Origin of the sequence: Pseudoalteromonas sp. SG45-2 (genome assembly GCF_014164115.1) — a bacterium.
In the GTDB taxonomy this organism is placed as follows: Bacteria; Pseudomonadota; Gammaproteobacteria; order Enterobacterales; family Alteromonadaceae; genus Pseudoalteromonas; species Pseudoalteromonas distincta.
On the sequence record NZ_JACJEO010000007.1, the window covers coordinates 1 to 57,671 of the forward strand.

At 39.2% G+C, this 57,671-nt stretch carries 48 protein-coding genes and 1 pseudogene; 30 read left to right on the forward strand and 19 right to left on the reverse strand.

Annotated elements, in window-relative coordinates; genetic code table 11:
• Positions 1 to 221: 221 nt before the first annotated feature.
• Positions 222 to 1,646, reverse strand: a complete 1,425-nt coding sequence (locus H5116_RS06330) for a sodium-dependent transporter (RefSeq protein ID WP_182715759.1) — start codon at positions 1,644 to 1,646, stop codon at positions 222 to 224.
• Between the two features lie 189 nt (positions 1,647 to 1,835).
• Here H5116_RS06330 and H5116_RS06335 point away from each other — a divergent pair, with 189 nt between their 5' ends.
• The 6 genes from H5116_RS06335 to H5116_RS06360 all read left to right on the forward strand — a co-directional run bounded on the left by H5116_RS06335 (position 1,836) and on the right by H5116_RS06360 (position 6,164).
• Positions 1,836 to 2,138, forward strand: a complete 303-nt coding sequence (locus tag H5116_RS06335) for a YciI family protein (protein ID WP_024599115.1) — start codon at positions 1,836 to 1,838, stop codon at positions 2,136 to 2,138.
• Positions 2,139 to 2,298: 160 nt separating this feature from the next.
• Positions 2,299 to 2,556: a PepSY domain-containing protein gene (locus tag H5116_RS06340; RefSeq protein ID WP_024594903.1), complete on the forward strand. Its 258-nt coding sequence runs from the start codon at positions 2,299 to 2,301 to the stop codon at positions 2,554 to 2,556.
• Positions 2,557 to 2,558: 2 nt separating this feature from the next.
• Positions 2,559 to 3,233 carry a response regulator transcription factor gene (locus tag H5116_RS06345; protein WP_007375447.1) on the forward strand — a complete coding sequence of 225 codons (675 nt, stop codon included), beginning with the start codon at positions 2,559 to 2,561 and terminating at the stop codon, positions 3,231 to 3,233.
• A complete protein-coding gene (locus tag H5116_RS06350; RefSeq protein ID WP_024606453.1) occupies positions 3,227 to 4,564 on the forward strand; it encodes an ATP-binding protein in 1,338 nt (445 codons plus the stop codon). Before H5116_RS06345 ends, H5116_RS06350 begins: the two co-directional genes overlap by 7 nt.
• Positions 4,551 to 4,961 carry a hypothetical protein gene (locus H5116_RS06355; protein ID WP_024595418.1) on the forward strand — a complete coding sequence of 137 codons (411 nt, stop codon included), beginning with the start codon at positions 4,551 to 4,553 and terminating at the stop codon, positions 4,959 to 4,961. The genes H5116_RS06350 and H5116_RS06355 overlap by 14 nt, the downstream gene beginning before the upstream one ends.
• Positions 4,962 to 5,084: 123 nt before the next feature.
• Positions 5,085 to 6,164, forward strand: a complete 1,080-nt coding sequence (locus H5116_RS06360; protein WP_182715760.1) for an FAD-dependent oxidoreductase — start codon at positions 5,085 to 5,087, stop codon at positions 6,162 to 6,164.
• Positions 6,165 to 6,233: 69 nt separating this feature from the next.
• On the opposite strand, the gene H5116_RS06365 is transcribed toward H5116_RS06360, so the two are convergent.
• Positions 6,234 to 7,271 (reverse strand): AI-2E family transporter, encoded by a 1,038-nt coding sequence (locus H5116_RS06365; RefSeq protein ID WP_024595420.1) that lies wholly within the window; start codon positions 7,269 to 7,271, stop codon positions 6,234 to 6,236.
• A 170-nt stretch (positions 7,272 to 7,441) separates the two neighbouring features.
• On the opposite strand from H5116_RS06365, the gene H5116_RS06370 reads away from it, so the two are divergent.
• A complete protein-coding gene (locus tag H5116_RS06370; protein ID WP_182711623.1) occupies positions 7,442 to 8,332 on the forward strand; it encodes a TIGR01777 family oxidoreductase in 891 nt (296 codons plus the stop codon).
• 155 nt (positions 8,333 to 8,487) lie between these two features.
• Complete coding sequence (locus H5116_RS06375) at positions 8,488 to 9,651, forward strand: GGDEF domain-containing protein (protein WP_182715761.1); 1,164 nt, start codon at positions 8,488 to 8,490, stop codon at positions 9,649 to 9,651.
• Between the two features lie 134 nt (positions 9,652 to 9,785).
• Here the strand turns inward: H5116_RS06375 and H5116_RS06380 are convergent, their stop codons facing one another.
• Both H5116_RS06380 and H5116_RS06385 read right to left on the reverse strand, forming a co-directional pair.
• Complete coding sequence (locus H5116_RS06380) at positions 9,786 to 12,338, reverse strand: exo 1,3/1,4-beta-D-glucan glucohydrolase (protein WP_182715762.1); 2,553 nt, start codon at positions 12,336 to 12,338, stop codon at positions 9,786 to 9,788.
• Complete coding sequence (locus H5116_RS06385) at positions 12,338 to 13,612, reverse strand: sugar MFS transporter (protein ID WP_002959789.1); 1,275 nt, start codon at positions 13,610 to 13,612, stop codon at positions 12,338 to 12,340. The genes H5116_RS06380 and H5116_RS06385 overlap by 1 nt, the downstream gene beginning before the upstream one ends.
• 267 nt (positions 13,613 to 13,879) lie before the next feature.
• Here H5116_RS06385 and H5116_RS06390 point away from each other — a divergent pair, with 267 nt between their 5' ends.
• From H5116_RS06390 to H5116_RS06400, 3 genes are all read left to right on the forward strand, one after another.
• A complete protein-coding gene (locus H5116_RS06390; RefSeq protein WP_182715763.1) occupies positions 13,880 to 15,208 on the forward strand; it encodes a GH1 family beta-glucosidase in 1,329 nt (442 codons plus the stop codon).
• 46 nt (positions 15,209 to 15,254) lie between these two features.
• Positions 15,255 to 16,577 carry a glycoside-pentoside-hexuronide (GPH):cation symporter gene (locus H5116_RS06395; RefSeq protein WP_024606445.1) on the forward strand — a complete coding sequence of 441 codons (1,323 nt, stop codon included), beginning with the start codon at positions 15,255 to 15,257 and terminating at the stop codon, positions 16,575 to 16,577.
• 62 nt (positions 16,578 to 16,639) lie between these two features.
• On the forward strand, positions 16,640 to 17,644 hold the full coding sequence (locus H5116_RS06400) for a LacI family DNA-binding transcriptional regulator (RefSeq protein ID WP_010552528.1): 1,005 nt from the start codon (positions 16,640 to 16,642) through the stop codon (positions 17,642 to 17,644).
• Positions 17,645 to 17,716: 72 nt separating this feature from the next.
• Here the strand turns inward: H5116_RS06400 and H5116_RS06405 are convergent, their stop codons facing one another.
• Together H5116_RS06405 and H5116_RS06410 are read right to left on the reverse strand one after the other, a co-directional pair.
• Complete coding sequence (locus tag H5116_RS06405) at positions 17,717 to 18,385, reverse strand: DUF2987 domain-containing protein (protein WP_024606444.1); 669 nt, start codon at positions 18,383 to 18,385, stop codon at positions 17,717 to 17,719.
• On the reverse strand, positions 18,378 to 19,184 hold the full coding sequence (locus H5116_RS06410) for a glucosaminidase domain-containing protein (protein WP_182715764.1): 807 nt from the start codon (positions 19,182 to 19,184) through the stop codon (positions 18,378 to 18,380). Before H5116_RS06410 ends, H5116_RS06405 begins: the two co-directional genes overlap by 8 nt.
• 248 nt (positions 19,185 to 19,432) lie before the next feature.
• On the opposite strand from H5116_RS06410, the gene H5116_RS06415 reads away from it, so the two are divergent.
• Positions 19,433 to 20,725 carry an anti-phage deoxyguanosine triphosphatase gene (locus tag H5116_RS06415; protein ID WP_024606442.1) on the forward strand — a complete coding sequence of 431 codons (1,293 nt, stop codon included), beginning with the start codon at positions 19,433 to 19,435 and terminating at the stop codon, positions 20,723 to 20,725.
• 104 nt (positions 20,726 to 20,829) lie between these two features.
• On the opposite strand, the gene H5116_RS06420 is transcribed toward H5116_RS06415, so the two are convergent.
• Positions 20,830 to 22,986 (reverse strand): prolyl oligopeptidase family protein, encoded by a 2,157-nt coding sequence (locus tag H5116_RS06420; protein ID WP_182715765.1) that lies wholly within the window; start codon positions 22,984 to 22,986, stop codon positions 20,830 to 20,832.
• A gap of 164 nt (positions 22,987 to 23,150) precedes the next feature.
• Between H5116_RS06420 and H5116_RS06425 the strand changes: the two genes are divergently transcribed.
• Both H5116_RS06425 and H5116_RS06430 read left to right on the forward strand, forming a co-directional pair.
• A complete protein-coding gene (locus H5116_RS06425; RefSeq protein WP_182696450.1) occupies positions 23,151 to 23,465 on the forward strand; it encodes a DUF962 domain-containing protein in 315 nt (104 codons plus the stop codon).
• 512 nt (positions 23,466 to 23,977) lie between these two features.
• Positions 23,978 to 26,557 carry a TonB-dependent siderophore receptor gene (locus H5116_RS06430; RefSeq protein WP_182715766.1) on the forward strand — a complete coding sequence of 860 codons (2,580 nt, stop codon included), beginning with the start codon at positions 23,978 to 23,980 and terminating at the stop codon, positions 26,555 to 26,557.
• Between the two features lie 81 nt (positions 26,558 to 26,638).
• On the opposite strand, the gene H5116_RS06435 is transcribed toward H5116_RS06430, so the two are convergent.
• The 3 genes from H5116_RS06435 to H5116_RS06445 all read right to left on the reverse strand — a co-directional run bounded on the left by H5116_RS06435 (position 26,639) and on the right by H5116_RS06445 (position 29,924).
• Positions 26,639 to 27,640: a branched-chain amino acid aminotransferase gene (locus H5116_RS06435; RefSeq protein ID WP_257983256.1), complete on the reverse strand. Its 1,002-nt coding sequence runs from the start codon at positions 27,638 to 27,640 to the stop codon at positions 26,639 to 26,641.
• 191 nt (positions 27,641 to 27,831) lie between these two features.
• Positions 27,832 to 28,884 carry an acyl-CoA desaturase gene (locus H5116_RS06440; protein WP_182715767.1) on the reverse strand — a complete coding sequence of 351 codons (1,053 nt, stop codon included), beginning with the start codon at positions 28,882 to 28,884 and terminating at the stop codon, positions 27,832 to 27,834.
• Complete coding sequence (locus H5116_RS06445; protein WP_182715768.1) at positions 28,881 to 29,924, reverse strand: flavin reductase family protein; 1,044 nt, start codon at positions 29,922 to 29,924, stop codon at positions 28,881 to 28,883. Before H5116_RS06445 ends, H5116_RS06440 begins: the two co-directional genes overlap by 4 nt.
• 266 nt (positions 29,925 to 30,190) lie before the next feature.
• Here H5116_RS06445 and H5116_RS06450 point away from each other — a divergent pair, with 266 nt between their 5' ends.
• The 9 genes from H5116_RS06450 (at position 30,191) to H5116_RS06490 (ending at position 37,936) form a co-directional block, all read left to right on the forward strand.
• Positions 30,191 to 31,366, forward strand: a complete 1,176-nt coding sequence (locus H5116_RS06450; protein ID WP_182693961.1) for a PQQ-dependent sugar dehydrogenase — start codon at positions 30,191 to 30,193, stop codon at positions 31,364 to 31,366.
• Between the two features lie 151 nt (positions 31,367 to 31,517).
• The gene (locus H5116_RS06455) at positions 31,518 to 31,697 is read left to right on the forward strand and encodes a DUF6435 family protein (protein WP_007375469.1); all 180 of its coding nucleotides are present in this window, start codon (positions 31,518 to 31,520) and stop codon (positions 31,695 to 31,697) included.
• Between the two features lie 640 nt (positions 31,698 to 32,337).
• Positions 32,338 to 32,916, forward strand: coding sequence for a hypothetical protein (locus H5116_RS06460; protein ID WP_206006184.1), 579 nt, complete (start codon positions 32,338 to 32,340; stop codon positions 32,914 to 32,916).
• 89 nt (positions 32,917 to 33,005) lie between these two features.
• Positions 33,006 to 33,674: a hypothetical protein gene (locus H5116_RS06465; RefSeq protein WP_182715769.1), complete on the forward strand. Its 669-nt coding sequence runs from the start codon at positions 33,006 to 33,008 to the stop codon at positions 33,672 to 33,674.
• A gap of 130 nt (positions 33,675 to 33,804) precedes the next feature.
• Positions 33,805 to 34,284, forward strand: coding sequence for a hypothetical protein (locus tag H5116_RS06470; protein ID WP_182715770.1), 480 nt, complete (start codon positions 33,805 to 33,807; stop codon positions 34,282 to 34,284).
• Between the two features lie 337 nt (positions 34,285 to 34,621).
• Complete coding sequence (locus H5116_RS06475) at positions 34,622 to 35,623, forward strand: DUF4917 family protein (protein WP_182715771.1); 1,002 nt, start codon at positions 34,622 to 34,624, stop codon at positions 35,621 to 35,623.
• 128 nt (positions 35,624 to 35,751) lie between these two features.
• The gene (locus H5116_RS06480) at positions 35,752 to 36,267 is read left to right on the forward strand and encodes a hypothetical protein (protein ID WP_182715772.1); all 516 of its coding nucleotides are present in this window, start codon (positions 35,752 to 35,754) and stop codon (positions 36,265 to 36,267) included.
• 664 nt (positions 36,268 to 36,931) lie between these two features.
• Positions 36,932 to 37,420, forward strand: a complete 489-nt coding sequence (locus H5116_RS06485; RefSeq protein WP_182715773.1) for a hypothetical protein — start codon at positions 36,932 to 36,934, stop codon at positions 37,418 to 37,420.
• A 150-nt stretch (positions 37,421 to 37,570) separates the two neighbouring features.
• The gene (locus tag H5116_RS06490; RefSeq protein ID WP_165722991.1) at positions 37,571 to 37,936 is read left to right on the forward strand and encodes a cupin domain-containing protein; all 366 of its coding nucleotides are present in this window, start codon (positions 37,571 to 37,573) and stop codon (positions 37,934 to 37,936) included.
• A gap of 61 nt (positions 37,937 to 37,997) precedes the next feature.
• Here H5116_RS06490 and H5116_RS06495 read toward each other — a convergent pair whose 3' ends face one another.
• From H5116_RS06495 to H5116_RS06525, 7 genes are all read right to left on the reverse strand, one after another.
• Positions 37,998 to 38,438: a GNAT family N-acetyltransferase gene (locus tag H5116_RS06495; RefSeq protein WP_182715774.1), complete on the reverse strand. Its 441-nt coding sequence runs from the start codon at positions 38,436 to 38,438 to the stop codon at positions 37,998 to 38,000.
• A gap of 60 nt (positions 38,439 to 38,498) precedes the next feature.
• Positions 38,499 to 39,092 carry a DUF2238 domain-containing protein gene (locus H5116_RS06500; protein WP_007583339.1) on the reverse strand — a complete coding sequence of 198 codons (594 nt, stop codon included), beginning with the start codon at positions 39,090 to 39,092 and terminating at the stop codon, positions 38,499 to 38,501.
• A gap of 61 nt (positions 39,093 to 39,153) precedes the next feature.
• The gene (locus tag H5116_RS06505; RefSeq protein ID WP_182715775.1) at positions 39,154 to 39,945 is read right to left on the reverse strand and encodes an SDR family oxidoreductase; all 792 of its coding nucleotides are present in this window, start codon (positions 39,943 to 39,945) and stop codon (positions 39,154 to 39,156) included.
• 59 nt (positions 39,946 to 40,004) lie between these two features.
• Positions 40,005 to 40,508 carry a DUF962 domain-containing protein gene (locus H5116_RS06510; RefSeq protein WP_182715776.1) on the reverse strand — a complete coding sequence of 168 codons (504 nt, stop codon included), beginning with the start codon at positions 40,506 to 40,508 and terminating at the stop codon, positions 40,005 to 40,007.
• 84 nt (positions 40,509 to 40,592) lie between these two features.
• Positions 40,593 to 41,000, reverse strand: a complete 408-nt coding sequence (locus H5116_RS06515) for a hypothetical protein (protein ID WP_182711611.1) — start codon at positions 40,998 to 41,000, stop codon at positions 40,593 to 40,595.
• A gap of 71 nt (positions 41,001 to 41,071) precedes the next feature.
• A complete protein-coding gene (locus H5116_RS06520) occupies positions 41,072 to 41,746 on the reverse strand; it encodes a Crp/Fnr family transcriptional regulator (protein WP_182715777.1) in 675 nt (224 codons plus the stop codon).
• Between the two features lie 3 nt (positions 41,747 to 41,749).
• Positions 41,750 to 42,421, reverse strand: a complete 672-nt coding sequence (locus H5116_RS06525; RefSeq protein ID WP_182695596.1) for a hypothetical protein — start codon at positions 42,419 to 42,421, stop codon at positions 41,750 to 41,752.
• Positions 42,422 to 43,097: 676 nt separating this feature from the next.
• Here H5116_RS06525 and H5116_RS06530 point away from each other — a divergent pair.
• The 3 genes from H5116_RS06530 to H5116_RS06540 all read left to right on the forward strand — a co-directional run bounded on the left by H5116_RS06530 (position 43,098) and on the right by H5116_RS06540 (position 49,197).
• Positions 43,098 to 46,064, forward strand: a complete 2,967-nt coding sequence (locus tag H5116_RS06530) for a TonB-dependent receptor (protein ID WP_182715778.1) — start codon at positions 43,098 to 43,100, stop codon at positions 46,062 to 46,064.
• A gap of 102 nt (positions 46,065 to 46,166) precedes the next feature.
• Positions 46,167 to 47,717, forward strand: a complete 1,551-nt coding sequence (locus H5116_RS06535; RefSeq protein WP_182715779.1) for a tryptophan halogenase family protein — start codon at positions 46,167 to 46,169, stop codon at positions 47,715 to 47,717.
• Positions 47,710 to 49,197, forward strand: a complete 1,488-nt coding sequence (locus H5116_RS06540) for a tryptophan halogenase family protein (RefSeq protein ID WP_182715780.1) — start codon at positions 47,710 to 47,712, stop codon at positions 49,195 to 49,197. Before H5116_RS06535 ends, H5116_RS06540 begins: the two co-directional genes overlap by 8 nt.
• A 77-nt stretch (positions 49,198 to 49,274) precedes the next feature.
• On the opposite strand, the gene H5116_RS06545 is transcribed toward H5116_RS06540, so the two are convergent.
• The gene (locus H5116_RS06545) at positions 49,275 to 51,851 is read right to left on the reverse strand and encodes an exo 1,3/1,4-beta-D-glucan glucohydrolase (RefSeq protein ID WP_182715781.1); all 2,577 of its coding nucleotides are present in this window, start codon (positions 51,849 to 51,851) and stop codon (positions 49,275 to 49,277) included.
• Between the two features lie 238 nt (positions 51,852 to 52,089).
• Here H5116_RS06545 and H5116_RS06550 point away from each other — a divergent pair, with 238 nt between their 5' ends.
• From H5116_RS06550 to H5116_RS06560, 3 genes are all read left to right on the forward strand, one after another.
• A complete protein-coding gene (locus H5116_RS06550; protein WP_182715782.1) occupies positions 52,090 to 53,418 on the forward strand; it encodes a GH1 family beta-glucosidase in 1,329 nt (442 codons plus the stop codon).
• 32 nt (positions 53,419 to 53,450) lie between these two features.
• Positions 53,451 to 54,977, forward strand: coding sequence for an MFS transporter (locus H5116_RS06555; RefSeq protein ID WP_182715783.1), 1,527 nt, complete (start codon positions 53,451 to 53,453; stop codon positions 54,975 to 54,977).
• Between the two features lie 76 nt (positions 54,978 to 55,053).
• Positions 55,054 to 56,055 (forward strand): LacI family DNA-binding transcriptional regulator, encoded by a 1,002-nt coding sequence (locus H5116_RS06560; RefSeq protein ID WP_002961833.1) that lies wholly within the window; start codon positions 55,054 to 55,056, stop codon positions 56,053 to 56,055.
• 19 nt (positions 56,056 to 56,074) lie between these two features.
• Here H5116_RS06560 and H5116_RS06565 read toward each other — a convergent pair.
• Positions 56,075 to 56,209 (reverse strand): annotated as a pseudogene (locus H5116_RS06565) (LysR family transcriptional regulator); the annotation flags it as partial.
• A 242-nt stretch (positions 56,210 to 56,451) separates the two neighbouring features.
• Here H5116_RS06565 and H5116_RS06570 point away from each other — a divergent pair.
• Positions 56,452 to 57,621, forward strand: coding sequence for an MFS transporter (locus H5116_RS06570; RefSeq protein WP_182695602.1), 1,170 nt, complete (start codon positions 56,452 to 56,454; stop codon positions 57,619 to 57,621).
• Positions 57,622 to 57,671 lie beyond the last annotated feature (50 nt).

Here is a 57,671-nt window from a genome sequence, read left to right on the forward strand (position 1 = left end):
GAAAATTACGCTAGAACTAGGCAAAAATTTTTGTATCTAGTTGTTCTAAATAAAAAATTTTTAACGACGTTATAGTGCAATTTAATTCGTTAAATTGATCAAAGATTTATGCAGGTTGGTATAATAGTTAGACCAGATACCTGTAAAAAACGCCTATAAAAAATGCCGCTAAGCTTAACTGAGCGGCATTATATTATTCAATAAGCTTTTAAAGAGGCCTATTAAAAACCAAATATTTTTAAATCAAAAAACTTAGTCGCCACTGTATTTATAAATATTACAGCTAGAATGACAGGAATAAACGTTGAAAGTGAAAAGTTAACGTACTTTTCCATCAAGCTTCCCGCATAATTAGGCGAACCTAAGCTTAGCTCTTGTGTTAAGCGTGCTTTTTTCCAGCGGTACATTACAAACAAACACACCATTAAGCCATTAAGCGGTAAAATTGTGTCGTAAAATACATCAACAATAATATCAAAAAAGCTCTTACTAACGCCGCCATAACTGGTGAAAGATGTAAGGCTGTCAATCATACCAAACGACATTGTACATAAAATAGTGAGTACACCGGTTGAAAGTGTAAGGATGCCCAGTGCTTTTTTACGGCTAATACCTTTACGGTCGCTTAGTGTTGCAGTCGGGACTTCCACTATTGAAACAAGTGAAGTAATCGCTGCAAAAAATACTAATAAGAAGAATGAGAACGCAACAATAGACGCACCTACATAACCAATATCATTTTGCAGTGCTAATAATATTTTAGGTAGGTATACAAAAATCATTGATACGGACGAATCAGAAAGTGCTGATGGGTCTGTATTTGGGTCAAAGCTAAATATCGCTGGCAACACCATTAGCCCCGCTACAAACGCAACGAGTGAGTCAGTAATAGCGACCATTTTAGCACTGCTTACAATGTCATCTTTTTTAGAAATGTACGACGCGTAAGTCATTAATATACCCATACCCAGCGATAGCGAGAAAAACGCTTGGCTTAATGCGCCATTAAGTACACTTGCACTCATCTTAGAAAAATCAGGAATAATGTAGTATTTAACACCGGCCATTGCGTTATCAAGCGTTAATACATAAGTAACTAGAGCTAGTAGCATAACTAATAAAGCGGGCATTAAAAATTTGGCGGCTTTTTCTATGCCTTGTTTAACACCACCTAACAAAATTAAGTTAACGATAATAACCACAACAGCCATATAACCAAACACAGTGTAACTATTAATAAAAACACCAAAGTGGCCAGGATCTGCAAGTAAATCTAAATTACCGAGGCCCGTTTGCGTTAAATAACCAAAGATCCAAACCGTAATCACCATATAAAATACAGCAATCATAAATGGTGTAAGCACCGCAAAAAACCCAGCTAACTTCCATTTTTTATCGTTATTAGATAATAGTTGGTACGAACCAAGTGGATCTTTTTGAGCGTTACGACCCATTGCCATTTCAGCCATCATGACTGGTAAACAAATGAATATGACAAATAAAGCGTAAATTAATAAGAATGCGCCACCACCATTTTTAGTAGCAGAAACCGGAAAACCAACTAAATTACCAATACCAACAGCTGAACCGGCCGCTGCCATTATGAATCCAAGGCGGGAACTAAATCGTTCTCTATTTTCGCTCATGCATAAAACCTTTTTATTATTTTGTATATTTCAGCGACTCTACCAGTGTTACACAGAGATTTTCAAGCAATTACAGCTTAAAAATAAAATCGAAGTGTAAACCTGTGTAAATACGCTTTTAATTCACCAATTTTCAACGCTGTGGTAGTATTGCGTTAATCAAATTTAACAATTTTTATGAGATTCCTTATGTTGTACATGATTCACTCAACAGACGTTGAAAACAGCTTAGAGCTTAGAAAAGCAGCACGCCCGGCACATTTAGCACGCCTTAGTGAGCTTGATTCACAAAACCGTCTACTTACCGCCGGTCCATTACCGGCAGTCGATAGTGAAGATCCTCAAGAAGCAGGTTTTACCGGTTCATTAGTGGTTGCTGAATTTGAATCAATTGAAGCAGCTCGAGAGTGGGCAGCAGCAGACCCTTACGTTGCCGCTGGCATCTATGAAAATACAATTGTTAAACCTTTTAAAAAGGTATTTCCTGCTTAAAAAGTATTAAACCCTAGAGCGTGCGTTGCACTGTAATTCAGGGTTTGTTCACAGGTTTTTAATTAAAATTATCAGGATAAAAACGAATTTACCGTTTTTACTTGAATTTTAGTAACTTAGTTAATTAAACTAAGTGAGTCTGGTCTAGGAGTTTTCCATTATGCGCGTATTATTAAGCCTCGGTTTTATTGCTTGTGTTAGCTTAGCTAACTTTAGTCAAGCAGCAACCGCCACCCAAGCATCTCATGCTGAGGTGGACAAAAAGAAAGCCGTAATACTCGCAAAGAAAACAATTGGCGGTAAGACCTTAAAAATTACCGAAAAAACAGATTTTTATACCGTACGAATACTCAAATCTGACGGCCACGTCGTTGATTTACATATTAATAAAAAAACCGGCGAAGTGAAAAAGGATTAAAAATGCGAATTTTAGTTATAGAAGACGATTTACATTTAGCAGATAACCTACGTAATGCCTTAGAAAAAGAACGTTACAGCGTGGATTTATGCCACGATGGTGAAGCAGGTCTTTTCCACATTACAGAATACCCGCTTGATATGGCCGTAGTTGATTTAGGTTTACCTAAAATAGACGGTATTGAGCTAATTAATAAAGCACGAGCACAAGGCATTACAATCCCTATTTTAATCTTAACCGCGCGCGATCGCTGGCAGGATAAAGTAGAAGGTTTAGATGCAGGTGCCGATGACTACCTTACTAAGCCATTTCATGTTGAAGAGCTTATTGCCCGTTGTAATGCATTAATTCGTCGCAGTGCTGGTAAAGCAAATCCAGAAATGACTGCAGGTCCAATTAAAATCCATACACGTTCACAACAAGTATGGGTTGATGACAAAGAACTTAGCCTGACAGCTTACGAATATAAAGTACTTGAATACTTAATGGTAAATCCGCAAAAAGTAATTTCTAAATCAGAACTGACTGAGCACATTTACGACCAAGATTTCGACCTTGATTCAAACGTAATTGAAGTATTTGTACTACGTTTGCGTAAAAAGCTTGACCCTGAAGGCGTACTAAACCCAGTAGAAACACTACGTGGGCGTGGTTACAGGCTTAAAAGCCAGTGGTAATACCGCAAATATCGTTAAAAATAAGGCAAGGATTTATCCTTGTCTTTGTTTTGTTAGTCGCACTTCCTATCTTATTTTATTCAATTGGTAAGGCGTATTACGCTTCACTTGTTGATGCGACAGAAAAAACCCTCGAAGCACAACTCTACTCGCTAATATCTGAAGTCGATTTTACTGAGCATGGTATTATTATGCCCAGCACTATTTTAGCGCCTGAGTTAAACAGATTAAATTCTGATACCTACGCAATGATCTACCGCGATGATGACCCGGTTTGGAACTCAGAGTCGGCTGTAAATTTAAACTATGTACCTCAGCAAATAGAGACCAAAGCAGGTGCTGCCGACTTTAGGCGTGTAGAATATAATAATACCGCTTATTGGCAACTTAGCCTGACTGTAATTTTAAACAACATAGATCAATCAGAACAAGCTCGCTTTATATTAGTTAAACGTAACGACGCTCTACTTCGTTTAATGGATGGCTTTAAGCAAACCCTTGTAGATTGGATGTTTATCATGGGGATTGCAATCGCAGGCCTGATGGCGATTGGTTTCATTTGGAGCGCTCGCCCACTCCAACGACTCGATAAAGAAATAAAAGCGATTGAATCAGGCGATATTCAAGAAATTAAAGGCCTCTACCCTGTAGAACTGCAAACAATAAAAGCAGATCTAAATTTGCTACTTGAGTCGCAACAACGCCAAAAAGAGCGCTACAGAGCCTCATTAAGCGACCTTGCTCATGCACTTAAAACACCGCTTGCGGTACTTAAATCAAGTCCATTGGCAAACGATGCCGATGCACAAGAACAACTCGACCGAATTAATGTGATGATCGAGCACCAATTAAAACGTGCTGCAACGGGCGCATCAGACACGTGGAAAAAACAAACCCCTATTAAGCCAGTACTCGATTCAATACTCAGTGCTATGGCAAAAGTGTACCGTGATAAAGATATTATTTTTAGCTGCACTGTAACCGAAAAAGATTATTTTTTAGGCGATCAAACAGATTTAATGGAATTACTCGGTAACTTGATTGATAACGCCTGTAAAGCGTGTCGCTCACAAGTAGCAATACAAGTTATTCAAAGCAAAACTTTATGTATTGGAATTAGCGATGATGGTCCTGGCGTGCCAGAGGACAAACGTGAATCTCTACTTACACGGGGGACTCGTCTGGATACATACGAAAGCGGACACGGCGTAGGAATGGCAATTGTATCTGACTTGGTTAAGTCCTATCGCGGTACACTTACCATTACAGAAGCTGATAACTTAGGCGGCGCTCAATTTATTTTAGAGTTTAATTACAATGACAAAAAGTAACTATTTATTAAAACTAACTGCCATTGTGTTATTAGCTTCAAGCCAATACAGCTTTGCAGATGAAGCATGTACTTTAGCCGCTAAAGCAACAACCGATGAAGCTAAGCGATATATTCAATGCCTAGATAGCCAAATTGATAAAGCAAAACAAGCACAAGGCAGTTGGATACAAAAGCGTAAATATGAGCTAACTAAGTCACAAGAAAGCACAGGCAATACGCAAGTGCTGCCGTTATTTATGCGCAGCATTAAAAATAATGAAAAGTACCTTGAGAGCGCCTGCCAATGGCGTTACTTAATAAAACTTCCTAATGCGACAACCGCAGCCATTAGCTATAAACTGTGTGAAATTGAGCTTATAAATCAATTTACAGAATCACTAAAACACCCATTTTGACGTAATTTAAGCACACTAAACTAGTTACGTTTCTTTACTCACTCCCTATAGCTTACTTGACAATTTATTCATACCAAAACAAACTACCTACTAGTAGATTGCTAAAAACTAATGGATAAACAGATGACCAAACCAGTAATTATTATAGGTGGCGGACTTGCTGGTTTATACAGTGCGTATAAATTACAACTACTTAATATTGAGTACTTATTATTAGAAGCTAAATCGCAATTAGGTGGCCGAATTTTTGCCGCGCAATCACCAATAAATAACGATGTTAGTTTTGATTTGGGTCCTACGTGGATATTTCCCCACCAACCAAAAATTCAAGCGCTAATAAAGTCACTCAACTTAAGTATATTTGAGCAATACCATAAAGGTGATGTGTTATATCAAGCACCTAACTTCAAACAACCTCAACAAATTGCAGGTGCTGGAGATATGCAACTATTTAGACTCAAACACAGCATGAATACCTTAATAACTGCCTTATATGAGCAGCTTAATCCTGATTCAATATTATTAGAACATAATGTCACTGAGCTTAAAAAAGGTGATAATAACTGGCTAATTACGGTTAATCACTTAGGCAATATAAAGCACTTTACTACTGGCAAATTAATTTCAGCAATTCCTCCTCGTATGGTTACAACGCATTTAACACCTGAACTATGGGCGACTCCAACACTCATAAACCGCCTTAGCAGCGTACCTACATGGATGGCAGGACAAGCCAAGTTTATAGCTACTTTTGAACATGCATTTTGGCGTGATAAAAACTTATCTGGGCAAAGCTTTAGCCGCGTAGGCCCTATGGTCGAGATTCACGATGCCAGTGCTGAGGATAGTAATTACGCCGCATTATTTGGCTTTATAGGTGTGCCCTACTTATCACGAAACCAAGTAACTCAAGAGCAATTAATTCAAGCCTGTGCCCAACAGCTCAGCTACTTTTATGGTAAGGATGCTGAAAAGGCAACCGGATACTTTATTAAAGACTGGGCAGAGGATAAATTTGTAGCTAATAAAGACGATCAAACTCAGCCTTCACAGCACCCAGAATTTGATTTTTCAAACTTGGAAGAGCAATTAAGTAACCTCAATATTCATTTTGTAGCGAGTGAGTTTGCAAAACAAGAAGCAGGATATTTAGAAGGCGCAATAAACGCTGTGGATGACGCAATTAAATCGTTTATTAATTAATAGCCCTGTATTTATTGATAACTTAACCATCAAGGGTTTTAATTTTACAGCCCTTGATGGTTATAAATGTTAGTTGTTTTTAGTAACGTCTTCACCACTGCCCAGTAAAGTGGCAACCCACTTACCTTCAGCACTGGCTTCTAGGGCTATTTTTACAATCATTGTTAATGGTACAGATAAAAGCATACCCACAGTACCTAATAACCAGCCCCAAAATATTAATGATAAAAACACCACTAACGTTGAAAGACCCAGCCCTTTACCCAAAAATTTAGGCTCTACAATATTACCCATTACCGTATTTATTGTTAAATATCCTGCAGCAACAAGTCCTGCCACTAATGGGCCTTGAGTAATAAGGGCAAGTAATACAGCTGGTACAGCCGCAATAATTGAACCTATATTTGGAATGTAATTGAACATAAATGCCAAAACGCCCCAAAGCACAAAGTAGTCAACGTCTAAAATCCATAAATAAAACGCAGCAATAATACCCGTCCCTAAACTTACTAGCGTTTTAATTGCCAAGTATGAATTAATAGATTCTAAAAAGCGGTCAATTTGCTTCATTTTACTATCAGGGTCTTCAAGTGCCATATGTATTTTCTTGCTCAGCATTGGCCCTTCAAAAAGCATAAAAACAACCGTTAAAATAATTAAAAACATGTTTGCCATTACGCCACCTAACCCAGTGAGCATATTAGTGGCCACATCAACCATTTTGCCAGGGTCGAACATATTGATTAACTGATCTTTATTGATCAGTATGTTGTATTGAGATGCTAAATCGACCAGCCACACAAATTCTTCTTTAAGTTGTGTTTTATACTCAGGAAGCTGCTGCGAAAAATCGTTGATAGATTGCCCTACAAGCCCACCAAGGCTAACCCCTAAGCCAACTATAATCAGCACGACCAACATAACAGCAATGCCTTTAGGAATTTTGTAGCGCGCAAAAAACTTGATAAGCGGGTTACAAATAATGGCAATAAATGCCGCCAAAATAAACGGAATAATAATTACACTCGCGGCTTTTATTCCAGCGAGGACCACTACTAAGGAAGCAAAAACTATTAAGCTTTTATTTACTCCAGTTAAACTTGCCAATTTATTAATCCTTTTATTAACTATATCGTCCCAGTGTAAGGCAAAAGGTAATTAAATGAAATAATTACGAAGTGATCATAAAAGCCTGTTTTACGTATAAATTTGCAAAGCTGTTTGCTAGCGAGTATGTTTTTTAATCACTTGCTTCTATTTTATTGTAAGGATGAATAATGCATATATTTATAACTGGCGCGACCGGATTAATTGGTAAGCACTTATGCCCTTTTTTACTTCATCATAATACTGTTACTGTACTTAGCCGCAATCCAACTAAAGCAAACGTATTATTAGGCCACAAAGTTAAAGCCGTAAGTGACATTAGTGATGTTGACTTTAACACTGTTGATATCGTTATTAATCTCGCTGGCGAGCCGATTGTAAATAAACGCTGGAGCGACAAACAAAAGCAAATAATACGAAACAGTCGTATTGATATTACACAGCAAATTAGTGAAGCTATTAAAGCCTGTAGTATACCCCCGCATACTTTTATATCTGGCAGTGCAATTGGTTTTTATGGTCGACAAAATAGTAATCCTATTGATGAAACTTTTGAACGCCCACACGATGAATTTAGCCACCAGCTTTGTAAAGACTGGGAAAATGCAGCACTACTCGCCCAATCAGAACAAACCAGAGTATGCCTTTTGCGAACGGGTATTGTTTTAGCTAAAAAAGGAGGTGCACTTGGAAAAATGTTACCTGCTTTTAAATTATGTTTAGGTGGCCCGATTGGTAATGGCGAGCAAGGCATGTCGTGGATACACATCGACGATATGATTCAGCTAATACTCTTTATTATTAAACACCCAGAAATATCAGGCCCTGTTAACGCAACAGCACCCAACCCTGTAAGCAATGCTCAATTTAGTAAAAGCTTAGGCGAGGCGCTATCTCGACCTGCATTTATCACTATGCCAACCCCAGTACTTAAACTATTGATGGGTGAAATGTCAGACTTACTAACAATGGGGCAATTTGTAGTCCCTAAAAAGGCACTCGTTAACAATTATCGTTTTCATCATCCTGATATAAAATCGGCTTTAGAGAGCTTGGTTTAGCGGGCGTTAATATTCGTTCAGTTAAAATCCCTTTCAAATTAGATATATGGGTAAATTACTACTTTTTACCCATATTGACCTTTAAACATTAATACATAATAATCAGCAAGTTTTCCACACCAACCACGCCTATCTTTAATAAAAGAGAATCTTAAATGCTACACCTGCCTACTGTGATCAGTCTCTCTTTTATTCTTAACGTATTAATAGGCTTGTTTTTTTTATCCGTACATAACTTTAAAAAACAAACATCATTTTTATTATTTGGCCTAGCATGCATTACCTTTGCATTTGCCGAGTTACTTGCCTGTTTAAAATTAGTAATAAACGCGCCTTTTATTACACACTATTTGGCTGATATTTTTATATTACTAAGTCCATTATTAATTATTATTGGGTTAAATAAATATAAGCACAGTAAGGCACTAAACTTAAAACCTCTTTATTGTCTCCTTGGATTAACGGGGGTTGCTTTATTACCCATATATTCAGACCCTGCAGGGCAAATGCTGACAAGCTTAATTATTTCGGTTTTATACCTATATTCCGCATATATTATTAAGCAGATGAACTTTGTAGCCACTTTGCAAAAAAAAGCGCTGATAGTTTGTTTTTCAATTCACAGCATTTTAATGCTCATACAAACAACACTATTGGCAATATCTATTTTTAGTATTAATTCGCCAAACTACATAGAGCCACTGCAACTTATCTTAAGTAGTCATTTAATTTTGGCCACTTGTAGCGCACTAATATTGCCATACCTGCTGGCTTCTAATACAGAGCATACACTTTCAAGCCTTGCTAACACCGATACTTTAAGCCAATTACTTAATCGCCGTGGCTTTTTTACAAAAAGTAAAGAAGCACTAAGTGATCCTAAAAATATAGACAAAAATGTGTCTGTTATTTTGCTCGATATTGATTTTTTTAAACGTGTAAACGATCAGTTTGGTCACGAAGCGGGCGACCACGCAATTAAGTGGATATCTCACTTTATTAAAGAGCAATTTTTAAATGTAGGTATTAGTGCCAGAATTGGCGGAGAAGAATTTGCCATTTTACTACCTGATTACACCCTTGGTGCAGCAAAAAGTGATGCTGAGCTATTAAGAAAGAATATAAGCACTCAAGCTTTTTATCATGAAAATCAGCATATAAAACTTTCCGTAAGCGCTGGGGTAAGTAATGCAATTAATGGGAATGCAACTATAAAAGAACTGCTCGCTTATGCCGATAAACGCCTTTACTTAGCTAAAGAAACTGGCCGAGACAAAGTAGTAACCTTTGATGAAAAAAACTTACTCACGAAAAGTTAATTGCTTTTAAGTGACTTATAAGCGCATTAAAAACAACTATATTTAAACTACCATATTTTATCTAGCTAACATCTATCCATAAAAAAAGCCCTTCATTAGAAGGGCTTTGGTATACACACAATAGAGTTAATAAACTACTTACAAGACAGCGTAGCCTCGTCCGCTTTATTTGGTACAAACTGAATATTAGCTACAGAAATTGATGCTTTACCATTGCTGTGTAAGCTAAATGGGCTTGTTAGGCTTGCAAAATTAACACCCTTATCAGCAAAACAACCTAAATCGATTGATACTGACTGCCATTTATTTTCAATAGTTTTATCAACTACGTTTGCTAAATCAATGCTTGCACCACACTCACCAGAACAAGTCATAGCAAGGGCTACATCGCTCGTTAGTGCCTCGTTTAATTTAATATCAAAGCTAATCACACTGTTTGCTTCGACGTAGGCAATGGTATCTTCTGCAAAGCTTGTTACTATTTCAGCACTGGCTTTTTCTGCACCGCTGAAGTTAAATTGGCGCGCGTCTTCTTGTACTGTTTTGTCCTCAGTACGGTATTTAATTGCACCAAATTCATGGGTACTACTCGATACATCTAAAAGCTCATCGCCCGATTTTAACAATAAGCGCCATGGTGCTACAGGTGCACCTACAAGTATATCCATACTAGTAAGCCCTGAGTTATCAAGTTTAGAGTCTTCATCAAGGTCGTCAGCTAGCACGTTTTTATCGCCATACGTTAAACCAAAACCATAAGGAAGTAATGGATCGTAATTTTCATCGCCTTTATTAACCGCAGTTTGTACCGCCGATTTAGGCCAAGAAAACGATAGTTTACCTTTAAAGTTATTTTGGATGGTGCCGTCTGCCGCTTTTAATAAAACATCAGCAATACCCGCACCTTCTGTACCAGGTAACCATGCAGCTACAAACGCATCAGATGCGTTAAGTTCGCTGTTCACCCACATAGGTCGACCTGAAATAAACACAGATACAACAGGGATACCTTGCTCTTTTAACGAGCTTAAAAGTGCTAATGACTTTTTATTTCCGCGCTCAAACTCAAGGTTATCTTTATCGCCGTGCCCTTCCGCGTAAGGTTCTTCACCAAATACAACAATGGCAACATCAGGACGTTGTTCAAACGTACCATCAGCACTTAAAGTAACACTTCCACCTGCTGCAGATATTTGCTCTTCAAGCCCTTTGTAAATTGACGTTGCTCCTGGGAAATCTGCATTTTTATTATTAGTCCCCTGCCACGTAATACTCCAACCACCAGACTGTTTGCCTATGTTATTGGCACCATCACCTGCAACAAGTACGCGTTGATTAGCTGCAATAGGTAATAGGTTATTTTTATTTTTAAGCAATACAAGCGACTCGCGCACAGCTTGACGTGCTACTTCGCGATGCGCTTGAGCGCCAATAAGCTCTGTTTTACCCGAGTACAGACGCTTAGCTGGACTTGGTTTATCAAATAACCCAGCGCGTAACTTAACGCGTAAAATACGTGCAACCGCATCATCAATGCGGCTCATACTTATTTTACCTGCATTTACTTGTGCAATTGTATTTTCATATAGCGGCTTCCACGCGCCTGTTGGCACCATAAAAATATCAAGGCCAGCATTTACCGCTTCTGGGCAGCTTTCGTTAATACAGCCTTTAATTTGACCATGGCCGTTCCAATCTCCCACTACAAAACCATCAAAACCCATACGTGTTTTTAATACATCTGTAAGTAAGTATTTATTGCCGTGATTTTTAACGCCATTCCAGCTATTAAAAGATGCCATAACAGATTGACTACCCGCAGACAAACCACCTACGTAACCTTGAGCATGAATATCAAATAGCGATTGCTCGCTGTCTATATTATTTCCCTGATCATCCCCATCAACGGTGCCGCCATCGCCAATAAAGTGCTTAACCGTGCTAATAACGCGCTTATCACTTAAAAAGTCGCCATCGGCTTTACCTTGCAATCCATTTACAATCGCTGCTGAGTAATCGTGAACAATTTTTGGATCTTCAGAATAGCCTTCGTACGTTCTGCCCCAACGGTCGTCTCGTACTACTGCTACAGTGGGTGCAAATACCCAATCTATCCCCGTAGCCATTACTTCTACTGCGGTAATAGATGCTATTTGCTCTATTAAATCGGGGTTATTAGCCGCGCCTAAACCAATGTTATGTGGAAAAAGTGTCGCGCCAATTACGTTATTATGACCATGTACTGCATCGGTGCCCCACATAGTTGGAATTTTGCTGCCGTCCACTGAGTCATCAATAGATGCTTGATACATTTTTTCTGCAAGTGCAACCCAATCCTCTGGCGTTGCATGCTTATCGCCATTAGGAAAAGCACCACCGCCATTGAGGTAAGAGCCAAAACCATATTTACGCATGTCTTCAACGGTAATATCACGAATTTCTGGTTGAATCATTTGCGCTACTTTTTGCTCAAGCGTCATATTTTCTAAAAACGTGACAATTTGAGCTTCAATAGCAGGGTCTTTTTTCACTGCAATTGAAAGCTTTGGCCAAATTTTCTCAAGCTTTGATTGCGCTTCAACATTTACTTTTTCAACATTGCTTTCGTTAGTACATCCGCTTAGTGCAGTAACACTTCCTACTAACGTTGCAATTGCTAATGCATTAAGTTTAAAAGTCGTTTTCATTATGATGGCTCCTTCACTAATACTGGTTTGCTGCCTCGTAGGCCGTAAAAAACAATAAATATGTAACATAAAATAGGTAAAACATACGAAAGTTGAACACCCACACTATCAGCAAGCGCACCTTGTAAAAGTGGCACTATTGCACCACCTACAATCGCCAAACACAAAATACCAGAGCCTTGAGCGGTATGCTTACCAAGTCCATTTAACGCTAAACTAAAAATAGTTGGGAACATAATCGAATTGAATAAACCAACCAATAGTATTGACCACATTGCTAATTGACCCGACGTGCTCATGGCAATAATGACTAAAATAATAGCCATGGTTGCGTTAAAGCCAAGTACTTTACCTGCGGGTAGTTTTTGCATTACAGCAGCACCAATAAAACGCCCAACCATAGCACCACCAAAATAATAAGTGATGTAATGAGCTGCAACATTCTCTTTTAGCCCTGCTATATTTTCTTGTGCTAAAAAGCTTACTAAAAAGCTACCAATTGCCACCTCGGCGCCTACATACATAAATATACCCACAGCACCTAATACAAGATGGCGATACTGCCAAGCACTGCCTTCAATTGCCTCTGATTTTTCGGCTTCTGCTTTTTGCTCGCTCATAATGTCTGGTAATTTAAGCCAAGCAAAAATACCGGCTAGTAAAATAAGCATTGCAGCTAAAAGGAGGTAAGGAAGTTGAACTGACTCTGCATTTTGAGCCGGTGTTAAAAAGGCTTCTGACGCTGAGTCTAGAATTAACAGAGCACCAAATGATGGCGCAACAGTGGTACCTAATGCATTAAAAGCTTGGGTAAGCGTAAGTCGAGATGACGCAGTTTTTGGTGAGCCCAACAAACTTACGTAAGGATTAGCAGATACTTGCAATAACGTTATGCCGCTGGCAAGTACAAATAAAGCGAATAAAAATACAGGGTAACTATGTAAAGACGCTGCTGGGTAAAATAATATACACCCGACTGCTGCAATTAATAATCCAATCACGATGCCTTTTTTATAGCCCACCTTTTTAACTATATAACCACTTGGAAGTGACATTAAAAAGTAAGCGCCAAAAAAGCAAAACTGAACCAACATGGCTTGTACATACGTTAAGTTAAATACGGCTTTTAAGTGTGGGATTAAAATATCATTTAAGCAGGTTATAAATCCCCACATAAAAAATAATGTTGTTAGAGAAGTTAATGCAAAACTGTAATTTTTATCCTGATAGTTTTGCGACTGTGTGTGTGTTGTCACTGGTGCTGAACTTGCCATGTGTTCTCCGTATTTTATTATTATAAATCTATTCTTAAGGTGCCCTGTTTTAGTTTTCAGCTGTCTTTAAACCATCCAGAAGCATTAAAGAGTTGACCTAAGAATTAATAAACACTAACCTTAAATGTAAGCGCTTTCATATGCAATTAAATACGAACAAGCTGTATATTTCAACACTTTTTATTTTTTGTACCCTCATACAGCATTAATTAAGCAAAAACACAGAGCTGATTTCTCTGTAAATGACTAACAAAAGGTTTGTTATTAATGACAAAATTATCACTACCACCCCATTCACCGCTTTTATCTAAAAACTTTGTATACGGTGTGGCCACGGCTTCTTTTCAAATAGAAGGCGGATCACAAGATCGTCTCCCATGTATTTGGGACACTTTTTGCGATACGCCCAATAAAATAGTCGATAGCTCAGACGGTCATACCGCCTGCGATCACTATAACCTTTGGCGTGATGATATAGACCTTATTGAGTCACTTGGCGTAGATGCTTACAGGCTTTCTATTTCATGGCCGCGCGTGATGACCCAAGACGCAAAATTAAATCCTGTAGGCGTGAAGTTTTATACTGATATTTTAGATGAGCTAAAACGTCGCAATATTAAAGCCTTTGTTACTTTGTACCACTGGGATTTACCGCAACACCTTGAAGATGAAGGCGGTTGGCTTAACAGACAAACAGCTTACGCTTTTGAACATTACGTAAATTTAATTACCAAAGCCTTTGGCGATCGCGTTCACTCTTACGCCACATTGAATGAACCATTTTGTAGTGCGTTTTTAGGTTACGAAATTGGTATTCATGCCCCAGGTAAAGTGGGTAAAGAATATGGCCGTAAAGCAGCGCACCATTTATTATTAGCCCACGGACTCGCTATGAGCGTATTAAAGCAAAACTCGCCTAATACATTAAATGGCATAGTGCTTAACTTTACGCCGTGTTATAGCCTTACTCAAAGTGATAAAGACTTAAAAGCCACTGCATTTGCAGACGACTATCTTAATCAGTGGTATATAAAACCAATAATTGATGCCCAATATCCTGATATAATTAATCAATTACCATTAAACCATCAGCCTGAAATTCTTGAGGGCGATATGGAACTAATTTCTCAATCTATTGATTACTTAGGTATTAACTTTTATACCCGCCAAGTTTATAAAGCGCACCCTGCTGACATTTATGAGCCTATTTCACCTACGGGCCCGCTAACTGATATGGGGTGGGAAATTTACCCGCAATCGTTCACCGACTTACTCGTATCGCTTAATAAAACATACACCTTACCGCCTATTTATATAACCGAAAATGGTGCAGCAATGCCCGATACGTATAATAATGGTGAAGTTAACGACTTAGACCGTTTAAGTTATTATAATACTCATTTAAACGCGGTTCATAATGCAATTGAACAAGGTGTTGTTATACATGGCTACTTTGCTTGGAGCCTAATGGATAACTTTGAATGGGCAGAAGGCTATTTAAAACGTTTTGGTATTGTGTATGTAGATTATAAAACCCAGCAACGCACTATTAAAAAAAGTGGCTTAGCTTATAAAGAACTCATCTCTAAAAGATAAGAGCATACCCATAACTAAAAACAAGTATAAAGCGGGATAAATAATCATGGTCAGTGTAAAAGAAAAAATAGCGTATGGCTTAGGCGACACCGCCAGTAATATTATTTTTCAAACAGTTATGATGTTTTTAATGCTGTACTACACAGACGTAGTGGGTTTATCACCCGCTGTTGTCGGTACTATGTTTTTAGCAGTACGTATTTTTGATGCTGTAACCGATCCATTAATGGGCAACCTTGCTGACAAAACACATACGCGCTGGGGGCACTTTCGCCCCTACCTACTTTGGCTTTCGCTTCCTTTTGCCATTATTAGTATTTTAGCGTTTACTACGCCTGATTTAGAAGGCACCGATAAAATAATTTACGCCTTTACTACTTACACACTACTTATGGTGGCTTACACCGCTATCAATATTCCTTATTGTGCATTGGGCGGTGTACTTACTGCAGATGTAAAAGAGCGCGTGACTATTCAGTCTTACCGGTTTGTATTTGGTATGTTAGGCGGCGTAATAGTAGCGGGTTGTACTATGCCAATGGTTGAGTACTTTGGCCAAGGCGATGCTGCTAAGGGCTATCAATACACCATGACTGCAATGAGCATTTTAGGCTTTGTACTTTTTTTACTTTGTTTTTTAGGCACAAAAGAGCGTATACAACAGCCAAAAGAGCAAAACATTCCTTTTGCCCAAAGTATTAAAGCATTAATTAAAAACGATCAATGGCGAACACTTTGCTTAGCTGCGTTTTTTTTACTTACCGGTCAAGTATTAAGGCTTACGCTTGCTGTTTACTACGTAAAATACTATTTAGGTCGAGACGATCTAATCACCTTATTTATGACACTAGGCGTTGCAGCAAGCATGCTAGGGTGTGCTTTAGCTCAACCACTTGCAAAGCGCTTTTGTAAAATAAAAGCCTATATAAGCTTACAAGTTATTGCTGCCGCTATTTGTGGTTTTAGCTACTTTATTAGTAAAGATCAATTAGTACTCGCATTTACTGCCTTTATTTTATGGAAGTTCTTTTTAGATATGGCAACCCCTTTGTTGTGGGCCAAAATGGCCGACACCATAGATTACGGGCATGAAAAAACAGGTGTACGCATTACGGGTTTAGTTTATTCAGGCGTCATATTTTTTATTAAAATGGGCGTGGCGGTAGGCGGCGCAATTGCAGGCTGGTTGTTATCTTTTTACAGTTATCAGGCCGATGCAGTACAAACTCTTGATACCCAACACGGTATTTTACTGTCATTCACTGTACTACCTGCTTTTGGCTCATTATTTGTTGCCTACATAATGAAAAAATATACACTGACTAATCAGGTTGTTGAAAATATTCAATCTAAACTAACAGCTAGTTAAGATATATACTCTAAGGTATTATTTAGCCGAAGTAGTTAAGGATAAGCGAGTGAACAAATAACATGGCAACAATTTATCAAGTCTCAGAGCTTGCGGGCGTATCGTTAGCCACCGTTTCTCGCGTGATGAACAAAAATACCCGTGTAAGCGATAAAACTAAACAAAAAGTGCTTGATGCTATGGCGCAGCTTGGCTACAAGCCTAATTCAATAGCGCAATCTTTAGCCTCTAACTGTACTAACAGTGTCGGTATTTTAGTGTCTGAGTTACATGGTCCTTTCTTTGCCCAAATGATGGCAGGTATTGAATCAGAGCTTCGTGCTGCGGGTAAACACGTTATTATTACCACCGGACACAGTGAAGAAGACAAAGAACAAGAAGGCATTGAGTTTTTAATTAGCAGACGCTGCGATGCCATTATTTTGCACGTTGAAGCCGTCTCAGACGACTACCTAATAAAATTAAGCCAAGGCTCTACACCCGTTTATTTAATGAGCCGTTACGTAGAGCAACTAAAAGACAACTGTATCAGCCTAGATAATCAATTAGGTGGTTACCTAGCCACTAAATCGATATTAAATCAAGGCCATACACAAATAGCGTATATTGCAGGCCCGCAGTTTAAAGCCGATGCATTTAATAGACTTGAAGGTCACAAACAAGCACTCACAGAGGCTGGTGTTAAATTTGATCCTACGCTTTATTATATTGGCGACTTTAACGAAACTGGCGGTAGTAAAGGCTTAAAACATTTTATTGATGAAAAACTTAGCTTTACTGCACTGGTATGCGCCAATGACGAAATGGCTTCCGGTGCCATGAAGTATGCACGAGAGCACGGTTATAACTTACCAATTGATTTATCGATTGTTGGATTTGATAACGTTATTTTTGCAAACTACCTATACCCTACACTCACGACCATAGATAATCCGGTCGGGAAAATGGGCGAAATGGCAGCTAAATTAGTGCTTAAAGACGTATATCAAAATAAAAACCTCGTTATAAATCGCTTTTTTGAACCTACTTTAATGCAGCGCGATTCATCAGCACCACTTATTAAATAAAAACCAAAGACTAAAAAAGAGTACTGATTTTGGTACAAAAAAAGCGGCTAAATGCCGCTTTTTGTATGTGAGCTACTTAACAATCCAAGGCGTTACTTTAATAACGTTCGATATATCGCCAAGCACTGCGCTATCATCTTCCCAGCTATCTTCAACTGCAAAATAACACACTGACTTTTCACACGTTATGCTCTTATCATCAAATTGCATTGGGCTTTTAAATGTAACTGCTACGCCCTTTTGCTCTGGTAATAAAAACCACATTAATTTACTTACAAAAAAGCCCGATAAATCAGTTAACAGCTCATCAAGTTCTTCGTTAATGGTATATAACGACTGCTTTGAAAATGTTAAATCTTCAAGTTCGTTTGCTTCTATTTGAAGTTTTAATTGGCAATCATGATCTGGATTTTGTGGCTGCACCACAATGACGGCTTTATCTGTATCAAGTTGCTTATCGAACGGTAATAATAGCTGTGCTTTATCGGTGAAGTTAAGTGGGTACTCGTTTCTTTCAGTTAAAATAGTGCCGCTTTTAATGGCACACGCTTCATTAGTTGCTATATCACTTATATAAAAATTAACTCGCGCATATTGGAAGTCGCCTTTGTTAACAACTTTTAATCGGTCATAAAAACCGTCATACGACATAACAAATTCTCTTGCATTAACATTAAATGCACTCATGCCCAGCAGCACTAACGCAATGGCGTTGGTGCAATTAAAAATGTATTTATTCATCAAAGTAGGCTCTATTTTGGCTAATCATCGTGTTTAGCTCTTCTATATACGCTTCACCGCGCTCAGAGTAAGACATTAAACCGTGTGTAAGTTCAGTCGCTAAAATTGGTTTTTGCTCAAGACGTAAGTTTTCACGTATTGCGCGCAAATCTTTATAAGCAGGATGCGTATTTATGTTTTTAAAGTAGGAGTTTATAGCAGCTCTTACCGATTTAAACGCAGCAACTTCGTGTGCAGCTCCAGTATTACGGCGTTTTGGTACCATGCCACAACCTTTTGTGTAACACCACTGACCAAAAAAGTTAAGGCCAATACGTGCAAAACGCGATGTGCCCCACGCAGATTCATTCGCAGCTTGCATAAGCGCTAATTCTTTAGGAATTATATCAACACGGCGTAGTGCTTGCGTAAGTATTAGCGTATCAATGGTGGTTGGTAAACCGTACGACTTTAATATTGCTGCAATATCTTTGCTTTGCTTTTTTTCTAAAGGTAATTCGTTTTGTAGCATCATGCGTGCTATTTCAAGCTTAGCGCGTTGCTGTAATATTTTTTTGTTTTCGGCTTCAACGTGCGGACGAATAAAGCTAAAAAATGCATGTTTTTTTTCTTTAACATCACTAAATTCTGAAAACTTTGGCAGTTTTACATTATGTAATGGTTTTTCTTTTTTCTTCACTTTTTTTGGTTGTTCTGACGTTTGTTCATCTAGCTCAACATCATCATTTTGTATAAACGGATATGCAAGCGCCCATACAAAAAACACGGTTAGAAAAAGCTTAAAAATCGTTTTTAACATGTATTCTCTCTTTGAAACAACAACTATGCATGGTTAATACACAAGCATACGAAGGCGCATTATACCTAAGCCACTTTATAAACGCGAATAACTGGGGTTTGATGACCTTTTACGGTTGAATTTTCAGCAGTGGATTTGGGTTTTAGATAAAACAGAGCCTATGTAGTGCATTTGTTCATTCGCAATTTATAAGTCCATGGGTATACTGAGCAAAGTTTAATAATATTAACTATGTATGAGTAAGCAGTATGGATAAACAATGGCAAAGCCGAATAATAGAGCAATATAAACATCGCCCTAACGATAACCGCTCGCCGTGGCAGGTCGATCGTTCGCGCATTATTCATGCCGCTGCATTTAGGCGTTTGCAAGCTAAAACCCAAATTATGGGCATTGGCCTAAACGACTTTTACCGCACTCGCCTTACCCACTCTTTAGAAGTATCGCAAATTGGTACCGGCATATTGCGCCATTTAAAAGCGCAACATAGCGACTTTACGCACTTTCCATCAACTGGACTGCTCGAAACATTGTGTTTGGCGCACGATATTGGCCATCCACCCTTTGGCCATGGTGGCGAAATAGCGCTAAATTACATGATGCGCGATCACGGTGGTTTTGAAGGTAACGCACAAACACTGCGCATAGTTGCAAAACTTGAGCCCTACAGTAATGGCCACGGTATGAACCTAACTCGTCGTACTTTATTAGGTTTTATAAAATACCCCGCGTTTATTAATACGCTTTGGCATACCATTCCCGATGCCACAACCGGTCGTGCATTTATAAAAGCAGATGATTGGCGACCTGCCAAAGGGTTATACAACGACGATGCAGCCATATTCAATTGGATAGTAGAACCACTGAGTCAAAACGATAAAACATTGCTAGGTAACCATGCCGCTATTGATAAGTACCGCGCTAAAACAACGTATAAATCGCTCGACAGCGCCATAATGGAACATGCCGACGATATAGCATACGCGGTACATGACTTAGAAGATGCCATTGCAACCCACGTACTCACATTAGACGATTGGCAAACCCATGCTCTGCCCCATTTAAAAGCACTAAACTTTGACTGGCTAAACGACATGCTTGAATCGCTGACCCAGCGCTTGTTTTCAAAAAATGATTATGAGCGAAAAGATGCCATAGGTGAGCTGGTTAATACCTTTATAATTCATATACATTTGGATATTCAAAACGATAACTTTGAATGCCCTATTTTAAAGTACACCGCTAAATTAGATGCCCAATACGACAGTGTATTGCAAATACTTAAGCATTTTGTGTTTCAACGTTTAATACGTGACCCCGAAATGCAGCAAATAGAATTTAAAGGTCAAAATTTGCTAATAGAGTTATTTACCGCTTTTGCTAGCGATCCGCTGCGTTTATTGCCCGAAACAACACAAGCACAATACATAGAAGCGCAAAAGCAAAACCAAGGGATGCGTATAATTTGCGATTATTTGAGTGGAATGACCGACGAGTACGCCTATAAAACATACCAACGATTATTTTCACCTATGCAGTAGCTAACTGCTAACTGCTAACTGCTAACATTGAAAAGGCCGAGTAAATTTAATTTACTCGGCCTTTTTGCTCAGCTATTAAAGTTAGCTATTTTGTTAAAGCGCTTTTATAACGACTCTACGCCCATGTTGTATAACGTAAAACCAAATATATCAGCGTACTGCTCAATTGTTTTACTCGTTGGTGTACCTGCACCATGCCCAGCATTGGTTTCTATGCGAATAAGCGTTGGGTTATTACCCGTTTGCTTTGCTTGAAGCTCAGCGGCAAACTTAAACGAATGCGAAGGGACAACGCGGTCATCATGATCGCCAGTTGTGATCATAGTCGCTGGATACTCAACACCTGCTTTTACATTATGAAGTGGTGAATAACCTTTAATGTATTCAAACATTTCTTTGCTTTGCTCACTGGTGCCGTAGTCGTATGCCCAGCCAGCGCCGGCAGTAAATGTATGGTAGCGCAGCATATCAAGTACACCTACAGCAGGTAGAGCAACTTGGAATAGGTCTGGGCGCTGCGTCATCACTGCGCCAACTAACAAACCACCGTTAGAGCCACCGCGAAGTGCTAAGCGCTTTTTAGACGTGTACTTTTTATCTTTTAAATACTCAGCTGCGGCAATAAAATCGTCAAACACATTTTGCTTTTGCAATTTAGTGCCTGCATTGTGCCAGTCTTTACCGTACTCACCACCACCGCGAATATTAGCGACGGCGTATACGCCACCTTGCTCAAGCCATACTGCATTAACGGGGCTGAAGCTTGGCGTTAAACTAATATTAAAACCACCGTAACCGTATAAAATTGTAGGGTTTGATCCATCAAGCTTAATGCCTGTTTTATAGGTAATTACCATCGGTATTTTAGTGCCGTCTTTTGATGTGTAAAACACTTGCTCAGACGTGTAATCATCACTATTAAAATCAATAGCCGACTTACGATAAACACCCGATTCACCCGTAGCTACATCAAACGTATAAGTAGTACCTGGTGTTTTGTAGTTAGTGAACGAATAATAAAGCGTTGTTTGATCTTTTTTACCGCCAAAACCACGTGCTGTACCCACGCCTGGCAATGTAATTTCGCGAATTAGCTCGCCTTTTTTGTTGTACTGTTTTACCTGCGAAATCGCGTCAACCATGTAGTTGGCAAAAAAGGTATCGCCGCCTTTTGTAAGATTTAGTACGTTTTTGGTTTCAGGAATTAAATCAACCCAATTTTCAGGGCTTGGGTTACTTGCATCAACCGTCACTACTTTTTTGTTTGGTGCATTAAGGTTAGTAACTAAAAACAGCTTGCTGCCTTCGTTATCAATAACTGATGTATCTGAATCAGTATTTCCTACAACCGTTACAAACTCACTGTTTTTATTTGTTAAGTCCTTTATAAACAGCTTATTGCCTGAAGTAGACGTACTAGCTGAAATAAGTAAGTAGCGGCCGTCATGAGTTACATCAGCGCCTACATAGCGATGCTTTTGTTCATCAGTTTCACCAAATACAACACTATCTGCAGATTGTGCAGTACCTAGCTTATGGTAATACGCTTTATGCTGATCTGTTTTAGCCGACAGCTCACTGCCTTTAGGTTTTTCGTAACTTGAATAATAAAAGCCCTCGTTACCTAACCAATCAATGCCACTAAATTTAACGTCAACAAGCGCTTCTTCAACTTGCTCTTTAGTATGTGCATCAATAACTATAATTTTACGCCAGTCGCTGCCACCTTCAGATATTTGATACGCGAGCAATGAACCATCTTTTGAAAACGATAAACCCGACATAGACGTCGTACCATCTTCACTAAACTTGTTTGGGTCTAAAAATACTTCTACGTCGCCGCCATCTTTACTACGGTACAAAACATATTGATTTTGCAGGCCATCGTTTTTATAAAAATAGGTGTAATCGCCTTCAGTAAAAGGAGGGCCTATTTTTTCGTAGTTCATTAGTTTTTCAAGGCGCTGCTTTAACTTATCGCGATAAGGTATTTGTTCTAAATAAGAAAACGTTAAATTGTTTTGCGTTTTAACCCAATCGGCAGTTTCGCTGCTCATATCATCTTCAAGCCAACGATATGGGTCACTAACGGTTTCTTCAAAGTAGGTATCTACTACATCGCCTTTTTTTGTTTCTGGGTATATAACTGCGTTAACTTGCTTCATAGGTGCTTTTACTTCTTCTTGAGTTACCGTATTAGTTGGCTCTGAACAGCCGCTAAGCGCTACAATTACAGCACACGCTAGAGTATGTTTAAACATCCCGAGTTCCATTCTTATTTATTAATAGTGCGCCTAAGCTATTAACTTTTAGCCCTTTTGTCTATATAGATGCGTTAAGCGCCATTTATCGCTGTAAACAAATGTAAACTTACGCTTTAATAGCATTACCCTCATTAAAATAAAAAACAATAAAAGAGCACACTATGCAAAGTACAAACCCCACGTTTAAAAGCTTTAAAGCCTTCTACCCTTATTATTTAAAAGAGCATCGCAACGTGATTTGCCGCCGCTTACATTTTATAGGAAGCACCCTCGTTCTTGTTGTAATCGCAATAGCATTATTAAAACAACACTACAGTTTATTGTGGCTATTACCTGTTATTGGATATGGGTTTGCGTGGGTCGGGCATTTCTTTTTTGAAAAAAACCGCCCTGCTACTTTTAAACACCCTTTTTACAGTTTGTGGGGAGATTGGGTAATGTTTAAAGACATACTTATTGGAAAAATTAAATTTTAACACTATTTCTAGCACTCTTTTTTATACCAATTACTTATAAAAACAAAATTACTTCATGCTTTAAAGTATAGGTTCTAATAAGTAGTACATAATTTATAATACACCCATTAAATGTTAATTTAGTTAACATTTAATGGGTGTATTTTTATTTTATATTTTTAAAAATATTTATAGCTCAACAGTTGTTTATTGCCAGCCCAATAAAAATGGCTTCCTACAAATAATTAGTTAAATCTACCAACCTCATCTTACCAGTTAATTAAACGTTAAATTTAATTTTTAAATATAATTCATTATCCATCAATTACTTAGCAATCACCTTCGCTATATAACTAAAACAATGGTCATTATAAAAAACAACCAAATGTAATTATAAAAAACCTTAAATTAATTGAATGTTATTCAATTGACTGACTTTGTTAATTAAGTATATGTTCAAGGTAACAAAGAGGTTTAATCTTTATCTTTTTGTAAAAAACTAAAATAATTCAATGGGTATGGGGAAATACAGCATGAATAGAAAACCGTTATTAAAATTACAGCAGTCGGTACCAAAAATATTACTCGCCATGAGTGCATCAGCTGCACTAGTTGGTTCGCTCTCAGTAAATGCTGCAGAGCAAGAAACCAAAGCAGAAGAAAACATCGAACAAATAAGCGTAATTGGCTCTCGCCGATTAGGCCGTACAGTAGAAGACAGTGCAGTACCCATCGATATAATTGGTGCAGATGCACTTAAAAATTCAGGCTTTACTGAAACGAATGCCCTACTTAGCAATTTATTACCTAGCTTTAACTTCCCGCAAGCATCACTTACTGATGGTAGCGACCATGTACGCCCTGCTCAACTTCGTGGTTTAGCACCTGATCACACTTTAGTGCTTGTTAATGGTAAACGCCGCCACAGTAATGCATTACTTAACTTAAATGGCTCAACGGGTCGTGGTTCATCATCAGTTGATTTAAATGCTATTCCAGCAAATGCTATCGACCGCATTGAAGTATTACGTGATGGTGCAGCAGCCCAATATGGCTCTGATGCTATAGCCGGTGTTATTAATATTGTGCTTAAAAGTGCCAGCAGCGGTGGTTCAGTTGCGGCTATATATGGTGCTAACGTAACCGAAATGGACGGTGTACCACAGCTTGAGTCTGTATCTGAAGGCAGTGATGGTAATTTAGCCTTTACTGAAGGGGGCGATCGCTCTTTAACAGACGGCCAAACACTAACGCTGCAAGGTAATATGGGTTTTGAACTTGGCGATAATGGCTTTTTAAACATTTCAACAGAATACCGCGACCGCCATTCAACTAACCGCTCTGACTACGATAATCGTGAAAACTACGCACGATTAGATGATGGCTCTCTCGACCCACGTGAACTTACCGTAAATCGATATAACCATAACTTTGGTAATGGCGATGTAGAAGACTTTTCAGTGTTTTATAACGCAGGTTACCAGTTAACAAATGAGGTCGATTTATATTCGTTTGGCTCTTACAGCAAACGCGAAGGCGAAGGCGGTGGTTTTTATCGCCGTGCAAGCGATAGCCGTAATATAGAAGAAGTTTATCCTGATGGCTTTTTACCTGTTATCACCTCAGACATAGATGACTTTTCACTGGCACTTGGCGCTAAAGGTTTTGTAAGTGAATGGAATTACGATGTATCTGCCGTATATGGTCAAGATGCATTTGAGTTTGGTGTAATAAATAGTTTAAATACCTCATACGGCCCGACTAGCCAAACAAGCTTTGATGCAGGAACACTTACCTACGATCAACTTACCTTAAACGTTGATTTTAGTCGCGAAGTAGACGTCAGCTTTTTAGAAAGCTCGGTAAGTGTAGCTGTAGGTGCTGAGTATCGCCGCGAAGGATACCAAATAGATGCAGGCGAAGAAGCTTCATATGCACAAGGCACATTTGGCCCAGGAGGCGCAGTAACCGACCCAGTTGATGGCCCATTTGGCGCAGCGGGCGCAGCGGGCGCACAAGTATTCCCAGGGTTTACACCCGAATCAGAGGGCGATAATAGCCGCCATAACGTGAGCTTGTATATAGACCTTGAAACCTACCTAACCGACGATTGGAATTTAGCGGTTGCCGCCCGTTATGAAGATTACTCAGACTTTGGCGATACACTTAACGGTAAAGTTGCGACTCGTTATTCATTAACTGAAGACTTAGCGCTGCGCGCCTCTGTATCAACTGGTTTTAGAGCACCTTCTTTGCAGCAACAATACTTTACCTCAGTGGCCACTGTATTTGTTGATGGCGAACCAACCGAAACAGGTACGTTCGCACCAAGCAGTGATGTAGCAAAAGCACTGGGCTCACCGGGTCTTGATGCTGAAGAAGCAACAAACTACGGCGTTGGTTTTACATGGTCTACCGACTTTAATTTCAGCTTATCGGTTGATTACTACCAAATATTAATTGATGACCGCATTGTGTTATCAAACAACTTATCGGGCGATGCTATTGCCGATTTACTTCAAGGCACAGGCGCTAACCAAGGTCGTTTCTTCTTAAATGCAATTGACAGCAAAACCCGTGGTGTTGATGTGGTTGCCTCTTATAATGTAGCAACTGATGGTTATGGCGATTTAGCCTTTAACCTAGGTTACAACTACGGTAAAAATGAAGTAACAAATATTATCGACCCACCAGCAGAGCTGCAAGGTGCTGGGTTTGATCAAGACAACTTGTTCTCAGGCACTGAGCTGCGTCGTTTTGAAGTAAGCACACCGCGTAATAAGTACAACTTAAGCGCAACATGGACTAACGACGACATACGTACCACGCTTAGAACAACACGTTACGGCGAAACTCAAGACCCTTCAGATATCCCAGAACGTAACGAAGTGCTTAAGCCCAAATGGATAACCGACTTAGATGTCGCCTACTCCCTTAGTGAAAACTTATCGCTGAGCTTAGGGGCTAATAACATTTTTGATGTTTATCCAGATGCAACCCGTGAAAATGTTGACGATGTAACCACCTTCTCACGTTTATTTGCTTACTCTAGCTTCTCGCCGTATGGATTTAACGGACGCTACGTGTACTGTAAAATAGAAATGAAGTTTTAATAAGCGCAGCTTAAAGTAACCAAACACACAAAAGCCACCGATTAGGTGGCTTTTTAATGCGAGTTGCTGATAAATCTATAATTAAATTTTAGTTAACCAGCCGTGTTTGTCTTCACTTTTACCCCATTGAATATCGTTCAATGCTTGGCGAAGGCGCGCAGTAGTTGGGCCTGGCTCGCCAGTACCTACTTTGTATTCTTTATCGTTATGAATAAATGTACCCACAGCAGTTAGTACAGCTGCAGTGCCCGAAAGCGCCGCTTCAGTACCAGGTTTAGCAGCACGCTCTAATAGCTCAGTAACGCTAAAGTTACGCTCGCTTACCGTCATACCTAAATCTTTGGCTATGGTTAAAATACTATTACGCGTTACACCATGTAAAAACGTGCTATCAAGCGCTTTAGTAATAATTTCGTTGCCATCAATAAGTATAAAGTTAGCAGCACCGGTTTCTTGTACATCGCCACCTGGGCAAAATAAAATTTGGTCTGCCTGATACTTAGTTCGTGCAGCACTAATAGGTGCTAGAGCACTGGCGTAGTTACCACCACTTTTTACCATACCCATGTGCGGAGCGCAGCGCATGCCATCTTCTTCGAGTAGTACACGCAGTGCAGTTGCACCACCGGCAAAGTAATCTCCTACTGGCGATAGTAACGTGTACAAAAGCGAGCTCATTGATGGCGCTGCCGCTTTACCAATTGCAGCCTCAGTTCCAATGTGCGTTGGACGAATATACATAGAGCCCGGCGGTAATGGCGTTTCATCTGCGTATTCGCGCATAATATCGATAATCATCGTTTTTAGCATATCGCTGTCAAAACTCGGTAAGCTTAATAGCGCTGAGCTTTGTTGCATGCGTGCAATATTTGCATCCATTCTAAAAAGATAAACAGAACCATCTTCATGGCGAAAGGCTTTTAAGCCTTCAAAACATGTACTTGAATAATGAAGAACGTGCGCACCAGCATGAAGTTCAAGTTTATCGGAAGGGACAATTGAGCTTTCGCTCCATTTATTATCAGAAAAACGAGCTTGAATCATCTGCGGCATAAACACGGTACCAAATGCGGCCATTTTAATCTCTCTTGTGTGGTCTATTTCCCTCCATTGTATGACAATCACACGCTATTTAACCATAGCTAAAGTAAGGCTTTTTTAATTAACTATGAGAATTTTTTGCAAGTGCTGTTTACTAATCAACCGCTTTGGGTGCTATAAACAAAAAAATCGGCTAATACAGTTGCACTAGCCGATTCTTAAAGGTAAATAATTTACTTGAACGAATATCTAATAATACGTTTTAACACCGAGGTATACTGTTTAAAAAAGCCACCTGTATGGTAATCAATACCGTGTTTTTTCAAAACGGCTTGTACTTGAGGTGCAACTTCTTGATAGCGCGAAGACGGCATATCAGGAAATAAGTGATGCTCTATTTGGCAGCTCAAATGCCCCGTTAAAACATGAAACCAATGCGACCCTTTAATATTTGACGAGCCCAGTACTTGGCGATAATACCACTGTCCTTGCGTTTCGTTTACGCAGTCTTCTTGTTTAAAAGTTTGCGTTTCTTCAGTAAAGTGACCACAAAATATTATGGTTGATGTCCATAAATTACGGATTAAGTTTGCTACTAAATTACCCGCCAATACCCATAAAAATAAAGGGCCTGCAAGTAACGGAAATATCGCATAATCTTTAATTAACTGGCGAGCGCCTTTACTAAAAAAGCGTTGCTTTAATGTAGAGTGCGATACAAGCCCTTCACGGTTTTCTTTCTTTTTACCGATAAAAACACGCTCTGCAGCTAACTCGTGATACGACACGCCCCACTGAAATAACACACTTAAATTAAAATACGTAAAAAACTGCCATACATTTTTAAAGCGCCATTTAAAATCATCGCTTAAACGCAACAAGCCATAACCAAAGTCTCTGTCTTTACCAATAATATTAGTATACGTATGGTGTTCAAAGTTATGAACGCGGTGCCAACTTTGTCCATCGCACGCTATGTCCCACTCATAATGTTGTGAGTTAAGTTGCTTGTCGTTCATCCAATCGTATTGACCATGCATTACATTGTGGCCAATTTCCATATTGTCTAAAATTTTAGCAAGCGCTAATAGCAGCACGCCTGCAACCCACAATAGTGGCTGAATAAAACCAAGCATAAGCAAAATTCGCCCGCTCCATTCACACACTCGCTGTTTGCGCACAACAGAGCGAATATAGTCAGCATCTTGTTGGCCAACTTTGCCAAGGGTGTCCATTTTAATGGCATCTAGCTCGCTTGCGAGCATGTCATAGTTAATGTTTTTCATAATTGTAACTCCAAATCACTAACAGGTTGGCTTACGCAAAGTTGTATTAATTGCTCGCCGTTGTCACTCAATTCACCTGTTTTTAAATTACGTACCACGCCTGACTTTTTAATACATTGGCATTGATGGCAAATACCAATACCGCAACCGCGTTTAACGGGGAGCTTTTTTTCTTCAAACTGAGTCAGTAAAACATCGTTGCCCGATACAACATGGGCACTGGCGTTAATTTTTACATTAAATTGGCTGTCGTCGTTTAAGGTAGGCAGCGCTAAACCAAATGCTTCTTGGTAATAATTTAGCTTATGCGTTTTAGCAAAATCGCTCACCATTTGCATAAATGCTGCAGGGCCACAGCAGTAAATGTCTGGGTTTTCCCACGGCTTAATATTGCTGGTTATATCGCTTGATTGCTCACGCGTTAATAATAAAAACGAAAAATGCTCAAATTGCGCTGCCAACTCACTTAGCTCATCAACACATTGATGCTCAGTGGCTTTTGCGTAATACACTAACGACACTTTTTGCGTAGTTTGGCTTAAGTAATCATCAAGCATAGCCAGCATAGGTGTTATACCCGAGCCGCCTGCAATAAAAGTGGCTGGCGTGTGTGTGTTTTTAAACACAAAGTCGCCGCTTGGCGCAGAAATATTGCACCACAACCCCGCTTTTAATGCACTGCTGAGTAAGCCTGTAAAGTGCCCTTGTGCATTTGTTTTGATTAGTAAGCGCACCAAACCTGTATTTTTAAATTGCTGAGCGCTTGAGGCCACGGTAAAAACGCGTGTTAATAATCGCCCATTAATTTCAAGCGTTAAACTTATATGCTGCCCTGACGTATGCGCCTGCCATTGTTTGCTTGGCTTAAGTTGCACACTTAAAAAACCGCCATCAAGTACAGCTGTACTAACTACTTGCGCTCTAAACTGCCCTGCACGCCAAGCAGGTTTAAACACCTGCATTACGGGCTCTATGTAGCCTGCAAAACTTTGATGGTGTAAAAACCATTTTGAAAATTGGTTTAATACTTGAGTCATCATGGTTAAATCTCTATCAAATCTTAATTACTTTGAACTTACACGTGTACGCCCAAACTTCAGCGCACAAGTGTACGCTCAAATTTTAAGTTTTCAACCCCATAGAGTAATTATTCAATTTTTTTATTAGCGCTAATTGCTAAAACAATTTCCTGTGAAGAGGTAATTTTATAAATAGAAGTGTGTATTTTTCATTCAACTCAACACTTAACAAATTTATTTATGCCATGATAAGGTTATGTAAGATTGGATTAATTTTGGAAGCCATAATGATAAATTTAATGTCACATAACACACTCCCTAAACTAATAAGTGCAGGCCTAGCCATTGCTATATTTGCTACTAACGCACCCGCGCATGCAAAAAGCGATTACGTAAAAAACTATAAAGAACTCGATACTTTAGCGCTTAGCGTTAACGCAATAACAGCGGTAGAAGGTGTGGTTATACCTTGGGCTATTGAGCCTTTAGCTAATGGTGATTTATTAATATCTGAGCGCAGTGGGACGTTATTTTTATTACCTAAAAATACCACTACGTTAACTAAAGTCTCTGGGCTGCCCGACATTGACGCTAATGGCCAAGGTGGATTGCTTGATTTATCACTACACACCGATAGTAAGCAAAACCAATGGCTGTACTTTAGTTACTCAAGTAGTGAGGGCAAAGGAAGCGGCAGTAACACCGCCTTAATGCGCGCTAAGCTAAGTGACGATCATACGCAGTTGTCTGATCAGCAATTGCTGTACAAAGGCGAGCATAATAGTACCAAAGGCCAGCACTATGGCAGTCGTATTGTGTTTGATGATGAAGGTTATGTTTATTTTTCAATTGGCGATCGCGGCTCGCGCGACATAAACCCGCAAGATCTCACGCGGGACGGCGGTAAAATTTATCGCTTACACGAAAATGGTAATATCCCAAGTGATAATCCGTTTGTTAAACAAAAAAATGCAAAACATGCGGTATGGTCTTATGGACACCGTAATCCACAAGGCATGTGGTTTGATAATCAAAATAATATTTTATGGTCTCACGAACACGGGCCACGCGGCGGCGATGAGCTTAATATAATAAAAAAAGGCGCTAACTACGGATGGCCTTTAGTAAGTTATGGCGTTAACTACAGCGGTACCAAGTTTACAGACCTTAAAGAAAAAGACGGCATGCAATCGCCCGTATTACATTGGACCCCTTCAATTGCCCCCTCCGATATGTTGTATGTAACGAGTGATAAATACCCAAAGCTTAAAGGTAAGCTATTACTAGCATCAATGAAATTTGCATTCATTAGCGCACTAGAACTCTCAAAGGGCAAGGTTGTTAAGCAATATAAAATACTCGATGGAGTTGGCAGAGTACGCAGCTTAGCCCAAGGCAGTGATGGTTTTATTTATTTAGGTATTGATGGCCAAGGTATTAAACGCCTAGAGCCAGAAACGTAAGCACTAAAACTAGCACACAGTATGCAAAATTACACCGTGTTTACTTTGCGCTTTTAAAGCGCAAAGTAAACATTTTCACCAAACAAAGAACTATTAAGCCAATTAATGCGTACACTAAATACATATAATTTAATAAATTAAGAGAATACTAATGTTTTCATTTTTAAAGCCTGATCCTGTAAAAAAACTGCGTAAAGAATACGACGTAAAACTAGAGCAAGGCATGCAGGCACAAAGAAAAGGCGACATTAAAAGCTTTGCCATGTTAAGTGCAGAAGCCGAAAAAATCTGGAGTGAAATAGAAACTCTAGAGGCTAAAAAAGCCAAATAATACCAATCGTGTTAAGTTATTAGACATTTATAGCGACGGATAAATAGAGTGATAACAAGGCATAAATTTCGACATGTAGTTATTCTACATGAGAAATTTATAATGTCGTTAACGCTTTATTTAGCACGCTAGAAAGGCTAAATATTTAAGTCGATTGGTATAAACATCGTGTCTGCCCTGTTTTAAAAGAAGGAAGACGCGTTTAGTAAATAGCTCATAAGCTCGTTTTTACAACTTCCACCATCCGTAAACCACCTTTTATAATATGCTTACACAAACAAGTGTACTTAAAACGGTTACTTACGTTATTGCAGCCGTTTTTTAGTAACTATTAAATGATTTAAAATCGGATTTGGTTTTCATTTTAAATATTTAATTGCTGTATTTATGTACCGCGCTGGCGTTTTTCCTCATAAGTCTAAAAACGAGGACGTTTTCCTCTTTTCTGCATATTATTAAAAGAACAGCCCGACTTAAAGTTTAATACTCGCAATGTGTTACAGGATTTGTTATTAATATTAAAAATAATTAAGAGGACATACTTTGCTCACAAAAAGAGGAAAGTGTCCTCTGATAAAGCTGTTAAATTTGAGGAGTAATAGCATAGATGAACTGTACTGAATGTGGAAAGGAAGCCAACGTGCAAGCAAAGTTTTGCTCTGAGTGCGGAAACGACCTTAAAATCCAAAACAATATAAATATTGAATCTGGTGATAACTCGGTAAATTTTGGTCAGCAAAACCAAGTTACTGGAAATACAATAAATATAAATTCAAATGAAGATGCTTCTAATAAAGCATACATCGATCGAACTAAAGTTAGGCCGTTATCGGTCGCTGGAACTCAACTAAAAGCGTCTTGGCTTTTAGTCTCTGGCTTACTTAGTTTTTTTGGCAGCATTGCGAGTATTCTTGGATTTATTGGAACCGAATACCAATTCATCTTTATTATAACTATGGCAATCGGCGCAATATTGTTTCCGATTGGTATGGCTTTAGTTCAATCCAAGCACCTAGATTTCCCTCCATTTTTCAATCTTGAGACTGGGTCGAAAGGAGAGATATACATCACCAAAGTTGAAGGTAGTTGCCCGAAATGTACAGGGAAATTAAAGCTTCGATCAATTGGTCCAAAAAACAATAAGACAACCGTAGTCAGGTGCACACGTAACCCTGACCACATGTGGGGCTTCGACCCAACGGTGTTGCCAGATTTATAGAAAATTTAACAAGCGCAAGCAGCCGGAAAAATTACTCGCTAGCGCTCCCAATTTTCCGCTGTTGCGGGCGTTAGATTTACAGGGAAATCATGCAAGCAATTGATTATATACACTCTATAAAAAACAAAGAGCTAAACCAACTAACTATTGAAGAGCTTGCTCATGTCCATTTAAATAGTGGCTTGTATAATGAAATAAAAGGAGCTTTTTTACATTCCTCATTAACTACATTGATAGATGAAATAAGGCATGCAAAGTTTCAACATCGATCTAAAAGTTTTTTACCAGTCTCTGCCGCATTTACAATATTAGATCAATTAGGGTTTTGTTACTCTAGAAAAGATATCCCTCGATATTCAAACGCTAAAGCTAGCAATATAAAAAAATCGCTATATTCTTTTTGTGGTTTTGAAGAAGACGATAAAGCAACCAAGACTCTATATGCATTGAGAAACTCATTCTTGCATACTGCTTCTATATTAGCCAAAGCAGAATTTCCAAACCAACCAAATCATAGATTTGTCTACGACCGAGAACAGAGTTGTCTATTAAAATTCCCTGATGTTGAATGGGATGGTGATTTCAATAATTTGACCAGTGAAATGAGTACTCGGATAAACCCTGAAATCTTTGTAAACATGGCGGAAGAAGCAGCTCGTAATGCAAAGGAACATCTTTATAACAATAATTTGAACATTGATTGTATAAATGGTGAACCTGAATTTTACTATCGCTTTCTGGGTTACAGTGCAAAGTAAATCTAACAAACGCATCAACGCATGGACTAATAAAGCTTGGCTTAGTTCGTACCTCACTAATTTTAACCAAGCTTTATTAGCCCGTTATGCGGGCGTCAGTGGTCCTTAACAATGGGTTTTCAAATTTAGGATGAATGAAGAGAATGAAAATTACTTTATAGCAAAGTATGTAGCAGGTGCTTGTAAAACTGATGATTTGATCAATTATGCAAATTATAAGTTAAACAATGGCGTTTATTCTGACGAGCTACTGGATATTATTGATGCAGAACCTAAGTGTTGGGGAATTGTTTCACCTATTTTTGAAAGACTTATTGCTCAACTACCTTCATTTGAGGATTCAATTAATTTAATAATTAAATATCACTTAAAGTTAATTGCTAGTGAGAAAGTAGACCCATTCATTCAATTTCGGCAGTTGCTAAATGATATTAATAATTTTGATCTATATGAAAACGTGGCTAAGTATGCTGGAGATAATGTAGGGATCGAACATCTTTATGGGTTGTATTACGCAAGAGATGATTTGGATGTAAATGACAATGATGGTGTTGTTGAAATAAGTGTTCTAATGCAAGAAAGATCTAAAAAATGGCTATCGGAACACTAACAAACGCATCAAAGAATTATAGTGACACCCATCCTAATTACCTTCTTTTATAAATTAAAAAATATAATTACTTTACCTTTGTTAATACTAATATTAAATCAGTGGTTAATAACTGCTCTACATACAAACAGTAATTGTTATTTTGTCCAATATTACTGATCTCCACCATTTTGGTGTATTCCTACACTAATAAAAACTGGCTAGGTGTTATCTATTTATTTACATGGAAGTCATCTCGTGGCTAAAATAGGTGCAATGTAATATATTGACATTTGTCGGTTTATAAAACGACAAATGTCGTATACAAAGTTGTTAAACGGCTAGGAGAAAGTCAACAATGCCATATGTAATTGAACAGTGGGCTGATATATCTGAAAGCTTTAATGATTCGGTATTACTAGGAAATGGAGCTTCAATTGGTATTGATAGAAGCTTTTCATATCCTTCGTTACAGCAACACGCAATCGATAATGGCTTGCTAACTCATCATGTTCAGCGCCTTTTTTCTCACTTTGATACTAATGATTTCGAGTTGATTTTGCGTCTTGTTTGGCAAGCAAACAGGGTTAACCTAGCATTAGAGATTACTGACAACGAGACCCAAAATGCATATGAGCATGTTCGTGACTGTTTGATCCAAGCTGTACGTAGTATTCATCCGGAGTGTTGCGAAGTTGAAGAGCAATTTACAGATATCGCCTTATTTTTAAGCTCTTTTAAAACAGTACTTTCACTTAACTATGACTTATCTCTGTATTGGGTGATTATGCATGCAAACCGTGACTTCAATGGTCATTGCTTCAAAGACTGTTTCCTTCATGGTGAGTTTGATGAAGATTGGCAGAGATTTCGTGAATCAATAAGCCGATGGGACAGACGTAACACATTAATATTTTACCCGCATGGCAGTCTAATACTCGCTAGAAATGTTGTTGAGCAAGAGGAGAAGTTAGAAGCAGGAGGTGGTGATTTATTGCGTGCAATATTGCGCCAATGGGAGTCTGGAGAATACATACCTTTGTTCGTTAGTGAAGGTACTTCAAGTCAAAAGGTAAAGGCAATTCATAATAGTCACTATTTGAATACTGTTTATCGTGAGGTGTTACCCAAAGTAGGTAATAACCTGACAATCTATGGATGGGGTTTTGGTGAGCACGATATTCATATATTACGTCGTTTGGCTGAGTCTGATGTTACTAGTGTAGCTATATCGGTTTTTGGTGCTGACCAAGGTTATTGCACTCGCGTCCATCAAATGATTCTAGATCACATAGGTAACGATGTTGAAGTAGTCTTTTTTGACTGTATGAGTCCGGGCGCTTGGAACAACGCCGCTTAACAAGTTTGTCAACTAGGACAAATTTTAGCTACGCATTTTGTGTTGCCGCTGCGCGTCAGTATCACACAAACTGCTTCACAAAAATTAGCCTGTTACAAAGGCATTATAACTTTCTCGGAGTTTGGTGTATGGAGTTAGAAAGAGCATTAAAAATATCAACAAATTTGATTGTTGATATTACGATGTCAGTTACTGTTCTAAAAGATTACCTGTATAAAAGTGATCTTTCTAAGTTACATGAACGAGCACTTTATAGGTTATGTTTTACTTCAATTATCATGAACTGTTCTAAATATGTAGAATTTTGTGATAAATATAATAAGTTACTTCATACGGAAAATCCTAAATTAGACTCTTTACGAAATACTTTTAAAGAGAAAGTAAAAAATAAAGGTATTATAAGTTTCCGAAATGATTATATTGGTCATATTCATTCAAAAAAAATGCAACGCCCTCTGGATGATATCGAGATTCAAGACAAATTTATTAGCATCATTGATTCAGATAATGTCGCTTTATTTTTTGATTGGTTATGCCCTGACGATATTTTGAATACAGACTTAACAAAGAGCTTAGTTGGAGTTATTCAATTAACTAGGGATGAGTTAGAAAAAAGTTATAATCGGGTAGCCAGAGGTCTCTAACCTCCAGCCCCCACACCACCCATCATGCGGGTCCGCAATGGGCGGTTCATATCCCGTAATGAATATTGATCCAAATATCTCTCAATGACACTAAACCTTGTGACGCTAAATAGTCATTGCCTAAGGCAATGTTTATTCCTTTTGTTTTTGAGCTTCTGCAAGAGCCTTTACTGGTGATACCACAGGCTATGACGAGTCGTACGCTGCCCCCAGTTTTATTAAACTGCGTACTTTGGTGCGTGGTCTACGCCATCAAAAAAATTAGGATGGCACCCATCCTAATTACCTTGAACCGACTTTCCTTTAAATAAAAAGCGGAACATTACAGTGAACAAAGGTATGAATAAATTGACCTTACGGGGTCAAATGAAAGTGAATACCTTACTTCACGCTGCGGCAACTGTATTGCCTTGTTCATAATATAGAAAAGCTGAAAAACACGATGCATTAATGAGGGTAAGCCCTTTTAACCTAAAATAAAGCGACTAAAGCATCCATAATTCCTTCCAAAACGCCAATTAAAACAATATCAAACACTTCAATATTCTACGTAAAAATACAGTAATCAATTGAACCAAAATAGGAACTCAGCTATGGTTTATTTATCAATAAAAAAATTTAAAAACGAGTTAATCTACAGGCTCGTTAAGTTACCAAGGAAGATATGCGTAAATTTCTGGCATTGGATATAAAATCTCAAATAGACTTGCGAGAAAAGTATCCAGATCTTGATAAGTTGTATGCTGCAGAAGATACAGATGCATATACTTACATGGCGGTTTCGGTTTTCGATCGTTGGTTGGGAGCAGAAGACTCAATTAAATACTTATCTGATGTTGCTGATGAGGAGCAACAAAGTAGAGATGCAAAATTCGTTAAATTTGCGAAAAAATTAATCGACAACACTGAGGTTCTAAACTTTACATTTAAAGGTCGTTGGAGTTCAGCTAAACCACAGTTTCGCAAATTCACCTCGGACGCAGCTAAAGAAGCTTACCTAATGTGCGCTCCACATAATGTAGATAGTAGTCATTTTTATAAAGTGATGCTGCCTGAGTTGGAGGCTGTATATTTTGAAAGCTGGGACGACACTAATGTTTTCTATTTACGTAATCCTAAACACGCAGAAAAAATTGAAAAATGGGCTAAGTGAATGTGGCTTATACCGTCTAAATAGGTAACTTAACAAGCGCATCAAAAATGACGTCAAACGCTTGGCTGACGCTCATTCTTCGCTAATTTTAGCCAAGCATTATCCGCATTTTATGCGGGCGCTAGCAGTACTAGCTATAGAGAATTTTTCATGAAACAGAATGCAATCAATTTTAAAGAAAAGTTTACTAAGTTTACAGATCATTGGTCTCCTCGTGTAATTGCAGAAATGAATGACTATCAGTTTAAATTGGTCAAAGTAGAAGGTGAATTTGTATGGCATGATCACCCGGATACTGACGAAGTTTTCATTGTAATTGAAGGGTGCCTTAACATTGAATTTCGCGATGGAGTCGTTACATTAGAATCAGGTGAAATGTTTGTAATCCCTAAAGGCATTGAACATAAACCTATAGCAACTTCAGAATGTAAAATCATGATAGTTGAACCTAAAGGTGTTGTTAATACTGGTGATTCAGGTAGCGAACTTACAGCAGAAGATGATGTTTGGGTGTAATGCACAGCTAACAAGAATATTAGACGAAATTTGCTCTTCCCCCATTTAATAGATATCACGATTATTTTTTACCATACACATTCTCAGGATTTATTTGCATTAGTAGTGCGGGGTTATCTATCGGTTTAAACCCGTATTGCGCATAAAGGCCATGCGCATCAGAAGTAGCTAATAAAAAGCGCCTGAGCCCTTGTAGCTCAGGGTGCTCTACTATCGTTTTAATAAGTAACTTACTCAGCCCATTTCCTTGCGATTGCGGGGCAATAAATACATCTGCTAAATAAGCAAAGGTTGCGTTATCAGTCACTACTCGGGCAAAGCCAACTTGTTCGTTATGAGCGCTGTAAACACCAAAGCACATTGAGTTATCAATAGCCGATTGCATCACGCTTTTAGGGATGCCTTTGGCCCAATAGCTATTAGCAATAAAGTTATAAATAACGTTAAAGTTAAGTTTGCTTTTGTCTGTGCTTATTGAGTAGTTACTAATGTTTGCGCTCATAAGTTAATAGTCTTTTTTACCAACGTTTTTATAAACATTTCTATAGAACGTTCCTATAGCCTATAAATAATCTTTAACGTTTTTAAGCTGTTTGTCGTGTACTTTTGAAAGCACTAACAATGAGCAAATAGCCCCAAATAACGCCAGTCCCATATCTGATTGGGTATCCCACACGTAACCTTGAGTGCCTAAAAATGCCTCTGCGTTTTCGCCGCTTAACACTGCAACCCACCATTCTATTAATTCGTAAAACGCGCTAAATGCTAAACATACCGAAATAACAAAAGTGATTAACCAACCTCGACCATTTACTACTTTTTTGCGCAGTAAAATTTCGCGTGCTAGTAGTGCTGGTACAAACCCTTGAAAAAAGTGCCCTACTTTGTCGTAGTTATTACGCTCGCTACCAAATAGGTTATCGAAAAAAGGGACTTCGGCGTAGGTGTAATGCCCGCCAATCATCAGCACTATGCAATGCGCTAAAATAAATGTATATAAAATAGGGGTAAGTTTAAAGTGGCTATAGGTACTTGCTAGCAGCACTAAACCAATAATTGCGGGGATAACTTCAAGCAGCCATGTAAATTGATCTTTTGGATTAATACCAGACCAAATTAATACAATAAAAAACAGGCTCAGCCATAAATACTTCATTTAGAATCCTTTTCTAAATTGATCAAATTTACGGCATTTTACGCCTTTGAAATAAACGACGCTACCTATAGTTTGTTTTTGCGGTAATGCGATTAAACAAAGTAGGGAAAAAGCGCTTAATTGTAGGCGCCCAACCACTTAAACCTTTGCCAATAATCACTTCGTCTTTTTTATCGCTAATGGCACGAATCATTTTTGAAGCCGCTACGCTTACATCCATGCCATTTTCTATCGACTCTTCTGGTTTATTTTGCGCTATGCCTTGCTCGTTTAGTGAGTTATGCGCAATTGCTGTTTTAATAGAGCCTGGGCAAATTGTTAAACAATGAATATTATGTTGTGCTACTTCTGCACGTAGGCAATCCATAAAACCAACCACCGCATATTTAGAACCCGAATAACCCGTTCTAAATTTTGAACCTACTTTACCCGCCACACTACTAATAGACACAATTGAACCACTGCGCCTTGCCACCATAGTAGGTAATACAGCTTTAGTAAGTGCAATTAAGCCAAAGTAATTAACCTCCATTAATTGACGGTACACGTTAAAGTCGTTTTCTAAAAATAAGCTACGCTGCGATACGCCGCCGTTATTAATTAAAATATCTATTGCAGGAAGCTCGCTCATTTTTGCTGTTATTGTACTCAGTACATGCTCTGGCTGTGCTAAGTCCAGCGGCACAACTAAGTGCCCTTCGCCTTTAAGCGTTGCTTTTAAATCGTTTAGTTTATCTACATTGCGCGCCGATAAAATAACGCGCGCGCCAAGCTCGGCAAATTGTATAGCAAGCTCTTTACCAATACCTGATGATGCGCCGGTGATCCACACGGTTTTATTATTATATTGCATGCGTTATCTGCCTTTTATTATTATTTATTAAGTTTTATTAAGGTACTTAGAAAAGTATTTTACGCCTTTGTAGGACCAGCTATCGCGTTTACTTCATCTTCTAATGTTTTGTAAAAACCCATTAAAAATAGTAGTTCAACAGTTACGTACAAAGGGCCTATAATTAAACCAATTAGGTCATCTACAAACGCCGGTTTTTTACCTTCGTAATAATGCCCAATAAACTGTAATACCCAACCAAATACAAACACACCTACGCCAATACTCAACCAAGGCCAAAACGCCATTGCCGCAATAGGCTGAGCAGCAACAAGGAGTAAAGTAAATATCACGGCCATAATAAAGCCAAGCGAAAAGCTTAGCATAAAATAATAAACAACCGACGCTAATACAAAAAGTTGTGCGCCATCAATTACTACACTACCAAGGGGTATTTGAATACGTGCTAGTAAACACAACGCCGCAAATACAATGAGCGGAATACCAATAAAGTGCGTTAGTACATTACGTTTAGAACGATGATATAAACCATATTTACCAAGTTGCTGTTGAAGTGTTTTCATTGTTTTGCCTTTATTTTTATCTATAAAACTTACTTTAGCAAAAGTAGACACAACAACAATGTCAGGTATCCGACATTTTATAAATTAAACAAATGCAGAAATTATTTTACCCGGCTCATGCTCACCTTGCATATCCGTTCGCTCGCGCCCTTTTTGATACTCTTGCTCAAGCATTTTTTGGAGTTCCTCTATTTTATCAGCAATTGCGCTAGGGTCTGCGCCCTCACTTTGCTGTTCTTTAATGAGCTCTTCTATTGTTGCTTTTAGCTCGTCTATTTTGTTTTTGTTTACACCTAAGCGCTGATAAACCAGCGCTTCTTGAGCACTTTCTAAAAACGTTGGTTCTTTAGGGGCTGAGGTAATGCCTTTAACATCATTTGTTTTTTCGTTAGGGAGGGTATTAGTTGCCGCAACTTCGCTTAGTCCTGCCGCTTTATTTAATGCAGGAGAGTTATAGTTACTATATTGATTTTTAAAGGTTATTGTAGTCATTAGCTCAAATCCATTGTTGCGTTACATTATCTGTAGCAATTTTGGTTCCAACTAAATAAAGCAGCCTCTATTTAAGCTTGTGTAGCACGCGCTTGTAGCTTTTGTTTATCTAAAACTGTTATGCGTTGATACCCCAAACTAATAGCTTGTAAGCTAACAAGCTGTTGCAGTATTTGATTAATAGTTTGGCGCGTTAGGTAGGTCATATCAGCAAGTTGCTGCTGAGATAAAACAAGTGGTGTTAAGTGCTCTGTATGTTCGCTGAGCATTAAAAGTCGATTGCATACTTTTTGCTCAGCGCTTAGTAATGCGTGATCTTCCATTGAGCTAAACATTAGGCGTAACTTTTGTGCCAGCAATAAACCAAACTCTTGCCAATATTGTGGCTGTTCGTTTAATAGCTGTTCAAGCGCGCGTTGGGGCACGTAAAAAAGCACAACATCAGTTTGTGCATATACATCATGAGTGCGCAGGCCACCATCAAACAAGGTAACTTCGCCAAACCACAGTGATGAATCAATAAAGCTCAATACAGCTTCTTTGCCTTCGTTACTTACGCCACTAATACGCACCACGCCGCTAAGTACGGCATAAATTCCATCGTGCTTATCACCTCGCAAAAATAATGATTGCTGAGCCTTTAGTGAGAGCGTTTTGCCCTGCGTTAATAAAAAGCTTTTTAAATAAGCGCTACGGTTTTTAAACCAATGCCCTTGCTCTATAACGTTTTGCTGCTGTGGAGTCATTATTTACTGCATTTGCTTATTAAATGGCTGTTTTTCGATAACCAATTTTTTAGGGAAATTTAAATCGGTTGCTATAACAAAATCATCGTAAGGATCATTACCCGAAAACAGCTCAGTTATTAATGTATCGTTTTTATAAACATTAACGGTTACACCGCTGCCCATACCGCCTGAGTTAATAATATAGTAGTGATATTCGCCGTTACTAAAAAATAAAATACTCTCGCCAATACGCCCTACTTGCCTGTAGTAACTGCCAAATGGTGCATCTGGTGTTGCTTCTTTTTCAAGCCCTATGTCATTAACTCTACCAAATCGATAACTAAGCGATGAGTCATCTTTTGCAACACAAATAGAAAGCACTTTATCGGTAGGCTCTAACTTGTAGGCTGTATTTTCATCTGGGTTACGCACAACTTTATGCATTTTTGCGTTAATGTAGGCTGCTTCATTACTTTTACAATGTGTTGCTAGCATACCGACCACTAAAGCGGGTTCGTGTGTTTGAGCTGCTGAAGGCGTGTTTACTTTGAGATTAGAGGGTGAGTTACTTACATTATTATTTAGCTGAGGACTACCTTGAATTGCCATACTTTGATCGTCACAACCAAACAATGCAAACAAGAAGAAAGAATAAAAGCTCGCTAAAAATTTAATGCGCATAATAAAATCCATCTATGAGAGAGCCTTTAAAATAGCGATAAAACTAGCGACTCGCAACACCTTATGCGCAATACTTTATAAGTTTATTTTTAAACCATCTTCTGCAAAAACTACGTTACTTTTTAGTGATTTAATTAACGATTTTTTAAACAACTACTGGTTTTTAATGACCGATTCATATACTGAGATAGAACCGCCGCTTGATGCGTTTTCATCAATTGCGTTGTACATAATCACTACATCGGCATTTTTGCTAAGTTAGCAAATGTACCTATTTTTTGTTGAGTGACCAACGGCAAATTTATTAATTTTAGCTAGTATTAAAAGCTGATTTAAACACCTTATAAAAGTGTATAAATAACTAAATTAATCAATAATTGGTTTTCTTATAATAAAATGTTGTTACAGCACTATTTCAAACGGTTTTTTATAACCAATTGTAATTTATAATTTAAATAAAATTAAATCCAAAAAACATACATTTTAAAAACAATTTAGTCTCATTTTATTAAAACAACAGTTGACCCTATTCAAAATATAAACTAGCATTTCTGGAAGCGCTTCCACAAAATCTAGTTGAACAGATTTTTCTGGAAGCGCTTCCACACATTTGACAATGTTTATAACTACACAATAACAGCCCCATACAAGCTGTTAATAATAATGATAAAAGCGCGAGGGAAACCGAATGTCCAACCATATTGTAAGAAAAACAAAGATAGCGACCAGCCTATCTCTGATTTTAGGTGCATCAATCTCTTTGCCTGTATATGCACAAGAAGCAAATACAGATGTTGAAGTAATCCAAGTTACTGGTTTTAAAAGCAGTATTAAAGAGTCGACTCGTTTAAAACGCGACGCCGCTGGTGTTGTAGATGCAATATCAGCTGAAGATATTGGTAAATTCCCCGATACCAACTTAGCCGAGTCGCTACAGCGTATTACGGGTGTGTCGATTGATCGCTCAAATGGTGAAGGCTCTAAAGTAACGGTTCGTGGTTTTGGCCCCGACTACAATATGGTAACCCTAAACGGGCGTACAATGCCGGCGGCATCTTTGCCTGCAGGCGGTGGGACACCTAGCTCTCGTGCATTTGATTTTGCAAACTTAGCGTCTGATAGCGTTAAATCGGTTGAAGTATATAAAACGGGTAAAGCAAGCATTGCATCAGGTGGTATTGGCGCAACAATTAATATTAATACCGCTCGCCCGCTCGACAACCCAGGCTTTGTTTCAAGCATTGGCGTAAAAGCATTACACGACTCAACAAACCGCGTTGGTGATGACATAACACCAGAGCTTTCGGGCTTAATTAGCTGGACCGACAGTGAAGCTAAATTTGGTGCCTCGTTAACTGCAAGCATGCAACAGCGCGATAGCTCATCAACAGGTGCGTTTGTAAATCAATGGAATACATCAGCTTTTGACGGCACAATCCCACAAGCTGCAGACGATATTGTTTTAACTAATGCACCCGCCGTTGGCCAGCTTTATTCAATGCCATCAGATTTGCGCTACACCATTGCCGACAGAGAGCGTACGCGTACAAACGCGCAATTAACGCTGCAATACAGCCCAATTGATGATTTAACAGCCACGCTTGATTACACATATTCTAAGCAAGATTTATTCGAAGCCCGTGCTGAGCAATCAATTTGGATGGATAACTACAAAAGCGCGCTAACATTTGACGACAACACGGTAAAAACTCCTATTTATTACCGAGAAGAACGTCGCGATCAGCAAACACGCGATTTAGGTTTAGCGTTTCAAGAGTTAAACCAAGTTAACCAAAACGATTCTATTGGTTTAAACGTTGAGTACTATTTCAACTCAGAATTGAGCTTTATGTTTGATGCGCACAATTCAAAAGCCACTAGCAAACCAGATGCACCTTACGGCAGCTGGGTAAACGCAGGCTTAGGCGCAAACGTAGTTAACGCACAAGAAGTTGATTTTAGCCGCGAGCTTCCATCAATGAGTATCGATTTTGATGATTGCCGCCGAGATAACCTAAATTGTAATAACACGTTAGATGCCTCTGATGTGGGTACGTCTATTTTAGATTCTAACTTTGCTCGCCAAGAATCTGAAATCACAGAATTTAGAATCCATGGTAAATACGAAATTGAAAACGGCGCAATTGACTTTGGTATAGAGTCTCGCTCTATGGAAAGCCATTCACTGCAATCACTTACACGTAATACAATGGGTAACTGGGGTATAGAAAACCCAGGCGAACTACCTGATGGCTACTTAAACCCAACAAACTTTTTAGCTGAGTTTGACGACTACGATACATCGGGCTCGTTCAACCAAGGTTATACCGGCAGCGCATCGCAAATTGGTTACTGGGCAGGTGAAGAATACGGTTTTAACTTTGCAGCCGATGGCGCATTTGCAACAAACCGCACCATTGAAGAAGACATAACCGCTGCGTTTGTGCAATTTACTTACAATGGTTACATTGGCGATATGCCATACAACATTGTTATTGGCGCGCGCCAAGAGTCTACCGACATTACCTCAACGGCTAATATCGATTTACCTAACGCAGTAGCGTGGGAAGGTAATAACGACTTTAATGTTCGTTTTGGCTCGGCTAAAGAAGATTTCACGCTTAAATCTAGCTACGATCACTTTTTACCAAGCTTTGACTTTGACATAGAAGTAATTGAAAACGTAAAAGCGCGTTTTTCTTATAGCACGACAATTGCTCGCCCAACTTACGATAACTTGAGTTCAGCAGCGACTGTTGGTGTACCAGGTGCCCCTACTCTTTTAGCGGGTTCTTCACCGGCTACAGCGTCAACAGGTAACCCTGGTTTAGTGCCGCTTGAATCAGATAATATTGATGTATCGGCTGAGTGGTACTTTGCAGAAACAAGTTATGTGTCGGTAGGTTACTACACTAAAGACATCGAAAACTTTATTGGTTTAACACCAATGACACAAAACTACTACGGATTACGCGATGCAACAGCGGGTCCTCGCGCACAAGCTGCCATTGCTGAGCTAGAATCTCGCGGACTTGCCCTAACCGATTCAAACTTATTTCAAATGGTTGCCGCAACAGAAAACAACGTTGATTTTGACTCTATGACCTACGAAGAGTTTGAAGCAGCTTACGATGTAATTGCTAACAGCGATGACCCACTACTAGAATTTACAGCACAAGTACCTACCAACAATAAAAATGCCACCATTGATGGTTTCGAAATTGCCTTTCAGCACTTTTTTGGTGAAAGCGGTTTTGGTGTGCAAGCAAACTACACCACAGTTAACGGCGACATAGACTTTGATGTAAACGCCGACCCTACTACAACACAATTTGCACTAGTAGGTTTAAGCGATACAGCTAACTTTATTGCAATGTACGAAAACGATGATTTTCAAGCACGTATTGCTTACAACTGGCGTGATAAGTTTTTAAATAGCGCAGCTCGATACGTAAACGAGCCAGGCTTTACTGAAGAATATTATCAAATCGACTTTAATGTTGCGTACAACTACAGCGAACAACTATCGTTTTTTGTTGAAGGCCTTAACATTACTGAACAAAACAGCCGCGAACATGGCCGTACGTCAGCACAATTGTGGAACCTACAACAGCTAGGTGCACGTTACAATATTGGTATGCGTTACAACTTCTAAAGGTAATACAAAGTAAAGCCGTTAGTTTTTACTAGCGGCTTTTTTGTATTTAAAACAGTATTAATGCTAGTTTAATTGTTATCAACTTTAGGGTGTTAACTCATGACCAAACCAATAACAAAAATAGTCGTTTTAGGCGGTGGCACTGCCGGTTGGCTAAGCGCAGGCTTATTAGCTGCCGAACACCCGCACCTTAATGTAACGTTAGTGGAGTCGGAAAATGTGCCTATATTGGGCGTCGGCGAAGGCACATGGCCGTCAATGCGTAACACGCTGCAGCGCATTGGCATTAAAGAAATTGATTTTATAACCCAGTGCGACGCGTCATTTAAGCAAGGTTCTAAATTTATAAATTGGCGCAACCTCAGCGAGGGAGAAAACTACTACCACCCTTTTATGAATCCACAAGGCTACGAGCACACTAATTTACACGCCAGCTGGCAACGCATTGCACCTGATCAAAAATTTGCCGACGTTGTTAATATGCAAAGCTTTGTATGCCAAGCAGCACTTGCACCAAAACAATTACAAACACCCGAATATGCAGCGGCCACCAACTATGGCTATCATTTAGATGCGGGTAAATTTGCAGAGTTTTTAAAAAATCACTGTGTTAAAAATCTAAACGTTACACATATTATTGACGATGTAACCGAGGTTATTAACGACGAACATGGCTATATTACTTCATTAAAAACAAATAATAATGGCAATATAACAGGTGATTTATTTATAGATTGCTCAGGCTCTCGTGCTCGTTTAATTGGTGAGCATTTTAATAGTGAGTTTATAGCGCAAGATCATATTTTATTTAATAACAGCGCTGTTGCGGCGCAAATACCTAATGCACACATCAATCAACCAATTGCCTCTGCTACACTATCTACAGCGCAAAGTAACGGCTGGATTTGGGATATAGCCCTGCCAACACGCCGTGGTACAGGTTATGTATTTAGTAGTAAATATCAAAGCGATGAAAGCGCAACAAATACACTAAAAAGCTACATAGCCAAAAGCACCAGTGAGCAACAAGCTGAGCAACTTACCTACCGTGTATTAAAATTCAGCCCTGGTTACAGGGAACAATTTTGGATTAAAAACTGTGTTGCCGTGGGTATGTCTGCTGGCTTTTTAGAGCCGCTTGAAGCGTCAGCTCTTGCTATGGTTGAACTTTCAATTAGCATGATAAGCGAGCAACTACCACAAAACCGCACCCACATGAGCCAGCTTGCAAGTCGTTTTAACAGCCGCTTTAGCACTCGTTGGCAGCGCGTTATTGAATTTTTAAAACTTCATTATGTACTAAGCGAGCGCGACGACACTCCCTATTGGCAAGATATTAGTAATTTAAATACCGCACCCGAGCGCCTGCAAAACTTACTTAAACTTTGGCAATTTCAGCCCCCTAGCCGCTTTGATTTTATTGAAAACGAAGAAGTGTTTTCATCAAGCAGTTACCAATACGTTTTATATGGCATGGGCTTTAATACACAAACAGTCTCTGCACAAAATACATTTAACGACCCACGTGCTGGGGATTACTATTATCAGCAAAATCGCGAAAAAATAGCGCAGTGTTTAAATGGACTGCCAAGTAATCGCGCGCTTTTAAATCACCTTTTATCAAACAATGGGCAGCCACATAATGACTAAAACAAACGCTGTTAAAAACGTAGTAATTGCTGGAGGCGGCACTGCAGGTTGGATGGCCGCAGCGGCACTTGCTAAACTAGTTGGTAACAATATAAACATAACCCTTGTTGAATCTGACGATATTGGCACTGTGGGTGTTGGCGAAGCTACAATTCCGCCTATTCGGACATTTCATAAATTGCTGGGTATAAACGAGCAAGCATTTATGAAAGCCACTCAAGCAAGCTTTAAATTAGGTATTAGCTTTGAAAACTGGGGCGATGAAAACACGCATTACATTCACTCATTTGGCGCAACGGGCAAAGAATGTTGGGCGGGTGAATTTCATCACTTTTGGCTGCAAGGTAAAGCACTTGGAATAAACAACCCATTTGGCGATTACTGCTACGAGCTGCAAGCGGCTAAAGCCGGTAAATTTGCGTTTAATCAGCAAAACCCCATTAACTATGCCTACCATATGGATGCCACGCGTTACGCACAGTTTTTACGTGAATTTTCAGAGCCATTGGGTGTAAAACGCATTGAAGGTAAAATACAAAAAGTAGTAAAAAACACTAAAACGGGCCATATAGAATCATTGATTTTAAATAATGGCGAGCACATTAACGGCGACTTTTTTATTGATTGCACCGGCTTTAGAGGCTTATTAATAGAGCAAGCATTGCATACTGGCTACGAAGACTGGTCGCATTTACTACCGTGTAACAGCGCCATTGCGGTGCAAACAAAATCAATCAGCGATACCGTATTGCCACTTACCCGCTCTATTGCCCATAAAAGCGGTTGGCAATGGCGTATACCACTGCAAAACCGTGTCGGCAACGGATTAGTTTATTGCAGCCAATATATGGATGACGAACAAGCCAAAGCGCTATTATTAAATAACATTGAAGGCGAGGCGCTTACAGAGCCCCGTATAATTAAATTTAAAACAGGGCGCCGCTTAAAAGGCTGGAACAAAAACTGCCTAGCGCTTGGCCTTGCTAGCGGCTTTGTTGAACCACTTGAGTCCACCAGCATTCACTTAATTATGTCGGGTATTATTCGCTTTATGCGTTTATTTCCGTTTAATGGCATTACCAATCACGCCATTGACGAATACAACAAACAGCTTAAAAGCGAAATTGAAAATATTCGCGACTTTATTGTGCTGCACTACAAAGTAACTAATCGCGATGACAGTGAGTTTTGGCAGCATTGTAATGCCATGGAAGTGCCAAAAACACTTCAGCATAAAATTGATTTGTTTAAACAAACCGGCCGTGTATTTTTAGATGATGGCGACATTTTTAGAGTCGATTCATGGGTGCAAGTTATGCTTGGTCAAGGTATTGAGCCTAATCAACATCACTTAATAGCCAGCATGATGAGCGATGAAGAACTCACCCGTTTTTTACACGGTATTAAGCAACAAATAGAGCAACGCGTAAGCCAATTACCATCTCATCATGAGTTTTTAAAACAGTATTGCCCAGCATAAATATCCTCTTTAAAAAAAGCCCTTATTACTAAGGGCTTTGAGACAACACACAATAAACTTAACTTATAAACACTCTACTACTCACACTTTATTTTTGCTGTTTCCGCGCCTTGTGGTTCAAAGCTAATATCTGCAACTGAAACGTTAAGCTCTCCTGCCGTTTTAATAATAAAAGGGCTGGTTACTCTGGCAAAATCAACGCCCTTTTTAGCAAAACACGTTAAATCTATACTCATGGTTTGCCATGTATTTAAATCAGCATTTTCAAAATCACTGGTAATATCAAGCTCGCCACCACAGCCTTGTTCGCACTTCATTGCAAGGTATGTATGTGAGCTAGGTATTTGGTTTACTTTATAGCTAAAGCTAAGGGCGGAATTTGCTTCAATGTAGGCCACTTTGTCTTCGGTAAAGTTACTATTAATTTCGATATAGCTGGGTGCAGTGCCATCAAAATTAAATTGCATCGCATCTTCTTGAATCGCTTTGTCTTCAGTGCGATAAGTAATGCCGCCAAGCTTTACACTATTACTTGCTACTTGGTGCTGCTCGCTGTTTGAATTTAAAAACAAACGCCACGGTGTTTTAAAGCTGCCATTAAATATAGATAGCGGCGCAAGGTTACTAATATCAACACCTGAGTCTTCATTTAGATTATTGCTAAGCGTACTTTCATCTTTATACGTTAAGCCAAAGCCATAGGGTAATAATGGTGAGTAATTAGCATCGCCCTTATTTACTGCGGTTTGTAGTGGCGATTTAGGCCACGAGAACGACAATTTACCTTTAAAGTCATACTGTACCTTCCCATTTTCATCCGCTAATAAAACATCAGCAATGCCTTGTCCTTCAGTGCCAGGAAGCCATGCTGCTACAAATGCATCTGACGCGTTTAGCTCGCTGTTAACCCACATTGGTCTGCCCGATATAAACACCGACACCACCGCAATACCTTGCTGCTTCAATGTTTTTAATATTTTAAGAGAGCGTTTATTGTTACGTTCAAACTCAAGGTTGTCTTTATCGCCATGCCCCTCTGCGTATGGTTCTTCACCGAATACAACAATGGCTACATCGGGTTTGCTAGTAAATTCACCCGTTGGGCTTAAAATAGCGTTACCGCCAGCAGCCTCTATTTGCGCTTTTAACCCCGCATAAATAGACGTTGCCCCAGGGAAATCTGCATTTTGATTATTAGTTCCCTGCCACGTAATACTCCAACCGCCCGATTGCTTGCCTATGTTATCAGCCGCATCGCCTGCTATAAGTATGTTGCTTGACGGGTTAAGCGGTAATAAATGGTTGTTGTTTTTAAGCAGTACTAACGACTCTTTTACCGCTTGGCGGGCAATATCGCGATGTGCTTGCGCACCTATTAATTCTAATTTACCTGAATATTTTCGATTTGCAGGGCTTGGTTTATCAAATAAACCCGCGCGTAATTTAACGCGTAAAATACGTGCTACGGCGTCATCTATTCGCGCCATTGTTATTGTGCCCGCTTTTACTTGTTTAATTGTATTTTCATAAAGTGGTTTCCAAGCACCCGTTGGCACCATAAAAATATCAAGCCCGGCTTTAACAGCTTGCGGGCAGCTTTCATTTGTACAGCCGGCAACTTGTCCGTGTCCGTTCCAATCGCCTACAACAAAGCCATCAAAACCCATTTTTGTTTTTAATACATCGGTAAGTAAGTATTTGTTGCCGTGATTTTTTTTACCATTCCAGCTATTAAACGATGCCATAACCGACTGACTACCTGCGGTTAAGCCACCTATATAACCTTGCGCATGAATGTTATATAACACCTCTTCGCTATCAATGTTATCGCCTTGATCGTCACCATCTACTGTGCCGCCATCGCCTAAAAAGTGCTTAACGGTACTAATTACGCGTTTGTCACTTAAAAAGTCTTCATCGGCTCTGCCTTGCAATCCGTTTACAATTGCGGCTGAATACTCACGTACAATTGCAGGGTCTTCTGAGTAGCCTTCGTACGTTCTGCCCCATCGGTCGTCGCGCACCACCGCAACAGTCGGTGCAAACACCCAATCTATGCCTGTTGCCATTACCTCTATTGCAGTAGCTGCTGCAATGCGCTCAATTAATGCGGGGTTATTAGCAGCACCTAAACCAATATTGTGCGGAAATAACGTCGCTCCAATCACATTATTATGGCCATGTACTGCATCAGTGCCCCACATGGTTGGAATTTTACTGCCATCAATTGAGTCATCAACCGAGGCTTGGTACATGCTCTCAGCAAGTGTTATCCAATCTGCAGGCGTTGCATGCTTATTAGCATTTGGGAACGAGCCACCGCCATTTAAATACGAACCAAAACCGTATTTGCGCATATCTTCAACACTAATATCGCGAATTTCAGGTTGGATCATTTGCGCTACTTTTTGCTCAAGCGTCATTGTTTTTAAATACTGTGCAATTGTATTTTCAATTTCGGGCGTTTTAACTACCTTGCTTTTAAGCGTTGGCCAAAATGATAAATTACCTTGCTCATGCTCAGCCTTTTTGGCTAAGGCGCCTTGGCTATTATTTGCGTTAATCTCTTGTTTGTTACACCCACTTAAAACGCACAATCCTCCTATTAAAATAGGGAGCATGTGTAACCTGTTAGTGTTTAAGCTTTTTTTCATTTTTATAGCCCTGTGTTGTGTCAGTGTGATTTTGTGAGCGCCTATTTGTTATTTAAATTTAACTATTGACCTGTTTAACAATAGCCACTAACCTAAATATGGAAGCGCTTCCTTAAAGTTATTAAATACCATACTAGTGATTAATCAAATTAAATATGGAAGCGCTTCCAATAATGAATTTAATATACGCTCTATACAAAGCAAACTTTACCAAAAAAGAAGCAGAGGTTTTCTCTTAATGAAACAATTATCTTTACCTAGTGGCTCACCACTTTTAGCCAAAAATTTTACTTATGGTGTAGCTACGGCCTCATTTCAAATTGAAGGCGGCGCAGCTGATCGCTTGCCATGTATTTGGGATACCTTTTGCAGTAAAGAAGGCAAAATAGTCGATAATTCAAATGGCGATGTAGCCTGCGAGCACTACACTCGCTGGAAAGACGATATAAACTTAATTGAATCATTAGGTGTGGACGCTTACAGACTTTCTATTTCGTGGCCGCGTGTAATGACTAAAAGCGGTCACTTAAATCCGGCAGGCGTTAAGTTTTATACCGACATTTTAGATGAATTAAAACGCCGTAACATTAAAGCTTTTGTAACGCTGTACCACTGGGATTTACCACAACATATTGAAGACGAAGGTGGCTGGCTAAACCGTAACACCGCTTACGAATTTGCCCATTACGCAGATTTAATTACCAAAGCATTTGGGGAACGTGTGCACTCATACGCCACCTTAAACGAGCCGTTTTGCAGCTCTTACTTAGGTTACGAAATTGGCGTACATGCACCTGGCATTGTAGGGCGCGAATTTGGTCGTAAAGCCGCGCACCACTTATTACTAGGTCACGGTTTGGCTATGCAAGTACTTGCTAAAAATAGCCCAAATACGCTAAACGGTATTGTACTTAACTTTACGCCTTGTTACCCCGTTACCCAAAGTGAAGACGATTTAAAAGCCACTGCATTTGCTGATGACTATATAAACCAATGGTACATGCGGCCTGTAATACAAGGTAAATACCCTGATATTATTAAGCAATTACCTAAAACCCACCGCCCATATATTTTAGATGGCGACATGGAAATAATTGCTCAACCGCTAGATTACCTAGGGGTTAACTTTTATACCCGCATGCATTATCAAGCAAGCGATACCGACTTTTACCATGAGCTGCCACATAAAGCGCCAATGACCGATATAGGCTGGGAAATTTATCCTAAAGCGCTTACAGAATTACTTGTATCGTTAAACGAAAAATACACCCTACCACCTATTTATATTACCGAAAACGGTGCAGCTATGGCTGACGAATTTACAGACGGTGAAGTGAGAGATAACGACCGTATTGAATATTACCACGAGCATTTAAATGCCCTGCATAACGCAACCGAGCAAGGCGTTAAAGTAGATGGTTACTTTGCGTGGAGCCTAATGGATAACTTTGAATGGGCAGAAGGATATTTAAAGCGCTTTGGAATAATACACGTAGACTACAACACACAAAAACGAACTGTTAAAGCCAGCGGTAAAGCGTACAGTAACCTAATAACTAGCCGATAATTTTTCGGCTTATAACAATAAGAACACACACAGTGAACAAACTCCCTTTATACGAAAAAGTCGGTTACGCCATGGGCGATGCCGGCGCTAACTTAGTATGGCGCGGCGCGCTTGCTTATTTAGCGGTGTTTTACACCGATACATTTGGCATATCGGCAGCCGCCGCTGCCATGTTGTTTTTGGTTGTAAGGCTATCAGATGGCGTAACCGATATTATTATGGGTATGATTGCCGACAGAACGCAGTCGCGCTTTGGTAAATTTCGCCCATGGATACTCTATTCGGCACCGTTTTTGGGCTTGTTTATGGTGTTGTGTTTTACTACACCCGACTTTAGCACCACCAATAAACTTATTTATGCTTACGTAACTTACATAGGTTTAACGCTTGCTTACACCGTAAGTAATGTGCCCTACTCGGCACTTATGGGCGTAATGACACCAGACGATACAGAGCGCACAAAGCTCTCTGGTTTTAGGTTTGCAGGTGCGTTTACTGGTGGCTTATTGGTTATGGGTTTTTTACCTGAGCTAGTGGCATTTTTTGGTGGCGGCGACAACGCCAAAGGCTATCAGCTTACTATGTACTTATTTGCCAGCTTACTTATTATTTTAATGATTATAACGTTTGCGACCACCAAAGAGCGTGTAACACCGCACGCCTCAAATGAAGGGAATTTAAAATCAGAGTTGTTTGATTTAACCAAAAGCCTGCCATTTATAATCCTACCTTTGCTTGCTACCACCCTGTTTTTTTATTACCGCGATTTATACAGCGGCGTATTTTTTGCCCTTGTTATGGCTGCAATGACATTCGTTATTAAAAAATTACTCAATAAAGATAAGCAAAGCTTAACGGGCTCACAACGCGACATGGTTGATCTTCTGACCAACAAACCTTGGCTGATATTACTCGGCATTGGTTTTTTAACCATGATGTTTAATGGCATAAAATACGGTGTAATTGCGTACTACTTTAAGTACCACGTAGCCAATGAACTCATGGCTGGGCAATACTTTATTGCTTTGTTGGTTGTATCTATATTTGGCGCACTTGCCACAGGTAAACTGGCCGAAATTATGGGTAAACGAAACCTATTTATAGCATCATTAATGCTAAGCGGCATACTCACTACTGCATTTTACTGGGTACCTAGCGATAACCTGGTTGCTGTATTTACCTTTGGTTGCGCTGCTGAATTTTTTGCCGCGATGATGCCAACATTATTTTTTAGTATGCTTGGTGATTCAGCCGATTATTCAGAGTGGAAAAACAAACGCCGCGCTACAGGCTTAATTTATTCAGCGGGTACATTTGTGCAAAAAACCGGTGGTGGTTTTGCCGGTGCATTAGTATTGGTGGTACTTGCAGGCTACGGCTATAACGGTATGGATGAGCTAACAATTACACAAGCCCTACCTGGTATGCAGCTACTTATGAGCTGGATACCTGCCGCATTTGCTTTTTTAGGCGCCGCATTGATGCTTATTTATCCGCTTACCTCAGTGATGACGCAAAAAATAACAGAAGACTTAGCAATTAGACGCAGTAATGTGTAAATTAACTTTTAATGACCCTTCGCACTTTATATTTTTTATAAAGTGCGAGTAAAAATACATATAAGCTAGGACATCAATGGCGACAATATATCAAGTATCAGAAATGGCAGGTGTGTCTTTATCAACTGTTTCAAGGGTGCTTAACGACAACGACTACGTAAGCAAAAAAACTAAAAAAAAGGTATTAGAAGCAATGAAAGAGCTAGGCTATCAGCCAAGTTCTATTGCTCGCTCTTTGGCGTCTAGCACTACAAACAGCGTCGGTATTTTAGTTTCTGAGTTGGATGGTCCGTTTTTTGGTCAAATGATGTCAGCCATTGAAGAGCACCTTCGTATTGCGGGTAAACACGTTATTATTACCCCTGGGCACAGTGACGAGAAAAAAGAAAAAAGCGGCTTTGAATTTTTAATAGGCCGTAATTGCGACGCTATTATTGCCCACGTAGAAGCGGTATCAAACGAGTATCTAATTGAGTTAAGTAAAGGCAAAACCCCTATTTACTTAATGAGCCGCTACGTTAAAGAAATTGAAGAAAACTGCATTAGCCTCGACAACGTAATGGGCGGCTACTTAGCCACTAAAGCCATGATCAACAAAGGTCATAAAAACATTGCGTACATAGCAGGCCCGCAGTTTAAAGAAGATGCGTCAAATCGTTTGAAAGGCCACAAAAAAGCCCTAGCAGAGTACAACCTAACCTTTGACGAAAACTTATTTTACATAGGCGACTTTAAAGAAACCGGCGGCAGCGACGGCTTAAGGCATTTTATTCAAAATAAAGCGCAAATAACTGCTCTTGTATGTGCCAATGACGAAATGGCATCGGGTGCTATGAAATACGCCCGCGAACACGGTTTTAACCTACCAAAAGATTTAGCCATTATTGGGTTCGATAACGTAATTTTTACCAATTACCTCTACCCAACGCTTACTACAATAGATAACCCAGTTCCCGAAATGGGCCGAGCTGCGGCTAACTTAGTACTTAAAGACATTTATAAAAAAAGCGGCATAACAGTAAAGCACGTGTTTCAGCCAAAGCTTATTTTAAGAGACTCAACACCCGATATTAATTAACTTTAAACCTAATTTAAATCTAGTTTAAATCTAAGTTATGTAACTCATTACGCACCCACTGCGTATTTAAATATTGCTCTACGTGCTGCTGCGCAAACTTTAAAAAGTTACGTGCAGCATGCGATATGTGCCTGTCTGCTTGCATTACAAAAAACCTATTCAGACATAAATGCTCACAAATATAAAACAATATCCACATGAAAAAACTACAATAAAAAGCATAATAGATCCGATAATTTACCAAAAAGATCGTTTTAAAGTTTATTTATATTATTTAATAAAATATCACTTTACTTATTTTTAATTTGGCTCTAAATTCGCGCAAATTTTATTATTAAAGTAACCTCTCAAACTTTAAAACAGTGGTTATTTACCTTGATGAGTCGATAAACACACATGGCCGAATCAGCCGCCACAAGCACCTCTAACAACCCTTTAGCACCCGTTATCGGGCTGTCATTTTTTGCTATTGCATCAGGCTTTTTAATGAGCCTTATTCCGCTGTCGTTACCTGCATTTAAACTTGATGAAAATCTAGCGCCTTGGCTTGCGAGCATTTTTTACTTTGGCTTACTTATTGGCGCCACCACAATAGAGCGCATTGTGGTAAAAATGGGTCATCGCTTCGCCTTTATATTATTTTTAAGCTTATTAATAGTAAGTGTGCTTGCACAACTTGCGCTACCAAATACCGTTAACTGGTTAATTGCACGATTTGTAGCAGGTGTTGCTGTTGCCGGTGTGTTTGTCGTTGTTGAGTCTTGGTTGTTAATGACCAACACAGCAAAGTCGCGGGCTAAACGTTTGGGTTTATACATGACCTCACTTTATGGGGGCAGCGCCGTAGGTCAACTTGCTATAGGGCCGCTTGGCACCGAAGGTTCAACGCCTTATTTATTTGTAGCCTCATTATTATTTTTAGCTATTTTGGCGCCTTTATTAATAACTAAAGGTCAGCCCGAAAAACAGCACCTTGAAAAACTACCACTAAAAGAAATAAAAACATTAAGCCACCCAGCTATGCTCGGATGCTTAGCATCGGGCTTATTACTGGGCCCTATTTACGGCTTAATGCCGGTTTATATTGCAGCACAAGCTGATCAAGCTCAGTACACAGGGACACTTATGGCGGTTATTATTTTAGGCGGCATGGTCGTGCAGCCGCTCGTAAGTTACTTATCTACTCGGCTTGAAAAAAGCTTATTGATGGGTATGTTTTGTTTAGCAGGCGCAGCCGGTGCTGTGGGTATACTACAAGCAAACACTTTAGCAGGATTAATAGTAAGCTACTTAATACTAGGCGCATGCAGCTTTGCACTTTACCCGATTGCTATAACACTTGCGTGCGACTCATTGCCAATGGCAAAAATAGTATCGGCAACTGAGGTAATGCTTTTGAGTTACAGTATTGGCTCGGTATTTGGTCCTATGCTTGCTGCAAATTTATCTGATGCACCCAATGGTATTGTGTTTTATTTAGCAGGCTGTTTAATCACTACCTGTATTTATATGTTTATTAAAAGCATTAAAAATATTCGCGCGGGTAAAACGCCAGTTGCAGGCTAATTTTTAGCTTAAATACACGCTTGCTTATTAACTAATTCTAGCTGTTAAAC

Excerpts from the sequence above, each read along its gene's own strand:
- H5116_RS06355 (WP_024595418.1), top strand. The coding sequence starts at position 4,551 with ATGACAAAAAGTAACTATTTATTAAAACTAACTGCCATTGTGTTATTA.
- H5116_RS06520 (WP_182715777.1), bottom strand. The coding sequence starts at position 41,746 with ATGACTCCACAGCAGCAAAACGTTATAGAGCAAGGGCATTGGTTTAAA.
- H5116_RS06455 (WP_007375469.1), top strand. The coding sequence starts at position 31,518 with ATGTTTTCATTTTTAAAGCCTGATCCTGTAAAAAAACTGCGTAAAGAA.
- H5116_RS06545 (WP_182715781.1), bottom strand. The coding sequence starts at position 51,851 with ATGAAAAAAAGCTTAAACACTAACAGGTTACACATGCTCCCTATTTTA.
- H5116_RS06360 (WP_182715760.1), top strand. The coding sequence starts at position 5,085 with ATGACCAAACCAGTAATTATTATAGGTGGCGGACTTGCTGGTTTATAC.
- H5116_RS06405 (WP_024606444.1), bottom strand. The coding sequence starts at position 18,385 with ATGAATAAATACATTTTTAATTGCACCAACGCCATTGCGTTAGTGCTG.
- H5116_RS06375 (WP_182715761.1), top strand. The coding sequence starts at position 8,488 with ATGCTACACCTGCCTACTGTGATCAGTCTCTCTTTTATTCTTAACGTA.
- H5116_RS06515 (WP_182711611.1), bottom strand. The coding sequence starts at position 41,000 with ATGACTACAATAACCTTTAAAAATCAATATAGTAACTATAACTCTCCT.
- H5116_RS06390 (WP_182715763.1), top strand. The coding sequence starts at position 13,880 with ATGACAAAATTATCACTACCACCCCATTCACCGCTTTTATCTAAAAAC.
- H5116_RS06395 (WP_024606445.1), top strand. The coding sequence starts at position 15,255 with ATGGTCAGTGTAAAAGAAAAAATAGCGTATGGCTTAGGCGACACCGCC.
- H5116_RS06485 (WP_182715773.1), top strand. The coding sequence starts at position 36,932 with ATGCGTAAATTTCTGGCATTGGATATAAAATCTCAAATAGACTTGCGA.
- H5116_RS06400 (WP_010552528.1), top strand. The coding sequence starts at position 16,640 with ATGGCAACAATTTATCAAGTCTCAGAGCTTGCGGGCGTATCGTTAGCC.
- H5116_RS06420 (WP_182715765.1), bottom strand. The coding sequence starts at position 22,986 with ATGTTTAAACATACTCTAGCGTGTGCTGTAATTGTAGCGCTTAGCGGC.
- H5116_RS06480 (WP_182715772.1), top strand. The coding sequence starts at position 35,752 with ATGGAGTTAGAAAGAGCATTAAAAATATCAACAAATTTGATTGTTGAT.
- H5116_RS06380 (WP_182715762.1), bottom strand. The coding sequence starts at position 12,338 with ATGAAAACGACTTTTAAACTTAATGCATTAGCAATTGCAACGTTAGTA.
- H5116_RS06525 (WP_182695596.1), bottom strand. The coding sequence starts at position 42,421 with ATGGATTTTATTATGCGCATTAAATTTTTAGCGAGCTTTTATTCTTTC.
- H5116_RS06450 (WP_182693961.1), top strand. The coding sequence starts at position 30,191 with ATGATAAATTTAATGTCACATAACACACTCCCTAAACTAATAAGTGCA.
- H5116_RS06530 (WP_182715778.1), top strand. The coding sequence starts at position 43,098 with ATGTCCAACCATATTGTAAGAAAAACAAAGATAGCGACCAGCCTATCT.
- H5116_RS06330 (WP_182715759.1), bottom strand. The coding sequence starts at position 1,646 with ATGAGCGAAAATAGAGAACGATTTAGTTCCCGCCTTGGATTCATAATG.
- H5116_RS06495 (WP_182715774.1), bottom strand. The coding sequence starts at position 38,438 with ATGAGCGCAAACATTAGTAACTACTCAATAAGCACAGACAAAAGCAAA.
- H5116_RS06440 (WP_182715767.1), bottom strand. The coding sequence starts at position 28,884 with ATGAAAAACATTAACTATGACATGCTCGCAAGCGAGCTAGATGCCATT.
- H5116_RS06490 (WP_165722991.1), top strand. The coding sequence starts at position 37,571 with ATGAAACAGAATGCAATCAATTTTAAAGAAAAGTTTACTAAGTTTACA.
- H5116_RS06540 (WP_182715780.1), top strand. The coding sequence starts at position 47,710 with ATGACTAAAACAAACGCTGTTAAAAACGTAGTAATTGCTGGAGGCGGC.
- H5116_RS06470 (WP_182715770.1), top strand. The coding sequence starts at position 33,805 with ATGAATGAAGAGAATGAAAATTACTTTATAGCAAAGTATGTAGCAGGT.
- H5116_RS06465 (WP_182715769.1), top strand. The coding sequence starts at position 33,006 with ATGCAAGCAATTGATTATATACACTCTATAAAAAACAAAGAGCTAAAC.
- H5116_RS06475 (WP_182715771.1), top strand. The coding sequence starts at position 34,622 with ATGCCATATGTAATTGAACAGTGGGCTGATATATCTGAAAGCTTTAAT.
- H5116_RS06430 (WP_182715766.1), top strand. The coding sequence starts at position 23,978 with ATGAATAGAAAACCGTTATTAAAATTACAGCAGTCGGTACCAAAAATA.
- H5116_RS06560 (WP_002961833.1), top strand. The coding sequence starts at position 55,054 with ATGGCGACAATATATCAAGTATCAGAAATGGCAGGTGTGTCTTTATCA.
- H5116_RS06500 (WP_007583339.1), bottom strand. The coding sequence starts at position 39,092 with ATGAAGTATTTATGGCTGAGCCTGTTTTTTATTGTATTAATTTGGTCT.
- H5116_RS06345 (WP_007375447.1), top strand. The coding sequence starts at position 2,559 with ATGCGAATTTTAGTTATAGAAGACGATTTACATTTAGCAGATAACCTA.
- H5116_RS06370 (WP_182711623.1), top strand. The coding sequence starts at position 7,442 with ATGCATATATTTATAACTGGCGCGACCGGATTAATTGGTAAGCACTTA.
- H5116_RS06445 (WP_182715768.1), bottom strand. The coding sequence starts at position 29,924 with ATGATGACTCAAGTATTAAACCAATTTTCAAAATGGTTTTTACACCAT.
- H5116_RS06410 (WP_182715764.1), bottom strand. The coding sequence starts at position 19,184 with ATGTTAAAAACGATTTTTAAGCTTTTTCTAACCGTGTTTTTTGTATGG.
- H5116_RS06340 (WP_024594903.1), top strand. The coding sequence starts at position 2,299 with ATGCGCGTATTATTAAGCCTCGGTTTTATTGCTTGTGTTAGCTTAGCT.
- H5116_RS06535 (WP_182715779.1), top strand. The coding sequence starts at position 46,167 with ATGACCAAACCAATAACAAAAATAGTCGTTTTAGGCGGTGGCACTGCC.
- H5116_RS06415 (WP_024606442.1), top strand. The coding sequence starts at position 19,433 with ATGGATAAACAATGGCAAAGCCGAATAATAGAGCAATATAAACATCGC.
- H5116_RS06510 (WP_182715776.1), bottom strand. The coding sequence starts at position 40,508 with ATGAAAACACTTCAACAGCAACTTGGTAAATATGGTTTATATCATCGT.
- H5116_RS06550 (WP_182715782.1), top strand. The coding sequence starts at position 52,090 with ATGAAACAATTATCTTTACCTAGTGGCTCACCACTTTTAGCCAAAAAT.
- H5116_RS06425 (WP_182696450.1), top strand. The coding sequence starts at position 23,151 with ATGCAAAGTACAAACCCCACGTTTAAAAGCTTTAAAGCCTTCTACCCT.
- H5116_RS06505 (WP_182715775.1), bottom strand. The coding sequence starts at position 39,945 with ATGCAATATAATAATAAAACCGTGTGGATCACCGGCGCATCATCAGGT.
- H5116_RS06335 (WP_024599115.1), top strand. The coding sequence starts at position 1,836 with ATGTTGTACATGATTCACTCAACAGACGTTGAAAACAGCTTAGAGCTT.
- H5116_RS06570 (WP_182695602.1), top strand. The coding sequence starts at position 56,452 with ATGGCCGAATCAGCCGCCACAAGCACCTCTAACAACCCTTTAGCACCC.
- H5116_RS06385 (WP_002959789.1), bottom strand. The coding sequence starts at position 13,612 with ATGGCAAGTTCAGCACCAGTGACAACACACACACAGTCGCAAAACTAT.